Origin of the sequence: Verrucosispora sioxanthis, assembly GCF_010560025.1 — a bacterium.
GTDB classification, from domain to species: domain Bacteria; phylum Actinomycetota; class Actinomycetes; order Mycobacteriales; family Micromonosporaceae; genus Micromonospora; species Micromonospora palythoicola.
Genome location: NZ_SAIY01000003.1, coordinates 574,047 through 630,025, shown reverse-complemented (window position 1 = coordinate 630,025; position 55,979 = coordinate 574,047). Strand labels below are relative to the sequence as shown.

At 72.1% G+C, this 55,979-nt stretch carries 52 protein-coding genes, 5 pseudogenes and 1 riboswitch (2 of these 58 cut by a window edge); of the genes and pseudogenes, 29 read left to right on the top strand and 28 right to left on the bottom strand.

The window, feature by feature from the left end; all coding sequences use genetic code 11:
* The 3 genes from ctaD to ENC19_RS12120 form a co-directional block, all read right to left on the bottom strand.
* Window positions 1-27 carry the start of an aa3-type cytochrome oxidase subunit I gene (ctaD, locus tag ENC19_RS12130; RefSeq protein WP_164447256.1) on the bottom strand. Its footprint begins 1,977 nt before the window's first position, so only the first 27 of its 2,004 coding nucleotides appear in the window; the start codon lies at window positions 25-27; its stop codon lies beyond the left edge, outside the window.
* An 88-nt stretch (window positions 28-115) separates the two neighbouring features.
* On the bottom strand, window positions 116-910 hold the full coding sequence (locus ENC19_RS12125; RefSeq protein WP_235944668.1) for an STAS domain-containing protein: 795 nt from the start codon (window positions 908-910) through the stop codon (window positions 116-118).
* Between the two features lie 16 nt (window positions 911-926).
* The gene (locus tag ENC19_RS12120; RefSeq protein ID WP_309246089.1) at window positions 927-1,910 is read right to left on the bottom strand and encodes a glucosyl-3-phosphoglycerate synthase; all 984 of its coding nucleotides are present in this window, start codon (window positions 1,908-1,910) and stop codon (window positions 927-929) included.
* A 319-nt stretch (window positions 1,911-2,229) separates the two neighbouring features.
* Here ENC19_RS12120 and secA2 point away from each other — a divergent pair, with 319 nt between their 5' ends.
* From secA2 to ENC19_RS12100, 4 genes and pseudogenes are all read left to right on the top strand, one after another.
* Window positions 2,230-4,524 (top strand): accessory Sec system translocase SecA2, encoded by a 2,295-nt coding sequence (gene secA2, locus ENC19_RS12115; RefSeq protein WP_164447254.1) that lies wholly within the window; start codon window positions 2,230-2,232, stop codon window positions 4,522-4,524.
* A gap of 190 nt (window positions 4,525-4,714) precedes the next feature.
* The gene (locus tag ENC19_RS12110; protein ID WP_164447403.1) at window positions 4,715-5,455 is read left to right on the top strand and encodes a GAF and ANTAR domain-containing protein; all 741 of its coding nucleotides are present in this window, start codon (window positions 4,715-4,717) and stop codon (window positions 5,453-5,455) included.
* A 79-nt stretch (window positions 5,456-5,534) separates the two neighbouring features.
* The gene (locus tag ENC19_RS12105) at window positions 5,535-6,035 is read left to right on the top strand and encodes a DUF2231 domain-containing protein (protein ID WP_164447253.1); all 501 of its coding nucleotides are present in this window, start codon (window positions 5,535-5,537) and stop codon (window positions 6,033-6,035) included.
* Window positions 6,036-6,136: 101 nt separating this feature from the next.
* Window positions 6,137-6,891 (top strand): annotated as a pseudogene (locus ENC19_RS12100) (class I SAM-dependent methyltransferase).
* 4 nt (window positions 6,892-6,895) lie between these two features.
* Here ENC19_RS12100 and ENC19_RS12095 read toward each other — a convergent pair.
* Window positions 6,896-7,288, bottom strand: a complete 393-nt coding sequence (locus tag ENC19_RS12095) for an ankyrin repeat domain-containing protein (protein WP_164447252.1) — start codon at window positions 7,286-7,288, stop codon at window positions 6,896-6,898.
* A gap of 383 nt (window positions 7,289-7,671) precedes the next feature.
* On the opposite strand from ENC19_RS12095, the gene ENC19_RS12090 reads away from it, so the two are divergent.
* The 5 genes from ENC19_RS12090 (at window position 7,672) to ENC19_RS12070 (ending at window position 11,236) form a co-directional block, all read left to right on the top strand.
* Complete coding sequence (locus tag ENC19_RS12090; RefSeq protein WP_164447251.1) at window positions 7,672-8,283, top strand: winged helix-turn-helix domain-containing protein; 612 nt, start codon at window positions 7,672-7,674, stop codon at window positions 8,281-8,283.
* A gap of 124 nt (window positions 8,284-8,407) precedes the next feature.
* Entirely contained in the window at window positions 8,408-9,049 is a 642-nt protein-coding gene (locus tag ENC19_RS12085) for a nucleoside/nucleotide kinase family protein (protein WP_164447250.1), read from the top strand.
* Between the two features lie 122 nt (window positions 9,050-9,171).
* Window positions 9,172-9,570 carry a TraR/DksA family transcriptional regulator gene (locus tag ENC19_RS12080; protein WP_093402778.1) on the top strand — a complete coding sequence of 133 codons (399 nt, stop codon included), beginning with the start codon at window positions 9,172-9,174 and terminating at the stop codon, window positions 9,568-9,570.
* 45 nt (window positions 9,571-9,615) lie between these two features.
* Window positions 9,616-10,491 carry a DUF72 domain-containing protein gene (locus tag ENC19_RS12075; protein ID WP_164447249.1) on the top strand — a complete coding sequence of 292 codons (876 nt, stop codon included), beginning with the start codon at window positions 9,616-9,618 and terminating at the stop codon, window positions 10,489-10,491.
* Window positions 10,492-10,807: 316 nt separating this feature from the next.
* Complete coding sequence (locus ENC19_RS12070; protein WP_164447248.1) at window positions 10,808-11,236, top strand: DUF2267 domain-containing protein; 429 nt, start codon at window positions 10,808-10,810, stop codon at window positions 11,234-11,236.
* 52 nt (window positions 11,237-11,288) lie between these two features.
* On the opposite strand, the gene ENC19_RS12065 is transcribed toward ENC19_RS12070, so the two are convergent.
* Window positions 11,289-12,053, bottom strand: a complete 765-nt coding sequence (locus ENC19_RS12065; protein ID WP_281604295.1) for a DUF72 domain-containing protein — start codon at window positions 12,051-12,053, stop codon at window positions 11,289-11,291.
* An 8-nt stretch (window positions 12,054-12,061) separates the two neighbouring features.
* Window positions 12,062-12,799 (bottom strand): PIG-L deacetylase family protein, encoded by a 738-nt coding sequence (locus ENC19_RS12060; protein WP_166458403.1) that lies wholly within the window; start codon window positions 12,797-12,799, stop codon window positions 12,062-12,064.
* Between the two features lie 200 nt (window positions 12,800-12,999).
* Between ENC19_RS12060 and ENC19_RS29285 the strand changes: the two are divergent.
* Together ENC19_RS29285 and ENC19_RS12055 are read left to right on the top strand one after the other, a co-directional pair.
* Window positions 13,000-13,283: pseudogene (locus tag ENC19_RS29285) on the top strand (hypothetical protein); the annotation flags it as partial.
* Window positions 13,257-14,551, top strand: a pseudogene (locus ENC19_RS12055) (cupin domain-containing protein); the annotation flags it as partial. The pseudogenes ENC19_RS29285 and ENC19_RS12055, both read left to right, overlap by 27 nt.
* A gap of 14 nt (window positions 14,552-14,565) precedes the next feature.
* On the opposite strand, the pseudogene ENC19_RS12050 reads toward ENC19_RS12055, so the two are convergent.
* The 5 genes and pseudogenes from ENC19_RS12050 to ENC19_RS12030 all read right to left on the bottom strand — a co-directional run bounded on the left by ENC19_RS12050 (window position 14,566) and on the right by ENC19_RS12030 (window position 19,750).
* Window positions 14,566-15,235, bottom strand: a pseudogene (locus ENC19_RS12050) (hypothetical protein).
* Window positions 15,232-17,892, bottom strand: a pseudogene (locus ENC19_RS12045) (FtsK/SpoIIIE domain-containing protein). The pseudogenes ENC19_RS12050 and ENC19_RS12045 overlap by 4 nt, the downstream one beginning before the upstream one ends.
* A gap of 653 nt (window positions 17,893-18,545) precedes the next feature.
* The gene (locus ENC19_RS31815; protein ID WP_408058073.1) at window positions 18,546-18,944 is read right to left on the bottom strand and encodes a hypothetical protein; all 399 of its coding nucleotides are present in this window, start codon (window positions 18,942-18,944) and stop codon (window positions 18,546-18,548) included.
* 8 nt (window positions 18,945-18,952) lie between these two features.
* Window positions 18,953-19,213 (bottom strand): hypothetical protein, encoded by a 261-nt coding sequence (locus ENC19_RS12035; RefSeq protein WP_092379879.1) that lies wholly within the window; start codon window positions 19,211-19,213, stop codon window positions 18,953-18,955.
* Window positions 19,214-19,360: 147 nt separating this feature from the next.
* Window positions 19,361-19,750 (bottom strand): NYN domain-containing protein, encoded by a 390-nt coding sequence (locus ENC19_RS12030; RefSeq protein ID WP_164447246.1) that lies wholly within the window; start codon window positions 19,748-19,750, stop codon window positions 19,361-19,363.
* 116 nt (window positions 19,751-19,866) lie between these two features.
* Between ENC19_RS12030 and ENC19_RS12025 the strand changes: the two genes are divergently transcribed.
* The 3 genes from ENC19_RS12025 to ENC19_RS12020 are packed head-to-tail and all read left to right on the top strand — an operon-like array spanning window position 19,867 to window position 22,948.
* Window positions 19,867-22,419 (top strand): ATP-dependent Clp protease ATP-binding subunit, encoded by a 2,553-nt coding sequence (locus tag ENC19_RS12025; RefSeq protein ID WP_164447245.1) that lies wholly within the window; start codon window positions 19,867-19,869, stop codon window positions 22,417-22,419.
* Window positions 22,420-22,433: 14 nt separating this feature from the next.
* Window positions 22,434-22,598, top strand: a complete 165-nt coding sequence (locus ENC19_RS29280; RefSeq protein WP_166458402.1) for a hypothetical protein — start codon at window positions 22,434-22,436, stop codon at window positions 22,596-22,598.
* Complete coding sequence (locus tag ENC19_RS12020; RefSeq protein ID WP_164447244.1) at window positions 22,598-22,948, top strand: DUF3140 domain-containing protein; 351 nt, start codon at window positions 22,598-22,600, stop codon at window positions 22,946-22,948. The genes ENC19_RS29280 and ENC19_RS12020 overlap by 1 nt, the downstream gene beginning before the upstream one ends.
* 62 nt (window positions 22,949-23,010) lie before the next feature.
* Here the strand turns inward: ENC19_RS12020 and ENC19_RS12015 are convergent, their stop codons facing one another.
* The 3 genes from ENC19_RS12015 to ENC19_RS12005 form a co-directional block, all read right to left on the bottom strand.
* Window positions 23,011-23,247 (bottom strand): hypothetical protein, encoded by a 237-nt coding sequence (locus tag ENC19_RS12015; protein WP_164447243.1) that lies wholly within the window; start codon window positions 23,245-23,247, stop codon window positions 23,011-23,013.
* 19 nt (window positions 23,248-23,266) lie between these two features.
* A complete protein-coding gene (locus ENC19_RS12010; protein WP_164447242.1) occupies window positions 23,267-24,265 on the bottom strand; it encodes a LysR family transcriptional regulator in 999 nt (332 codons plus the stop codon).
* A gap of 77 nt (window positions 24,266-24,342) precedes the next feature.
* Window positions 24,343-24,942 carry a hemerythrin domain-containing protein gene (locus ENC19_RS12005; protein WP_164447241.1) on the bottom strand — a complete coding sequence of 200 codons (600 nt, stop codon included), beginning with the start codon at window positions 24,940-24,942 and terminating at the stop codon, window positions 24,343-24,345.
* Between the two features lie 104 nt (window positions 24,943-25,046).
* On the opposite strand from ENC19_RS12005, the gene ENC19_RS12000 reads away from it, so the two are divergent.
* Window positions 25,047-26,375, top strand: coding sequence for a M20/M25/M40 family metallo-hydrolase (locus tag ENC19_RS12000; protein WP_164447240.1), 1,329 nt, complete (start codon window positions 25,047-25,049; stop codon window positions 26,373-26,375).
* Between the two features lie 54 nt (window positions 26,376-26,429).
* Entirely contained in the window at window positions 26,430-27,083 is a 654-nt protein-coding gene (locus tag ENC19_RS11995; RefSeq protein ID WP_164447239.1) for a hypothetical protein, read from the top strand.
* 71 nt (window positions 27,084-27,154) lie between these two features.
* Here ENC19_RS11995 and ENC19_RS11990 read toward each other — a convergent pair whose 3' ends face one another.
* Entirely contained in the window at window positions 27,155-27,346 is a 192-nt protein-coding gene (locus ENC19_RS11990) for a DUF5703 family protein (RefSeq protein ID WP_053655860.1), read from the bottom strand.
* Between the two features lie 55 nt (window positions 27,347-27,401).
* Entirely contained in the window at window positions 27,402-28,373 is a 972-nt protein-coding gene (locus ENC19_RS11985; RefSeq protein WP_164447238.1) for an aldo/keto reductase, read from the bottom strand.
* A gap of 139 nt (window positions 28,374-28,512) precedes the next feature.
* On the opposite strand from ENC19_RS11985, the gene ENC19_RS11980 reads away from it, so the two are divergent.
* On the top strand, window positions 28,513-29,565 hold the full coding sequence (locus ENC19_RS11980; RefSeq protein ID WP_164447237.1) for an LLM class F420-dependent oxidoreductase: 1,053 nt from the start codon (window positions 28,513-28,515) through the stop codon (window positions 29,563-29,565).
* Entirely contained in the window at window positions 29,562-30,398 is an 837-nt protein-coding gene (locus tag ENC19_RS11975; RefSeq protein WP_164447236.1) for an undecaprenyl-diphosphate phosphatase, read from the top strand. Before ENC19_RS11980 ends, ENC19_RS11975 begins: the two co-directional genes overlap by 4 nt.
* A gap of 329 nt (window positions 30,399-30,727) precedes the next feature.
* Here ENC19_RS11975 and ENC19_RS11970 read toward each other — a convergent pair whose 3' ends face one another.
* Window positions 30,728-31,321: a hypothetical protein gene (locus ENC19_RS11970; RefSeq protein WP_164447235.1), complete on the bottom strand. Its 594-nt coding sequence runs from the start codon at window positions 31,319-31,321 to the stop codon at window positions 30,728-30,730.
* Window positions 31,322-31,795: 474 nt separating this feature from the next.
* On the opposite strand from ENC19_RS11970, the gene ENC19_RS11965 reads away from it, so the two are divergent.
* The 4 genes from ENC19_RS11965 to mshC all read left to right on the top strand — a co-directional run bounded on the left by ENC19_RS11965 (window position 31,796) and on the right by mshC (window position 35,300).
* Window positions 31,796-32,509 (top strand): histidine phosphatase family protein, encoded by a 714-nt coding sequence (locus tag ENC19_RS11965; protein WP_164447234.1) that lies wholly within the window; start codon window positions 31,796-31,798, stop codon window positions 32,507-32,509.
* 94 nt (window positions 32,510-32,603) lie between these two features.
* Window positions 32,604-33,182 carry a DUF3090 domain-containing protein gene (locus ENC19_RS11960; RefSeq protein ID WP_164447233.1) on the top strand — a complete coding sequence of 193 codons (579 nt, stop codon included), beginning with the start codon at window positions 32,604-32,606 and terminating at the stop codon, window positions 33,180-33,182.
* Complete coding sequence (locus ENC19_RS11955; RefSeq protein WP_164447232.1) at window positions 33,179-33,997, top strand: SCO1664 family protein; 819 nt, start codon at window positions 33,179-33,181, stop codon at window positions 33,995-33,997. Before ENC19_RS11960 ends, ENC19_RS11955 begins: the two co-directional genes overlap by 4 nt.
* Window positions 33,998-34,061: 64 nt before the next feature.
* Window positions 34,062-35,300 (top strand): cysteine--1-D-myo-inosityl 2-amino-2-deoxy-alpha-D-glucopyranoside ligase, encoded by a 1,239-nt coding sequence (mshC, locus tag ENC19_RS11950; protein WP_164447231.1) that lies wholly within the window; start codon window positions 34,062-34,064, stop codon window positions 35,298-35,300.
* Between the two features lie 205 nt (window positions 35,301-35,505).
* Here the strand turns inward: mshC and ENC19_RS11945 are convergent, their stop codons facing one another.
* Both ENC19_RS11945 and ENC19_RS11940 read right to left on the bottom strand, forming a co-directional pair.
* Window positions 35,506-36,297: a GntR family transcriptional regulator gene (locus ENC19_RS11945; protein WP_164447230.1), complete on the bottom strand. Its 792-nt coding sequence runs from the start codon at window positions 36,295-36,297 to the stop codon at window positions 35,506-35,508.
* A gap of 149 nt (window positions 36,298-36,446) precedes the next feature.
* Window positions 36,447-37,316 carry a PAC2 family protein gene (locus tag ENC19_RS11940; RefSeq protein WP_093402074.1) on the bottom strand — a complete coding sequence of 290 codons (870 nt, stop codon included), beginning with the start codon at window positions 37,314-37,316 and terminating at the stop codon, window positions 36,447-36,449.
* Between the two features lie 291 nt (window positions 37,317-37,607).
* Between ENC19_RS11940 and metH the strand changes: the two genes are divergently transcribed.
* On the top strand, window positions 37,608-41,123 hold the full coding sequence (gene metH, locus ENC19_RS11935) for a methionine synthase (RefSeq protein ID WP_216592447.1): 3,516 nt from the start codon (window positions 37,608-37,610) through the stop codon (window positions 41,121-41,123).
* Window positions 41,124-41,153: 30 nt separating this feature from the next.
* Window positions 41,154-41,327, top strand: a complete 174-nt coding sequence (locus ENC19_RS11930; RefSeq protein WP_164446804.1) for a hypothetical protein — start codon at window positions 41,154-41,156, stop codon at window positions 41,325-41,327.
* Here ENC19_RS11930 and ENC19_RS11925 read toward each other — a convergent pair.
* Entirely contained in the window at window positions 41,324-41,920 is a 597-nt protein-coding gene (locus tag ENC19_RS11925) for a hypothetical protein (protein WP_164447229.1), read from the bottom strand. The two genes, ENC19_RS11930 and ENC19_RS11925, sit on opposite strands and share 4 nt — an antisense overlap.
* Window positions 41,921-42,324: 404 nt before the next feature.
* On the opposite strand from ENC19_RS11925, the gene ENC19_RS11920 reads away from it, so the two are divergent.
* Genes ENC19_RS11920 through ENC19_RS11910 form a run of 3 tightly spaced genes read left to right on the top strand, consistent with a single transcriptional unit; the run spans window position 42,325 to window position 44,067 of the window.
* Window positions 42,325-43,467 carry a helix-turn-helix domain-containing protein gene (locus tag ENC19_RS11920; RefSeq protein WP_164447228.1) on the top strand — a complete coding sequence of 381 codons (1,143 nt, stop codon included), beginning with the start codon at window positions 42,325-42,327 and terminating at the stop codon, window positions 43,465-43,467.
* Window positions 43,468-43,510: 43 nt separating this feature from the next.
* On the top strand, window positions 43,511-43,738 hold the full coding sequence (locus ENC19_RS11915) for a hypothetical protein (RefSeq protein ID WP_164446803.1): 228 nt from the start codon (window positions 43,511-43,513) through the stop codon (window positions 43,736-43,738).
* Entirely contained in the window at window positions 43,735-44,067 is a 333-nt protein-coding gene (locus ENC19_RS11910; protein ID WP_235944666.1) for a hypothetical protein, read from the top strand. Before ENC19_RS11915 ends, ENC19_RS11910 begins: the two co-directional genes overlap by 4 nt.
* Window positions 44,068-44,142: 75 nt before the next feature.
* Here ENC19_RS11910 and ENC19_RS11905 read toward each other — a convergent pair whose 3' ends face one another.
* Complete coding sequence (locus ENC19_RS11905; RefSeq protein ID WP_164447227.1) at window positions 44,143-44,604, bottom strand: hypothetical protein; 462 nt, start codon at window positions 44,602-44,604, stop codon at window positions 44,143-44,145.
* A gap of 123 nt (window positions 44,605-44,727) precedes the next feature.
* Window positions 44,728-44,933: riboswitch (cobalamin riboswitch) on the top strand.
* Window positions 44,934-45,076: 143 nt separating this feature from the next.
* Here ENC19_RS11905 and ENC19_RS11900 point away from each other — a divergent pair.
* Both ENC19_RS11900 and ENC19_RS11895 read left to right on the top strand, forming a co-directional pair.
* Window positions 45,077-47,449 carry a ribonucleoside-diphosphate reductase subunit alpha gene (locus ENC19_RS11900; protein ID WP_166458523.1) on the top strand — a complete coding sequence of 791 codons (2,373 nt, stop codon included), beginning with the start codon at window positions 45,077-45,079 and terminating at the stop codon, window positions 47,447-47,449.
* Between the two features lie 35 nt (window positions 47,450-47,484).
* On the top strand, window positions 47,485-48,480 hold the full coding sequence (locus ENC19_RS11895) for a ribonucleotide-diphosphate reductase subunit beta (RefSeq protein WP_164447400.1): 996 nt from the start codon (window positions 47,485-47,487) through the stop codon (window positions 48,478-48,480).
* Window positions 48,481-48,558: 78 nt separating this feature from the next.
* Here ENC19_RS11895 and ENC19_RS11890 read toward each other — a convergent pair whose 3' ends face one another.
* The 7 genes from ENC19_RS11890 to ENC19_RS11865 form a co-directional block, all read right to left on the bottom strand.
* On the bottom strand, window positions 48,559-49,350 hold the full coding sequence (locus tag ENC19_RS11890) for an ABC transporter ATP-binding protein (RefSeq protein WP_164447225.1): 792 nt from the start codon (window positions 49,348-49,350) through the stop codon (window positions 48,559-48,561).
* Window positions 49,347-50,333, bottom strand: coding sequence for an ABC transporter substrate-binding protein (locus ENC19_RS11885; RefSeq protein WP_208020868.1), 987 nt, complete (start codon window positions 50,331-50,333; stop codon window positions 49,347-49,349). The genes ENC19_RS11890 and ENC19_RS11885 overlap by 4 nt, the downstream gene beginning before the upstream one ends.
* A 25-nt stretch (window positions 50,334-50,358) precedes the next feature.
* The gene (locus ENC19_RS11880) at window positions 50,359-51,456 is read right to left on the bottom strand and encodes a FecCD family ABC transporter permease (RefSeq protein ID WP_164447223.1); all 1,098 of its coding nucleotides are present in this window, start codon (window positions 51,454-51,456) and stop codon (window positions 50,359-50,361) included.
* Window positions 51,457-51,642: 186 nt separating this feature from the next.
* A complete protein-coding gene (locus ENC19_RS30195; RefSeq protein ID WP_328824226.1) occupies window positions 51,643-52,299 on the bottom strand; it encodes a type III PLP-dependent enzyme domain-containing protein in 657 nt (218 codons plus the stop codon).
* On the bottom strand, window positions 52,236-52,799 hold the full coding sequence (locus tag ENC19_RS30190; protein WP_268968011.1) for an alanine racemase: 564 nt from the start codon (window positions 52,797-52,799) through the stop codon (window positions 52,236-52,238). Before ENC19_RS30190 ends, ENC19_RS30195 begins: the two co-directional genes overlap by 64 nt.
* Window positions 52,796-54,217, bottom strand: a complete 1,422-nt coding sequence (locus tag ENC19_RS11870; protein WP_328824225.1) for an IucA/IucC family protein — start codon at window positions 54,215-54,217, stop codon at window positions 52,796-52,798. The genes ENC19_RS30190 and ENC19_RS11870 overlap by 4 nt, the downstream gene beginning before the upstream one ends.
* Window positions 54,218-54,488: 271 nt before the next feature.
* Window positions 54,489-55,979, bottom strand: the 3' portion of a protein-coding gene (locus ENC19_RS11865) for an IucA/IucC family protein (RefSeq protein ID WP_164447222.1). The gene runs 132 nt beyond the window's last position; the window shows 1,491 of its 1,623 coding nt (coding positions 133-1,623); its start codon lies beyond the right edge, outside the window; the stop codon is at window positions 54,489-54,491.

The following is a 55,979-nucleotide window of genomic DNA, read 5'->3' as shown; positions in this document are numbered from 1 at the left end:
GGGTTCGGTGGTTACCCGCTTGGGCATGAGCGCTCACCTGCGTTGACGACGGATAAGGACGGGCGTGGCTACCCAGCCCGCCGACCATGTAACCAGGCGAGAGCGGTAATTTCGGTCAATTCGCCGGTAGTGTGGCCCAGACGGCCTTTCCGTCGCCGGCCGGGGCACTTCCCCAACGGTCGGCCAGTTCGCGTACCAGCAGCAGCCCGCGACCGCCCTCGTCGCGCTGGCCGGCCGGGCCGGGCCGGGCCGCCGCGCTGCTGCCGTCGACCACTGCCAGGTGCAGCCAGGGCGCCGCAGGGTCACCGTGACCTGCATCGGGGTACCCGCGTGGCGGACCACGTTGCCGACCAGCTCGCTGAGCACCACCGAGGCCGGACCGACCGCATCGGGCAGGTTCCACCGGGCGCACGCGTCGGCCACCAGTTCCGGCCCGCCGGCAGGCCGCCGCCACCGGGTCCAGGCGCAGCCGCAGCCGGTCCACGGCGGCCGCGCCCGCGAACCGGCTCGCCTCGTCGCAGTCGTCCCGCATCGGCACCACCCGGCAGGCCGTCGACCCGGCCAGCAGGGCGGCCGCCTCGGGGTGTGGCGCGCAGAGCACCAGCGGGACCGCCGGCCAGTCCGCGGCGTGACGCGCCGCGGCGGCGAAGACGGACACCGCCAACTGGTCGTGCACGGCCAACTCGGCCAGGTCGACCACCAGCGCGTCGGGCTGCCGGGCCAGACACCTCTCCAGGTGCGCGTACACCTCGCGCATCGAGATCATGTCGAGGGTGCCGGCAAGCCGTACGACGGTGACATGTGCTCCGTCGTGCACCTGGCAGGTGATCCGGCTCACCATCTCCACCCTCGTCTCGGCGATGTCGCAGAGACTGGCAGGTACCCGGCCCTCCACCGGGTGAAACGCCACGGTGAGGCCGGACACCTCAGGCCGCGGCGACCTGCCGTCGCGGCAGTTGGTGCCGCACCTGCGCGAGTGGTGGTCGTTCCGCCACGGCGACGTCGTTGACCACGATCTCCCGGTCCAGGTTCGGCAGCGCGTCCGAGCCACCCCGGCGGAACTGGGTCAGCAGGGCGGTGGGCAGCATCTCCGGGTTCGCCCAGCCCCGCTGCTGCAACCGGGACCAGGCGGTGAGCATGATCTGGGCGGACATCCGGCCCAGCGCGGCGGTGTCCTGGTGCCGGTGCTTGCGCTCACCGAGGTCCACCTGGGCCAGCGCGTCCAACCCGACGAGTTCGAGCAGGTCGATGAGCATGGCGGTCTCGACGCCGTAGCCGGAGACGAACGGCACCCGGGCCAGCACCTCCCGCCGGCCCGCGTACTCGCCGGCGAGGGGCTGCACGAATCCGGACAGTTCCGGCCAGAACAGATTCAGCATCGGCCGGGCCATCAGCTCCGTCACCCGGCCACCGCCGTCGGCCTCCACTCCGCCGGTGCTCACCAGGGGCCGGTGGTAGAAGCCCTTGACGAAGGCGACCGACGGATCGGTCAGCAGCGGGCCGAGCAGCCCGGTGACGAAGTGCGGCCGGAACTCGCGCAGATCGGCGTCGACGAAGGCCACCACGTCGCCCTCCGCCGCGGCCAGGCCGGCCCAGAGCGCGTCGCCCTTGCCGGTCAGCCGGGGCAGCCCGCGGGTCATCGCGTCCTGGCTGACCACCTCGGCCCCGGCGGCGCGGGCCACCGCCGCGGTGCGGTCGGTGGACCGCGAGTCGACCACGATCAGTTCGTCGACCAGCGACACCCGGTCCATCAGGTGCTCGCGGATGGTCGCCACGATCGCCCCGACGGTGGCTTCCTCGTTGCGGGCCGGCAGCACCACGCTGACCCGGCTGTCTCCCTTCGCCTGAAGGAGTCGCCGGGTCGGCCAGTCGGCCGCCGAGGTGGTCCGATAGGTGGCCCAGGCCTCCACCACCGGCGAGACCAGAGATTCGTTGTTGCGCACAGGCACCCCCTCGTCGGCGGGAAGACCGGGAGACGGATTTCCCAGCACCCCGCACGCTAACCGGATCGGTCTCCCAGCTTGATCACAAGCGTGCTCCGTCCACGTTCCCGGCCGATGAACCTTTGATTGCGCCTCGTCGGCCATCCCGGTTTCCGCGATCTCGCACTTCCGGCCGGCTTTATGTCCGGGATCTCACCTATGTCGAGACAGAAAGTGCAAGATCGCGCGAATTCGGGAGGGCGGGCGGGACGTTCAAGATCGGTCCGGTCGCGTACCGTTGCGGCTCATGGGTGTGTCGCAACGGTTGAAGACCAGGTTTCGTCGGTTCCTCCAGCGCCCGGGGACCACGGTCGATCTGGCCCCGCTGGAGAAGCTGCTGCCGGTCATCGAGGCCCGCGAGGAGGAGATCTCGGCGTTCGACGATGCCGAGCTCACCGAGGCGGCCGGCGCGGCGTCGAGCTACGAGGAGATCTGCGCCCTCGGTCGCGAGGCGGCTCGCCGGGGCATCGACCAGCGCCCGTACGATGTGCAGCTGCTCGGTGCGATGTCGCTGCTCTCCGGCAAGGTTGCCGAGATGGCCACCGGTGAGGGCAAGACGCTCACCGCGGCGATCGCCGCGTACGGGCACGTCCGGCTCGGCAACGGGCCGGTGCACGTGCTCACCGTCAACGACTACCTGGCCCGCCGCGACGCCCGGTGGATGGAGCCGATCTACACCCTGCTCGGCCTCACCGTCGGCTGGGTCAACGAGGCGTCCACCCCGGTCGAGCGCCGCGCCGCGTACGCCTGCGACGTCACCTACGTCTCGGTCAGCGAGGCCGGTTTCGACTTCCTCCGCGACCAGCTCGTCACCGACATCGAGGACCGGGTGCAGCGCCCGCTGCGCACCGCGATCGTCGACGAGGCCGACTCGATCCTGATCGACGAGGCCCGGGTGCCGATGGTCCTGGCCGGCTCGGTGCCCGGCGAGCAGGACCCGGTGCACGCCGCCGCCGCGCTCGTGCGCGGCCTGCGCAAGGGCCGGCACTTCACGGTGGCCGAGGACGGCCGCAGTGTCGCCTTCACCTCCGCCGGCCTGGCCGCCGTCGAGGCCAAGCTCGGCATCGACCTGTACGACGAGGAGAACGTCGAGCAGCTGTCCGCGGTAAACGTGGCGCTGCACGCGCACGCCCTGCTGCACCGGGACGTGGACTACATCGTCCGCGACGGCACGGTCGAGCTGATCGACGAGATGCGGGGTCGGGTCGCCCAGCGCCGCCGGTGGCCCGACGGGCTCCAGGCGGCGGTCGAGGCCAAGGAAGGGCTGGACGCCTCGGCCGAGGGCGAGGTGTTGGGCACCATCGCCGTGCAGGCGTACGTCGGGCTCTACCCGGTGGTCTGCGGCATGACCGCCACCGCGGTGCTCGTCGGTGACCAGTTGCGGGAGTTCTTCGGCCTGGAGGTGGCGGTGATCCCGCCGAACACCCCGTGCGTGCGGGTCGACGAGCCGGACCGCATCTACGCCACCCGGGCGGAGAAGGAGGAGGCGCTGATCGACGAGATCCGGCGCTGCCACGCCGACGGGCGCCCGGTGCTGGTCGGCACGCTGGACGTCAAGGAGTCCGAGCAGTTGGCGGCCGGGCTCAACGCCGCCGGGGTGCCCTGCGTGGTGCTCAACGCGAAGAACGACGACGAGGAGGCGGCGATCATCGCCGAGGCCGGCGCGTACGGCGCGGTCACCGTCTCCACCCAGATGGCCGGCCGGGGCGTCGACATCCGCCTCGGCGGCAGCGACCAGGCCGACCGGGAGCGGGTGGCCGAGCTGGGCGGCCTCTACGTGATCGGCAGTGGCCGGCACGACAGCCGCCGCGTCGACGACCAACTGCGTGGTCGGGCCGGTCGCCAGGGCGACCCGGGCGGGTCGGTCTTCTTCGTCAGCCTGGAGGACGACCTGGTCGTCCGGCACGCCGGCGACACCGTGCCGCCGTCGCCCCGGATGAACGCCGACGGTCTGGTCACCGACGCGCAGGTGGACTACGCCGTCGAGCACGCCCAGCGGGTGGCGGAGGGGGTCAACCACGAGATCCACCGCAACACCTGGCGGTACAGCGTGGTCATCGAGCAGCAGCGCAAGGCCCTCGCCGAGCGGCGGGAGCGGCTGCTCACCAGCGACGTCGCGGCCCTGATGCTGTTGGACAAGATGCCGGAGAAGGCCGGCGAGATGGACGAGGACCTGCTGGCCCAGGTGGCCCGGTCGATCGCCCTCTACCACCTCGACCGGCTGTGGGCGTCGCACCTGGCCGAGCTGTCGGAGGTCCGCGAGGGCGTGCACCTGCGCGCCCTGGGCCGGCTCGACCCGCTCGACGAGTTCCACCGGGCCGCAGTGCCGGCGTTCACCGAACTGGTACCGGCGATCGAGGCGCGGACCCTCGCGACCTTCGCCGAGACCGAGTTCGACGAGGACTGGGAGCCCGACGCGGCGGAGCTGGTCCGCCCCAGCGCCACCTGGACCTACCTGGTGCACGACAACCCGTTCGGCTCCGAGCTGGACCGGTTGATCGCCTCGGTCGGGCGGCGGCTCAGCGGGGCCGGTTCCCGCTGACCTGTCCGGTCCGGCACGCCCCTCCCGGACGCACCCGTACCCTGGGAGGGGCCCCGTTTTGCGCCGTTTCGACCGTTGTCGGCGGGGGTAGTAGGGCGGATCGTGATGTCGAAGGCGGCTCCAGCGTGGGAGCCCCGCCGAGGAGGAGACGGGTGACGAGGCTGACCGGGTGTACGGGAGCCGCGGGCCGGTGAACCTGGAGACGCGTACCCCGCTGACGGAGACGCTCGGCGTGCTGGAGACGGCCGCCCTGCTGCGGGAGCTGACCGCCGGTCTGATCGCCGTGGACGACTTCGACGCGGCGCTGACCGCACTGGTCCGGATCACCCGGGACGCCCTCGCCGGCGTCGCCTGGTGCGGATTCACCGCCCTGCGGGCCGGCGAGCCGGCCGGCGTGGCCGCCTCCGACGCCCGCCTGTGCGGGCTGGACGACCTGCGGTACGGCCCGGACACCCCGGCGATGGACGCGATCCGCCGCCGGGAGATGGTCGGCGCGGCGGAACTGGACGGCGAACCGCGTTGGCCGGACTGGACCCCCCCGGCCCGCGAACTGGGCGTACGCGGGGTCATCTCGGCCCCTGTCGACATCGACGACCAGGTGATCGGTGCGGTGAACCTGTACGCCGCCGAACCCGACGCGCTGACCCCCGGCCACCAGCTGACCGCGATGCTGCTCGCCGAACACGCCGGCCTGCTGCTGGCGGCCGTACGCGACCGGGAGCGGCGCGCCGCGCTGACGGTGCAGCAGGACCTCGCCCTGCTCAACGACGGCGTCATCGGCCAGGCTGTCGGCGTCATCATGACCCAGCGCGGCTGCCCGGCGCCGGACGCCCTGGACGTCCTGCGTGGCGCGGCGACGTCGCTGTCGATACCGCTGCGGGAGGTGGCGGAGCGGCTCGTCAGCACCGTCTCCCGGCCCCGGGACAACTGATCGGGGCGTGTCGTTTCACCCGGGTGGCGTCCGGGTAGCACCCTGGGCTGACGAGGTGAGCCTATCCAGGGGGACCAGGATGCAGAGCCGGCTGCGGGTGCAGGGACACTCCATCCAACCGATGCTTGTGACATTTCCGTACGGGCTCTTCGTCTGTGCCGTCATCTTCGACCTCGCCGACGTGGTCGGTGGCCCGGTCTTCCTCGGCGAGGTCGGCTACTGGACGGCGGTGGCCGCCCTGGTGACGGCGGCGTTGACCGCGATGGCCGGGATGGTCGACCTGTGGGACGTGCCGCCGGACCGCACTCGCCACACGGCGATCAGCTTCAACGTGGTCAACGCCGGCATGGCCGGGCTGTTCCTGCTCTCCTGCCTGATGCGGGCCGAGGCGACGAACCGTGGCGCCACCCCGGCGCTGCTGGTCGTCGAGGTGCTCGGCCTCGCCGTCGGTGGGGTGGGCGTACACCTCGGCGCACGGCTGATGCGCCACTTCGACACCACCCGACCCGAGGCGGCAAGCGTCGAGGTCGTACGTGGCCTGGACGCCCCCACCGTCGAGGTCGTACGCCCGCGCCCGTAGAGCCCGGCCCGGTACCCGGGTGCTGCGCCGGTGGCCGGCGCTCGGCGGCGGCGTCGGATAACGCGTTGCCGGAGCGGTCCTGGCCGGACACGCTGACACCCGTGTCGCAGGAGACGAGTTTCGAGGATCTGATCGCCGAGGGAGCCGCCGCCCCGGTCGAGGGGTGGGCGTTCGACTGGCTCGCCGGGCGGGCCACCGAGGAGCGTCCACCATGGGGTTACGCGCGGCTGGTCGCGGCGCGGATGGCGAAGGTCCGCGCGGCGCTGGACATCGACACCGGCGGGGGAGAGGTGCTGGCCGAGGTGCCGCACCCGCCCCCGCTGCTGGTCGCGACCGAGGCATGGCCGCCGAACGTGCCGGTGGCGCGGGCCAACCTGGCGCCACTCGGGGCGAGCGTGGTGGCGGTGGCCGGCGACGCGCCCTGCCGTTCCGGGCCGCCGCCTTCGACCTGGTGGTCAGCCGGCATCCGGTGCGCACCGACTGGCCCGAGGTGGCGCGGGTGCTGCGCCCGGGCGGCACGTTCCTGTCCCAGCAGATCGGCCCCGGGACCGTACGCGAACTCAGCGAGGCGATCCTCGGTCCGTTGCCACCGCCGGAGCACCGCCATCCCGAGCACGCGGTCGCCGCCGCTCGGGCGGCCGGCCTGACCGTGGTCGACCTGCGCGAGGCGACGCTGCGGACGGTCTTCCACGACATCGGTGCGGTGGTCTGGTTCCTGCGTAAGGTGGTCTGGACGGTGCCCGGCTTCACGGTGGCGGCGCACCTACCGGCGCTGCGGCGCCTGCACGACCGGATCCGGGTCGAGGGTCCGTTCGTGGCCCACGCCCGTCGCTTCCTCATCGAGGCAAGAGCGTAGGCGGCTAGCCGGAGCGGAGCATCGCGAGCATCTCCGGCAGGTCGAAGAACTCCGCGGTGGCCACCGCCGACGGATTGCCGCCGTCGGGGTCGGCGCCCGCGTCGAGTAGTGCGCGTACCGCCTCGGCGTTGCTGCGGAACACCGCCGCGGCCAGCGCCGTCTGTCCCCGGTCGTTGGCGCGGGAGTGGTCGGCGCCCCGGTCGAGCAGCGCGCGTACCGTCTCCGGGCGGGCGTGGTAGGCCGCCAGGATCAGCAGGCTGTCACCCTTCTGGTTGGTCAGGTTGACCGGCAGCCCCGCGTCGACGTACCCGACCAGTTCGGTGGTCGCGCCGTCGCGTGCCAGGTCGAACATCCGGTGCGCGAATTCCAGGGTCTCGGCGTCGAGTTCGTCGCTCACCGGTCCAGGTTAGTCGGCGCCGGCGCACCGCTCGCGCCCACCGGCGACCAGTGATCGTGACCGACCTCGTCTCCCCGACCGCTGTCTCGTCCGCGTGACGGTCAGCGGCATGGGAGCGCGAACAGTCGACGTCGGAGCGGGTACGGACATCCCGCCCCGAAGGCCGCGAACGGCATGGACCACCCCCCGTATCAGGTCAACTTGGCGACTCTGCTGTAATCATCTGGCCTCGTACGCAGAGCGAGCGGACGGCTCCGATGTGTCGGTCAATTGTCACATTCATGCAACGCAGCCGCCCCTTGACCCTCGCATGGGCGCCGGGAAGCATCGATAGAGCGGCGTCCCGGGGCCGTGGGGAACACCCGGACCAGCCAAGGAGGACCATGTCGGTCAGCCCCGCTTCGTCGCGCGCCGGATGGCATACGTCCCAACCCGCGGTGCCCGGTCGACCTCCCGGCGGCCAGCGCCGTCCCGTCAACACCGCCGCTCCGGTGCTGACGGTCACCCTGTCCATCCCCCTGGCGTGTGAGGAGTCGCTGACGCCGGCCGCGCGTGCGTTGCTCGACGCGGCACGGGAGATGCTGGAGCGGGGCGAGGGAACCATCACCACCGTCGGTCCGGTGGTGCCGGAACGTCGCGCCGAGACCGTGCCGGCGGGCCGTACGCCGTCCCGGCAGCTCGCTCCGGCCATTCCCGCCCTGCACATCCTGGCCTCCTCCCGGTCGGTGCTGCGCGACGGCGAGCCGTTGCCGTTGACCAGGCTGGAGTTCGACCTGCTGCTGCACCTGGTCGCGAATCCCCGTCGGGTCTTCACCCGACTCCAGCTGCTCAACGCCGTCTGGGGTTACGAGCACGCCGGCGTACGCACGGTCGACGTACACGTGCGCCGGCTCCGCGGCAAGGTCGGCGTGGACGTTCCGCTGGTCACCACCGTCTACGGCGTCGGCTACCGGCTGGCCGACGACGCTCGGGTCACCCTCGACCGCACCGGCTGACGCCCGTCGCCGGCGCGCCGCCGGCCGCTCGGACGAGTCCGGTCGGACGCGAGGTGTGGTCACCGCCCGGGCCGGACCGCGGGGGAGTGCGGCGGCGGCGTCGACCAGCGGGCACCATGGTCGGATGCGGGTGCGTCCCATCTCACCACCGCTGCTGGTCGGCGAACTGGCCGAGCGGCTGGCCGGCGCGGTGTCGACCGGCCGGCTGCGGGTCGCGGTGGACGGCGCACCCGCAGCCCGCCCCGACCACCTGGCCGACGCCCTGGTCGATCCACTGCGCGCTCTCGGTCACCCGGTGCTGCACGTGCGGACCGACGATTTCCTGCGTCCCGCGTCGCTGCGTCTGGAACGGGGTCGGACCAACCCGGATTCGTATTACGAGGGCTGGGTGGATGAGGCCGGCCTGCGGCGCGAGGTGCTGGACCCGGCGGGACCGGACGGGCCCGGAAGGGTGCTGCCCTCGCTGTGGGACGCCCGAACGGACCGGGCCAGCCGGGCCGCCTACGTCGACCTGCCAGCCGGCGGGGTGGTGCTGGTCAGCGGGGCGTTCCTGCTCGGCGGTGGGCTGGCGTTCGACATGGTCGTACACCTGGAGATGTCGCCCGCCGCGCTACGCCGGCGCACCGACTCCACGCTGGCCTGGACCCTGCCCGCGTTCGACCGGTACACCGCCGAGGTTGCCCCGGCCAGCTTCGCCGACGTGGTGGTCCGGGTCGACGACCCACGTCGTCCGGCGTTCGTGGAATCCGGCGACGGGCCGGTTTGAGCCGTCGACGACGAGGGTAAACGCGGGGCTCACAGCGCCCGGGTGCGAAGACCTGGGTGGGATGACCGGGTGTGGACCGACCCGCCCGCGGTGACCGTACGGCCCAGGAAAGGCAGGCAGCGATGCTCGTCCACGACACGGTCGGCACCGGCCGATCGCAGGCGGAGACCGACCAGATCCGGCTCTCCCTGCAGGCCCGCCACGACGAGCTGACCGAGGAGTACCAGCAGGCGGTGCAGCAGAGCCAGGTGCTGCGACTGGTCGAGGTCGGCGACACCGCCGGCGACGACCAGGCCGACAGCGGCACCAAGACGGCCGAGCGGGACACCGCGCAGTCGCTGCTGCGGACCATCCTGGACCGTCGCGCCCAGTACGAACACGCCCTCGCCCGGCTGGCTGAGGGCACTTACGGCTTCTGCGAGGGCTGCACCGCGCCGATCCCGGTGGAGCGGCTGGAGATCTTCCCGTCGGCCACCACCTGCGTCACCTGCAAGCAGACGCGCGAGCGTCGGGCGGCCTGACCCGAGACGGTTGCCGGCCGGTCCGGGACACGGTGGACTCCACCCATGGGTGAGATCAAGGTGGGCACCGCGTCCTGGACCGACCGGACCCTGCTGGACTCCGGCTGGTACCCCCGGACGGCCGACACGCCGGAGAAACGGCTGGCCTACTACGCGCGCCAGTTCCCGGTGGTCGAGGTGGACGCCACCTACTACTCACCGCCGGCCGAGCGCACCGCCCGGCTGTGGGCCGAACGCACCCCGGCCGGCTTCACCTTCAACGTGAAGGCGTTCAGCCTGCTCACCGGCCACCCCACCAAGGTCAGCGCGATCTACAAGGAGCTGCGGCCGGAGACCGACAAGCGCAACCTCTACCCGGACGACCTGCCGCCGCAGGCCTACGAGGAGGTGTGGACCCGGTTCCTCAGCGCCCTCGACCCGCTGGTCGAGGCGGGCAAGCTCGGCGCGCTGCTGTTCCAGTTCCCGCCCTGGTTCACCATCCGACGCGACAACAAGCAGTACCTGCTGGAGGTGGCCCGGCGGTGTGCGCCGCTGCGCCCGGTCTTCGAGTTCCGGCACGCCTCCTGGTTCGACGGCGACAACGCCACCGAGACCCTCGACTTCCTGCGCGAGCACCGGCTCGCGTACGTCAGCGTGGACATGCCGCAGGGGCACCGCTCGTCGATCCCGCCGGTGCTGGCCGCCACCTCGGACCTCGCGGTGGTGCGCTTCCACGGGCACAGCGACAAGTGGACCAGCAAGGACATCCACGAGAAGTTCGGCTACCGCTACTCGGCGCGGGAACTCAAGGACTGGGCACCCAGGCTCCGTGAGTTGGCCGGCGAGACCGAACAGACCCACGTGCTGATGAACAACTGCTATCGCGACTACGCCCAGACCAACGCCCAGCAACTGCAGGCACTGCTCACCGAGTCCGGCTGACCGCCCCCGGGCCGGTTCTCACCCGGGTGGGGTGACGGCGACTCACCTGGTCCGTGCGCAGCATGGTGGCAGCGGCGCGGCGCTCGGGCGATGGTCCGTGCGGAAGCGACACCACGGAGGTGGTTGGCGATGACGGTTCGGGTGGCAGCGCACCGACGACGAGACGCGGTGCTGCACGTCGTCGGAGCGGCCGGGCACACCCGTCGGACGTCGCGGGTCGGATGGAGCAGTCCCATCCGGTACCGCCGCGGCCCGGTGGGTCCGCCGCGACGTCAGGACGACCGACGGTGGGAGACCGACCTACGGGGGTGGACAGATGGCTGAGCAGTTCCAGTCCGCGATCGAATCCTCGATGGACAAGACCAATCTGATCCTCAAGGACATCGAGCAGGCGTACGGGTGGCCGAAGGAGCAGCGCAACCAGTCGTACGCCGCGTTGCGTACCGTGCTGCACCTGCTGCGCGACCGGATGCCGGTGCAGGAGAGCGTGGAGTTCTCCGCCCAACTGCCGGTCGTGGTGCGGGGGATCTACTTCGACGGCTGGCAGCCGCAGAACGTGCCGATCAAGCTCAACCGGGACGACTTCCTCTACGAGGTCCGCCAGGGCTTCCCGTACGACGTGGCGGGCGGCCCGCAGCGGGTGGTCCAGGTGGTGCTGGACACGCTGCGCCGGCACATCACGCAGGGTGAGTGGGAGGACGTCAAGGCGACCATGCCCACCGACCTCGCCCGGATCATGCCCTGACCCGCGCCCGTGGCGACCCGCCCCGTCGTGGGGCGGGTTCGGCGCGTCCGGATCACCGGGCCGGCGGCTCGGGCACCCGGCTGACCCGGCGACCGGCACGTGCGGCCAGCCCGGCGAAGGTGGTCGCGTTCGCGACGGCCGCGCCGCCGGGGTCGTTGTTGAAGTAGACGTACGCCGTCTCGTCGTCGCCGAACGTCTCGGTCAGCCGGCGCACCCACGAGGCCAGTGCGGTGCGTCCATAGTGTGGCCAGGGGCGAGCCCGGCCCTCGTGCAGGCGCAGATACCCGAATCCCGCGGTCCGCCAGCGGGGGGCGATCGGCCGGCCGTGCCGGTCGGCCCACACCAGCGCGGCGTCGTGCCGTTCCAGCACCGTCCGGGTGGCGTCGGTCCACCAGGAGACGTGCCGTGGTTCCACCGCCACCCGCACCGACGACGGAAACAGCCGCAGTGTGGCGTCGAGCGCCGGTGGGTCGGCGCGCAGGGTCGGTGGCAGTTGCAGCAGCACCGGGCCGAGCCGGTCGCCCAGCGCCGTGGCCCGGCCCAGGAACCGGGCCACCGGCTCGGCGGGATCCCGCAACCGCTTGATGTGGGTCAGGTAACGACTCATCTTGACCGCCACGCAGAAGTCGCCGGGGGTACGCGCGCGCCAGGCGGCGAAGGTCTCCCGCTCCGGCAGCCGGTAGAACGCGTTGTTCACCTCGACCGTGGCGAACCGGTCGGCATAGTGCTCCAGCCAGGCCCGCTGGGGTAGCCCGCCGGGATAGAAGCGGTCCCGCCAGTCGCGGTACTGCCAGCCGGAGGTGCCGACCAGGATCACGATCGGCCCTACCAGAGGTCGAAGTGGAACACCTCGAACGAGGTGCCGTAGCGCACGCCCAGCCGGGCACCGACCGGCCGCGCGCCGCCCTCCAGGAACTCCTCGGCGTCGAAACTGCCGTCGCCCAGCCCGGTCAGGTACGCCTCGTGGGCCAGCAGCGACGCGACCCCCCGGTCGAACGTGTCGGTGGTGTCCACACCGTGCCCGGAACGCGGCGACGAGGCCGCCCACACCTGCCGTACCCGACCCCACGGTTCCAGGCCGTCGGCCAGCTGCTCGGGGAAGATCCAACGGTTGCCGGCGTCGCGGACCGCGTCCAGAGTGGCCCGGCCCACCGCGATGTGGTCGGCCTGGTTGAGTACGTCCGCCCCGTCCCAGGTGGCCCGGAAGTTGTTGGTGATGACGATCTCCGGGCGGTGCCGACGGACCACGGCGGCCAGTTCCCGGCGCAGCGGCACGCCGTACTCCAGCACCCCGTCGGGCAGGCCCAGGAACTCGACCGTGTCCACGCCCACCAGGGCCGCCGACTCCCGCTGCTCCTGCTCGCGTACCTCCCGGGCACGCGGCGGCGGCATCCCGTCGATGCCCGCCTCGCCGCTGGTGACCAGGCAGTAGACGACGTGTTTGCCCTGCCCGGTCCAGCGGGCGATGGCGGCGGCGGCACCGAACTCCAGGTCGTCCGGATGGGCCACGATCGCCAGGGCCCGCTGCCAGTCCTCGGTCACCGGCTCCAGTGGTTCGGTCATCGGCACCTCCGTCGCAGTGTTCGACCAATCCTGCCACCCGAGCCGCCGGCCCGCCCGCGACGGCGAACCGGTCATGCCGGATGGTTCGGACGATTACGGTGGGAGGAGGTGGGGTTAGAGAAGATCGGGAGCGGGGTACCACCCGCGGCAGGACGCACCCGACCAATGGCGGCGGGGGCGGGTCAATCCGAGGGAGCACTATGCCACTCAACGACGACGACATGCAGACGACCAGCGGCGGCGGGGCGGAAGGCCCGGCCGACGGCGGTGCCACCCCGGGCCAGCACGACGGTGGCGCGGACGGTAGTGCCGAGGGTCCGGCCGACGGCGGCGCCACTCCGGGCCAGCACGACGGCGGCGCGGACGGTAGTGCCGAGGCCCGGCCGACGGCGGTGCGACCTCGTCAGCAGGAGGACGGCGTGGCGCGACGGCGCGGCCCGGTAACGGATCGCTGGCGACGCATCTCGATCCGCCGGGCGGCCACGGCCGCCCGGCGGTCTCCGGCCGCCGTCCCCGTCCGACCCGGCGAGCCGGCCGAGCGGACCTCGGCCGCGGCCGCGTTGGCCCGCTGCGTCAGCGTGGAGGCGGCCAAGTTCGCCGCCGCACACTGGGGGCGTACCCCGCTGCTGTCCCGCGCCGTCGAACTGCCCAACCCGGACGGCTTCACCGACCTGCTCAGCCCGGCCGACGCCGACGAACTACTCAGCCGGCGGGGTCTGCGTACCCCGTTCCTGCGGGTGGCCAAGGACGGCCAGGTGCTGCCGGCGGCGCGGTACACCGGCGGCGGCGGCGCCGGCGCCGAGATCGACGACCAGGTCCTCGACGAGAAGATCCTCCAGCTGTACGCCGACGGCGCCACGCTGGTCCTGCAGGGTCTGCACCGCACCTGGCCCGCGTTGATCGACTTCACCCGGGACCTGAGCCTGGCGGTGCGGCAGCCGTTGCAGGTCAACGCGTACCTGACCCCACCGGACAGTCAGGGTTTCGCCACCCACTACGACACCCACGACGTCTTCGTGCTCCAGGTCGACGGCCGCAAGCACTGGCGGATCCACCCGCCGGTGCTGCCCGACCCGCTGGAGCGGCAGCCGTGGGGCGGCCGCGCCGACGAGGTCGCCGCGACCGCACAGGGAGCGGCCGCGCTGGACGTGGTCCTGGAGCCGGGTGACGCGCTCTACCTGCCCCGGGGGTGGCTGCACAGCGCCCAGGCGCAGGAGTCCAGCTCGCTGCACCTGACCGTCGGCGTCCGGGCGTTGACCCGGTACGCGCTCGTCGAGGAGTTGCTCGCGGTCGCCGAGGATCAGCGACTGCGGGCGACCGCCGTTCGGCACCGACGTGGCCGACCGACGCCATCGAACCGGAGCTGACCGAGACGGTCGAGGCGCTGCGGGAGTGGCTGTTGCACGACCCGGCCGACGTGGCCGCCCGGCTGCGGCAGCGAGTCTTACTGGCGTCGCGCCCGGCACCGATCCGCCGCTGGCCCAGGCCGCCGCGATCACCGCGCTGACCGCCGACAGTCGGGTCACCGCCCGGGCGGGCCTGCGCTGGCAGCTGGTCACCGAGGGCGACCGGGTGGCGCTGCGCCTGTTCGACCGTACGGTCACCCTGCCCGCGCAGTGCGGGCCCGCCGTCCGTGCCCTGCTCGCCGGCCCGCCGATCCGCGTCGGCGACCTCCCTGGCCTGGACACCGACGCCGACCGCCTCACCCTCACCCGCCGTCTTCTCCGCGAAGCCGCCCTCACCCCCGCCTGACGGCGCCGGGGCGGTCAGGGGAGGGGGAGGGTCAGCAGGAGCAGGGTGGTGGCGAGGCCGGCGACGACGACGATGAGGACGGGGCGGGGGCTGAGCACGGCGTGGCGGCGGTCGGCGATCAGACGCGCCGGTATCAGGCCCAGCACCGGACCGAGCAGCGTCACCACCAGGGCCAGCACCGGCAGACCGACGGCCAGGTCACCGTCGTCCCGGATACCCAGGGCGCGGACGACGGCGCCCAGCGCGTACGCCAGCAGCGCGCCGCCGACGCCGCACAGCGCCAGCATCGGGTTGACGTTGCCCGGCAGCTCACCGGGTTGACGGGTACGGCGCAACAGGTCGCGTACCCCGTCGAGCAGGGCGACCGTCGTCGGTGGCCTCCGGCGCGGGCGTTCGGAACGGTGCCCCGGCCCGTCGCCCACCGCCGGAGCCGGGGTGTTCAGCCCTGCCACAGCACCGCCACCCTCGGCGCCCACCCGCTCCTGCACCTCGCGCGCGGCCGCCAGCTTCCCGCTCGGCGCGGCTCACCTCGTGGGCGGACTCGGCCACTGCCCGGTCCGCTGCCGCGCACTGCTGCTCGTACCAGGTCCGCGCCTCCTCGCGCTGCTCCCGCACCCGGGCGGTCAGCTCGGCGAGCCGGCGCAACTGGGCCGCGTACGTCTGGCTGGTGACCGGTTCGTTCATCGGGCCGGTCCGTAGGGGATGATGGTCTGCCCGGTCCGGTGCACCGCCCGGTCGAAGAAGAGCCCACGCCACGGGCGGGGATACCAGTCCGGGCCACCACTGCCCGGGTACAACGACGGGCCCAGCTCACCGCCGTGGGTGTCGAGGGCCACCCAGGCGCCGATCTGATCGGTCCGCGCGCCGGTGCCGCCCAGGTCGGCGCGCATCCGGGCCACCCCGCGCCACCAGGCCAGCACGTGGGTACGCCGCTCGGGGCCGTCGTGCAGGATCCGGCGCAGGTTCTCCAGCCCGGTGGCCCGCCCGGTGCGTGCGGCCAGCGTCCCGGCCGCCGCGTCGACGGCGAACAGCAGCAGATAGTGCGGCGCACCGGTGGCACCGGGCGCACCCAGCGTCTCGGCGGTCTCGGCCATCAGTTCGGCCACGGTCTCCTCGTCGTACCAGGCGGCGTCGTCGGCGAGATCCTCGTAGAGGGCCCGGGCCGCCGGGTCGGCGTCCGGATCCAGGCAGGCGATCGAGAAGCGGGCGCTGCTGGGGCGGTGCTGCCGGGCCAGCGAGCGGGCCGCGGCGTCCAGCCGCGCACGCCTCGTCGACCCGGGCACCCAGGACGGCCAGGTTGCGGCGCCCGGTGCCCGGGGCAGGCGCAGCACCGCCGAGCGGGCCTGCACGTCACGATGATCTCGCCACAGCGACTGACCTCGGGGGGTACCGACCTCCGGCGCCCGCAGCGCCCGGAAGTCCGGCGCGTCGGCCAGCCGGGGCACGGCGTCGCCGTCGAAGAGGCGGGCGGGCGAAGCGTCGGCCGGACGCATCCGCCACAGCCGGTGTTGCAGGTCGCTCCACGTCTCCCAGTCGCTGGCCGAGGGGATCCGGGCCACCTGGTTGCCCTCGGTCAGACCCGACTCGGCGTTCACCACCGCGTGGAACTTCGGCAGCGACTGGGCGGCGTCGTTGCGTTCGGCGAGGATGCGCAGCGCCTTCGGCAGCGCGATGCGCAGGGTGAACTGGGCCACCAGCGCGGGTCGACCCCACAACGCCTCGATGCCGCGTACGTCCTGCGAGGCCAGCACCAGGTGGATGCCCTGGGAGCGACCCCGACGGGCCAGGTCCTCCAGCAGGTCGGCCGCATCCCGGGCGACCGCGTCCCGGCCGGCCAGCAGCATCTGGAACTCGTCGACCACCGCGACGATGCGCGGCCAGTGCCCGGTCGGGTCCACCGCGCGCAGCTCCGCCAGCTTGGTGACCTCGTGCTTCTTGGCGGCGTCCGCCCGGCGGCGCAACTCCTCGGCGAGGAACCGCAGCAGCGCCAGGCCGAACTCCCGGTCGGTGTTGACGTTGATGCCGACCAGCCGCATGTGCGGCAGCCAGCTCGGGTCCCGCCGGCCCTTGGCGAACCGGGCGAAGGACACCCCCTCCTTGAAGTCGAGCAGGTAGAACTCCAGCTCGGTGGGGGAGTAGCGGGCCGCGAGGGCCCCGATCCAGGCGAAGATCAGGTTGGTCTTGCCGGTGCCCGAGGGCCCGCCGATCAACGCGTGCGGCGGGTAGTCGCCGAGGGTGAGCTGCACCGGGCGGCCCTGCGGTCCCTCACCGATCGGCGCGGTCAGCCCGCTCGCCGAATCCTCCCGCCACATCTGGTCTGCCGGCGGCAGCAGGTCGGTGAACGGGGTGGGCGCCGGGCCGGCACTGACCACGGAGGCGATGTCCCGGCAGGTCTCGGTGACCAGGGCGGCCGGTGGGGGCGGGTCGAGCCGCACCGCCAGGCTGTCGATCCGGGCGCCGTCGGCGGTCACCGTCACCCGGGTGACCGCCGGGCCGTCGGGCACCGGCACACCCCGCACGATCAGGTGTACGCCGCAGGCCACACCGGCGCGTACCACCCGGTCGAGTTGGCCGCGCTCGTGCCGGGACAGTTCGTCGCCGCCGAGCAGCACCGCGACCCGCCACGGTTCCGGGCGTCGTCCCGTCGCGGCGGCCAGGTCGCGCAGCGACGCGTGCTCGCCGGCCAGGACGGTCTCGTTGATCCGGCGGATCTGTTCCACCAGGTCGTCCAGGAGCCGGCCCAGACCACCCGGGCCGACGAAGGTGAGAAACCCGGCCGGACCCAGCGGGGCGAATCCGGCCAGCCCGCCGCCGAGCCGGTCCGGGTCGTAGCCGACCAGCCGGACACTGCCGGGTGCCGCCTGGCCCAGGCTGCGCAGCAGCAGCGCGGCGACCACGGCCGCACAGCCGTCGGCGTCCCCGTCCAGCCGCACGTGCCCGGCGTCGAGCAGCGGCACCAGCGCCGGCACCGGTTCGGTGCCGGCCAGCCGGACGGTGCCGATCCGGGTCGCTCCCGGCGGTTCGGCCCGACCGGCCGGGGTGGACGCCAGTCCGGCCAGTCCGCCGAGCCCGCGCCGGGCGCCTCCGGGCGGCGGGCCTCGGCCTCCCGGGCCAGCACCGCTAACCGTGCCCCGTGCCGGGAGTCGATCTCGGCCAGGCGGCGGTCGCGTTCGGCGCCGACGCGCTCCGGCACGCCGGCGGCGGCTCGCCGCACCTGCACCGCCCGCTCGCGGGCGGCGGCGAGCGTGACCTGTGCCGTGGCCGACCGTTCCGGACGCGCCGAGTGCCTCGGCGAGCAGTTCCCGGACGCGGGTGACCAGCTGGTTGCGCCGGTCAGCCATCGATCCTGCGCCTCGGCCGGCCGCCGGATCCGTCGCTGGAGGTGGGCCGTGACGGTGCCCCTGACCACGGTCCGTCCCGGCGGTCCCCGGAACCGGTCGGCCGGGATGGCCGACCAGGCTGCGGCAGCCTGTCGGAACCGGCTCGCCGACCCGTCCGACCGGACGGCCGCCGGACGCCCTGCCGTTGTCGGTCCGTACCCCACCCGCGCCCTCGGCCGGCAGGTCGCGGCCGAGGCGGTCGAGCAGGACGCCGGTGAGCACGCCGGCGGTGACCGCCGGGTCGGCGGCGTGCGGCTGCTCGCCCTCGCCCCGGCGCGGCGGAGGCATCCGGCACACCCGGCTGAGCAGGGTGTCCAGCACCGGGGCCGGCAGGCCGGGAAGCAGGTCGCGGACCCGACCGTCCAGTTCGCGGTGCAACCGGGCGAGGTCGCCGCCGCGCGGCGGATGCCCGAGCAGTTCGCTGGCGAGGTCGCGCAGCAGCGGCGGGGCCACGGCGGCCAGGCCCAGGCCGACGTCGGCATGCGCGCCGCGTAGATCGCGGTGCAGTCGGTCGCGATCACCGGCCCGGACCTCGCGTACCACCCGGTGCAGCAGCTCCCGGGAGTCGGCGATGCGTTCGTCAGGTTGCTCCGCCGAGCCCTCCTGCCCGCCGGTCAGCTCGGCCACCCGCACCGACCACCAGCGACGCAGCCGCACCTCGCCCGCCGGCTCCGGTGCGGCGAGCACCGGTTCGGCCGCCCCGGGCGCGTCGTGCACCGGTCGCCGTTCGGGCTGCCCTGGGCCGGTGGCGCGCCGTCGGGGGCCAGCCCGATCGCGGCCAGGTACGCGGTCAGCTGCTCCTGGGCCAGCCGCAACGCGTAGCCGGCGGTCTCCGCGTGCTCGGTGGCGGCGGACAGCTCCGGTACCCCCATCGGGTTGGCCGACTCCTGACGCACCCAGCGCAGCCGCTCACTGGCCAGGCCGAACTTCTCCAGCGCCTGCCCGAGCAGGCCCAGCGGCAACTCCTCGGCGGCGGCGCGGACCTGCGCGCCGACCTCCTCGACGATGGACACGCCCGCCCCTACAGCGTCGAGACGTACTGCTGGGCCTGCTCGACCGCGACGAGTGTCGCGGCGAGGCACTCCTCCAGCTCCTGGCTGGCCTGGGTCAGCGACGCCTGCGCCGCCTCGACCGTGGTGTGGCCGCTGCCCTCCAGCGCCCCGGCGAGGGTCTGCTGCGCCTCGGCCAGTTTCTCGCCGGCGGCCTGCACGGCACTCTGGCCGTCACCGATCTGCTGAAGTGCGACATCGATGGCTGCCTTGAGCTCGGCGACGCTCGCCACGCGGAACCTCCTGGGGGCGGGGAGGACTCCATTAGAGCCTATGCCGGTAGGGGACGAAGCACGTGCCCTGTCAGTGTTCCTGCCCCGCTGACCGGTTGTCGACCACAGACGCTCCGGGTCCGATTCGTGGGACCGGTGGGCGGACGCTCACCGACCGCCACCGTCGGTCAGCCACCGTGGCCCGCGTACCTCCGCGCCGTACCCGGTGACCCGCTCCCGCAGCTCGCGGTCGGCCGTCACCACCACCCGTCGTCGCTGCCCGGCCCGGGCCACCAGATCGACCACGGCGTCGTCGCCGGAGCCGGCGGCGGACACCACGCGCACCCCCTCGACGCCGGGCACGTCCCGGGCCGCGCCCTCCACCACCAGCACCACCTCGACCGGTGGCGGCAGGTCCGGCGGCAGACCCCGGCCACCCAACGGGACCAGGGTGTCCCGTAGTCGGGCGGTGGCGCCGGCCCGGTCGCGCCACCAGCCGTTCGGGCGCGAGCCCACCACGTTTGCCGCGTCCACGATCAGCAGCGGTGTCGGTTCCATCCGCCCAGCCTGCCATCCGGTGGCCGCACCGGCTGGTTGGCCCTTCGTGGCGTTTGTCCGGCCGGTGCCGGGGTAGCCCGTGCCGACCGTCTCGCGCCCGACCGCGGAGGACAGACATGATTGGACCCGGTGACTTCGGCTCCGACCCGTGGGACGAGTTCCTGGCGCGCTACTTCGGTCGGGGCGAGGGCGGGCGACGCCCGGCGCACCGGGTCGACATCACCCGACTGATGACCGCGGACGCGCGGGAGATGCTCGCCGACGCGGCACGCCGGGCCGCGCAGAAGCAGAGCAACGACCTCGACACCGACCACCTGCTCTGGGCGGCCTTGCAGCGGGAGCCGCTGCGTGACCTGGTCCGGCGGGCCGGCGCGGACCCGGACACCCTGGTCAACGCGCTGGGTGGACGCGGTGACGGCGCCCCGCACGGCGAGGTGCCGCCGAACCTGTCGTTGACCCCGGCGGCCAAGCGGGCGCTGCTCGACGCGCACCAGTTGTCCCGCGCGATGGGCGCGAACTACATCGGGCCCGAGCACATCCTGATGGCCCTGCCGTTGAACCCCGAGTCGCCGGCCGGCCGGATGCTCGCCGCCGGCCGGATCCAGCCGGAGTCGTTGCAGGCCGCGAACGCCGAGCGGGGACCGGCGAACGGGCCGCGGCCGGACCGGGGCACGCCGACGCTCGACCAGTACGGCCAGGACCTCACCGACCTGGCCCGCAACGACCAGATCGACCCGGTGATCGGGCGCGCCGACGAGATCGAGCAGGCGGTGGAGATCCTGTCCCGGCGTACCAAGAACAACCCGGTGCTGATCGGCGAGGCCGGCGTCGGCAAGACCGCGATCGTGGAGGGTCTGGCGGAGAAGATCTGCGACGGCGACGTGCCGCAGACGCTGCTCGGCAAGCGGGTCATCCAGCTCGACCTGGCCGGCCTGGTCGCCGGCACCCGGTACCGGGGCGACTTCGAGGAACGGCTCAAGAAGGTGATCGACGAGATCCGGGCCCACCGGGAGGAGCTGATCATCTTCCTGGACGAGATCCACACCCTGGTCGGGGCGGGCGGCGCGGGCAGCGAGGGCGGCATGGACGCCTCCAACATGCTCAAGCCGGCGCTGGCGCGCGGCGAACTACGGGTGATCGGCGCGACCACCCTCGACGAGTACCGGCGCAGCATCGAGAAGGACGCCGCGCTGGCCCGGCGTTTCCAGCCGGTCTTCGTGCCCGAACCCACCGTCGAGGACACCGTGGCCATCCTGCGTGGGCTGCGGGACCGCTACGAGGCACACCACCAGGTGCGGTTCACCGACGAGGCGTTGGTCACCGCCGCCGAACTGTCCGACCGCTACCTCACCGACCGCTTCCTGCCGGACAAGGCGATCGACCTGATCGACCAGGCCGGCGCCCGGGTCCGGCTGCGTACCCGGACCCCCGACGCCGACGTGCGCGACCTGGAACAGCAGCTTGAGGAAATTCGGCGGGACAAGGAGCAGGCGGTCGCCGACGAACAGTACGAGCGCGCCTCCGCGCTGCGCGACCGGGTCGCCGAGCTGGAGAGCCAGGTGAACCGGGCCCGCGGCGACGACGGCAGCGGCAGCCAGGTGCCGGAGGTGGGGCCGGAGGAGATCGCCGAGGTGGTGTCCCGGGCCACCGGCATCCCGGCCAGCCAGCTCACCGAGGAGGAACGCGACCGGCTGCTGCGGCTGGAGGGCCAACTGCACGAGAAGGTCGTCGGGCAGGACGACGCGGTCACCGCGGTCGCCGAGGCGGTCCGTCGCTCCCGTACCGGCCTGGCCGACCCGAACCGGCCGATGGGCAGCTTCCTGTTCCTCGGCCCCACCGGCGTCGGCAAGACCGAACTGGCGCGGGCGTTGGCCGAGGCGTTGTTCGGTGAGGCGGACCGGATGGTCCGGGTGGACATGAGCGAGTTCCAGGAACGGCACACGGTCAGCCGGCTGGTCGGTGCGCCGCCCGGCTACGTCGGGTACGAGGAGGCCGGCCAGCTCACCGAGGCGGTCCGTCGGCGTCCGTACGCGGTGGTGCTGCTCGACGAGATCGAGAAGGCCCACCCGGACGTGTTCAACGTGCTGTTGCAGGTGCTCGACGACGGGCGGCTGACCGACAGCCAGGGCCGCACCGTCAACTTCAAGAACACCGTACTCATCATGACGAGCAACATCGGCTCCGAGTTGATCACGGGCGCGCAGCGGGCGGTCGGCTTCGGTGCCGGCGAGCCGGGCAGCGCCCAGGAGAGCGACGAGCTGCGGGAGCGGCTGATGCGCCGGTTGCAGGAGAACTTCCGCCCCGAGTTCCTCAACCGGATCGACGAGGTGATCATCTTCCGTCGGCTGGAGGCCGAGCAGCTGCGCCAGATCACCGAGCTGCTGCTGGAGGAGACCCGTCGCCGGCTGCACGCGCAGGACATCGAGGTGGACTTCACCACCGCCGGCATCGACTGGCTCGCCGAGCACGGCTACCAGCCGGAGTTCGGTGCCCGGCCGCTGCGCCGGGTGATCCAGCGGGAGGTCGACAACCACCTGTCCCGGATGCTGCTGGAACAACAGATCTCACCCGGACAGCGGGTCACCGTCGACGCCCGGGACGACCGGCTGGCCTTCGACGTGGCGGCCGGTCGGGGACAGGCCAGGGCGACGACCTCGCATCCCCGCTGACCGGAAGGGCACCGATGACCGAACCGGACGAGGCCCGCGAGGACGAGCGGACCGAGGCGATCCTGGCACCGCCGACGGCCAACCCCGCCCGGGTGCAGGTGCCGCCGGAGGGGCTGGGCGGGCAGACCGACGAGGGGCACCCGGAGGAGTCCGGGTCGCCGCCGGCAGAGGAGGGCTGATGGTACGCGAACAGCAACTCGACCCGGAGGTGGAAGTGCTCTGGGAGGACTTCCACGCCGAGGTCAACGTGCCGTCCGAGCAACTGCGACAGTGGCTGTTGACCCGCGGCTCCGGTGAGGCCGCGTTCGGCCCCGACCCGGACCTGAACCTGCCGGAGCCGGGCCGGCAGATCCTTGCCGTGCTGCGTAAGCGCAAGGTCGACCTGACCCCGGAGGACATCGAGGTGATGCGCGACGCGGTCGAGCGGATCCGCTCGCTGACCGCCGCCAAGCCCGGCCGGGGCAACGCCGACGACGAATGGCGACACAGCCTGCTCGACCTGGGTCACGACGTGCTCGTCGAACGCTGACCGCCCCGGGTCGTCCCCGGCGCTGCCGCACCGCGCCGGGGATACCGGCACGTCCGGCCGGGCTACTCGGCTTCGAGGCTGGCGATGGCCAGCCCGGCGGCGTCGGCGGCGGCCTGCCGGTCGGCGCGGGTCTGCTCCTCGCGGGTGAGCAGGTTGGCGTACTCGGCCAGGTCGGCCGGGTCCGGCACCTCCGGCAACCGGCGGAGGAAGGCTTCGCACTCCCGGACGGCGGCGGTGTGCGCGGCGGCGGCTCGACGGAGCAGTTCGCGCTCGTCGGCGGCGGGATAGAGGTCGGTCATACCCGCCCCTTACCCGCGCTCAGCCGGTTCGCACCCGGTGTGCCGTCACCACCGGCGCGGGTCGCCGGACACCGAACGCCGGGTTGCGCAGCAGCCAGGCCAGGTACGCCGGATGCGGCGCGAGGGCATCGGTGTACGCGACCAGGGCGGTCTCCAGCACCAGGTCGGCGGTGCGGGCGGCGGCGGACTCCGGATGCCAGCCCAGCATCAGCCGCCAGCGCAGCGGCGTGTCGACCAGCCGACGGGTCACCAGACCGGCCACCGGCCGGAAGGTGGCCTGGCACAGCGCCACCGCCTCACCGGCGTCCACCAGGTCGATGCAGCTGCGCACGTCGGCCTCGTACACCTTGCGTGGGGTGAACCCGGCGCGGGCGCAGGCGGCGGCGAAGCAGTCGCCGAAGCAGCCGTCCCCCGGCGCGGCCACCCACTGCTCGTGCCGCAGGTCGGCCAGGTCCACCTCGTCGCGCTCGGCCAGCGGATGCGTCTCCGGCAGCAGCACCATGACCGGGTCGACGGCGACCTCCCGCCAGCTCAACCCGTAGTCCGCCGACGGTGTCGAGTCGCCGCACACCCCGGTCAGCGCGTAGTCCAACCGGCCACCGGCGACCAACTGGGCCAGCTCGTCGACCGACCAGGAGGCGTGCGTGCTGATCTGCGCCTGCGGCTGCTCGGCGGCCAGCCGGTGCACCAGCCGACCCAGGATCGGGCTGTTCACCCCGCCGAACCGGTACCGGCGGGGTGCGTCGCCGGCGCCGGCCAACCGGGCCGCCTCGTCCTGCAGACCCTTCATCGCCGGCAGCAGCACCCGGGCCCGGGCCAGAACCAGCTCGCCGAGGGCGGTGGGCCGCGCGCCGCGCCGGTCCCGTTCGAACAGCGGCCCGCCGAGGGTACGTTCGATCCGCTGGAGCTGGGCGGTCAGCGCCGGCTGGGCCAGGCCGAGCGTCGAGGCCGCCTTGGTCACGCTCCCGGTCTCCGCTATGGCGCAGACCACCCGCAGGTGGCGCAACTCCAGGTTCATAGCGTGACGGTAGGGCCACGGCGCAGCTGGCGGTAGTGCCTGGACGGATCAACGACCGTGAACGTGTCGTGGGTCTCTCACCGAGGTGGCGGCTCGGTGAGCTCACCCAACTGGGTGTGCCGGCCGGCGAGGACGTCCCGAACCTTGTCGACCACCCCGACCGCCGGCTCGACGATCCGGTTCCACGGCGGGCTGTGCGGCACCGCCGGATGCGGGCGGGTCGGTGCCGCCTCCTCGGCGATCTCCAACCGGTTGCCGAGTCGGATCAGCTCCTCCTCGGTGGCGGCGGCGCAGAGCCGCTGCATCAACGGGTCGACCGCCCGGGCGTGCGCCTCGACCCGCGCGGCCACCTCGGGCAGGGCGTCGTCGGTCAGCCCCTGCAGGGTCCGCAGCAGCTCGACGTCGCCGGCCAACACCTCATCGACGAGAGGGTCCGCCCCCTCGACCGCGTGCCGGACGGCGGGCAGCAGATACTGCTCCTCCCCGGACAGATGCCGCGACACGGTGGCGACCAGGACGTCGCGGCCGTGTTCCGGGTCCGGCCCGGGCTCGATCAGCCGCCGGGCCAACTCCAGCAGCTGCCGGTGCTCCTCGGCGACGAGGTCGGCGATGCTGCGTCCCGGGGGCTGGTACTCCTCCCCGGGGGTGGGCGGCAGCGGCGGCAGGTGGACGGACATGGTCGCCTCCTGGGCGGGCGGGCGGAGCGACGAGGGGGCATCGGGCAGGCGCGGCAGTACCCGCGGTCGCCCGAACCGAAACCCTGGGCTGATATGAAGGCACGATGACGAGCGACGCCCACGCCGCCCTCCCCGCGCCGACCGACGAGGTCGTCGAGCTGTGCCGGGACCTGCTGCGCATCGACACCACGAACACCGGCGACAACGACACGAGCGTCGGCGAACGCGGCGCGGCCGAGTACGTCGCCGAGAAGCTCGCGGAGGTCGGTATCACCCCGATCGTCCACGAGTCCGCGCCCGGCCGGGCCAACGTGCTCGCCCGGATACCCGGCACCGATCCCGGTCGCGGTGCGTTGCTCGTGCACGGGCACCTGGACGTCGTACCGGCGGACGCCGACGAGTGGTCGGTGCACCCGTTCTCGGGCGAGCTGCGCGACGGCTACCTGTGGGGTCGCGGCGCCATCGACATGAAGGACTTCGACGCGATGGTCCTCGCGGTGGTGCGGCACTGGCAGCGTACGGGGGTGCGTCCGCCCCGGGACATCGTGCTCGCGTACACCGCGGACGAGGAGGCGGGCAGCGAGTACGGCGCGCACTTCCTGACCACCCGGCACCGCGACCTCTTCGACGGCTGCACCGAGGGCATCGGTGAGGTCGGTGGCTTCTCCTACACGGTGGACCCGTCGCGGCGGCTCTACCTGATCGAGACCGCCCAGAAGGGCATCGACTGGCTGCGGCTGCACGCCAAGGGCCGGCCCGGGCACGGCTCGATGCTGCACGACGACAACGCGGTCACCGCGCTGGCCGAGGCGGTCGCCCGGATCGGCCGGCACCGCTTCCCGGTGGTGGTCACCGACACCGTGCGCGCCTTCCTGGCGGAGATCTCCGAGGTCCTCGGCGTGGAGCTGGACCCGGACGACCCGGAGGCCGCCATCGCCAAGCTCGGCCCGATCGCCAACATCATCGGCGCCACCATCCGCAACACGGCGAACCCGACCCGGCTCGCCGCCGGCTACAAGGACAACGTCATCCCCGGCCGGGCCAGCGCCACCATCGACTGCCGCAGCCTGCCCGGCCAGTCGGAGCTGCTGGAGCGGCAGTTGCGCGAGCTGGTCGGCCCGGACATCGCCATCGAGTACGTCCAACGGCAGCCGGCGCTGGAGACCACCTTCGACGGCGACCTGGTCGCGGCCATGGCCGCCGCACTGCGCGCCGAGGATCCGGGCGCCCGGCCGGTGCCGTACATGCTCTCCGGCGGCACCGACGCCAAGGCCTTCGCGCAGCTGGGCATCAGGTGTTTCGGCTTCGCGCCGCTGCGGTTGCCGGCCGACCTGAACTTCTCGGCGCTGTTCCACGGCATCGACGAGCGGGTGCCGGTGGACGGACTACAGTTCGGCGTGCGGGTTCTCGACCGGTTCCTGCGCACCTGTTAGCCCGCGTCCGGATGGACGCGACATCCTGGATTCTTCGTGAAGGGGACGCCTCACATGACCGACCAGCACGGTGAGCTGGACGCCGCCCTCGAGCGCGTGATCGAAGCGGCCCGCCACCACCTGGCCGCCGTCCGGGCCGCGCAGGGCCGGATCGACGACGACGACGTCTGGCAGGCGTACGTCGCGCTGAACAACGCGTCGTTCGCCTACGACGAGCAACTCATGGACGCCTTCGGCGAGGTCACCCCGTGGGACGTCGAGTCCATCGACCCGGACGAGGCCGATCAGCGTTTCGCCGGTGGTGAGGGCGTCGAGTCGACCGACCCGCACCCGCAGGTGATCTCGGTACGCCAGCGCCGCGACTACCGGGTGCCGAGCGTCTCCGCGTTGATCCGGGTCGCCGAGGCGGCCCGCCGGGAGGGCGTACCCGGTGACGAGGAGGTCCCGCCGGTGGAGGGCGTCGGTGAGGCGGTGCTGGAGCTGCTGCAGAGCGGCGACGGTTCGCTGGGCGCGCTCGACGTGCCGGAGCTGGAGCCGCTCGACGGTGTGGTGATGGTCAGCGAGGTCGGCACCCCGGTCGACCTGGAGTCGTTCGCCGACGACGACCCGGTGGGCCCGTTCCAGCCGGGCGCCGACGATCGCCTGGTCGGCCGCCTCGACGAGCACCCCTTCCTGGAACTCGACGACGAGCACGACCACGTGCACTGACAGCCGTAGGCGCCCATCGGTCACCGGGCCGGCCGCAACGGTCGGCCCGGTGACCACCGCGCCGCCGACGGTCAGTACGACAGGCCCGGCTGCGGCTGGTTGACCCGCCGGCGACGCAGCACCACCTGCCGCGTACCGTCACGGAACAGCCGCACCCGGGCCAGTTCCCAACCGGAGAACTCCGCCTGGATCGCCAGCTGCGCCGCGGCGGTCAACCGGTCGACGTTCGGCGGCAACCGCAGCGGCGCGTATTCGTAGTCCATGTGGCCTATGCTGCCCAGCCGGACCCCCGCAGCGCCACCCTTCGGCGAGTGATGCTCAACCGTCGCGCTCCGGATAGCCGACCTCCAGCGCCGAGACGTCGTCCAGCGCCGTGGTGATCTCGTCGGGCAGGGTCATCCGTTCCACCTGAAGCGCACCGAGCAACTGCCCCGAGGTACGCGCGCCGAGGATCGGCGCGGTCACCCCCGGCCGATCCCGGATCCAGGCCAGCGCCACCTCCAGCGGGGAGACGCCGAGGCCGCTCGCGGCGGTGGCCACCGCCTCCACGATGCTGGAGCAGCGCGGCTCCAGATAGGTGGCGACGAAACGCTCGAAATGCGGCGACACCGCCCGGGAGTCCGCCGGTCGGCCGTGTCGGTACTTGCCGGTCAGCACCCCCCGACCAAGCGGGGACCAGGGCAGCACCCCCAACCCGAGCGCCTCGCAGGCGGGCAGCACCTCCCGCTCCACCCCCCGCTCCAACAGGGAGTACTCCACCTGGGCGGCGACCACCGGCGCCCGGCCCGGCCAGGCCGCCTGCCAGGCCGCCGCCCGGGCCGTCTGCCAGCCGGAGAAGTTCGACACGCCGACATAGCGCACCCGGCCACTGGCCACCGCGTGATCAAGGGCCGCGAGGGTCTCCTCCAGCGGGGTCTGCGGATCGTAGCCGTGCACCTGGAACAGGTCGACGTGATCGGTGCCGAGCCGGCGCAGCGAGGCGTCAAGCGTACGCAGCAGGTGCCCACGGGAGCCGTCCCGGCGCCGGGCTCCGCCCGGCCGAAGCCCCGCCTTCGTCGCGATCAGCAACTCCTCGCGAGGCACCAGGCTGCCCAGCAGCGAGCCGATCACCGACTCGGCATCGCCGTCGCCGTACACGTCGGCGGTGTCGATCAGGTTGCCGCCGGCGTCGAGGTAACTCTTCAACTGCGCGGCCGCGTCGTCGGCGTCGGTGTCCCGGCCCCAGGTCATGGTGCCGAGCGCGAGCCGGGAAACCGCCAGCCCGCTGCGGCCGAGCGGTCGCTGCTGCATGGGTGAACCTTATTTCGAACCAGGGCCGGACGGATATCCTCGCTCCCGTCGAGTCTGCCCGCGGATCGGGGTGAGCCGGTGATCGTCCCGGCCACCCGCACCGCGTAACCTGATGCGACTGCGGATGGGGGAGGACTCTGTGCGACTCGGGCTAAGCCTCGGATACCAGACAGCGTGGAGCACGCCGGCCGACCACCTGGCCCTGGCTCAGGAGGCGGACCGGCTCGGCTACTCGGTGGTGTGGGCCGCCGAGGCCTACGGCTCCGATTCGCCGAGCATGCTGGCCTGGATGGCCGGACAGACCGAGCGGATCGACATCGGCAGCGCGGTGATGCAGATCCCCGCCCGGACGCCCGCGATGACCGCGATGACCGCCGCCACGATCGACTCGCTCTCCGGGGGGCGGTTCCGGCTCGGCCTGGGGGTGTCCGGTCCGCAGGTCTCCGAGGGCTGGCACGGCGTCCGGTTCGGCAAGCCGCTGGCCCGCACCCGCGAGTACGTGGACATCGTGAAGCTGGCGGTGGGCCGCAAGGAGGTCGCCTACGACGGCGAGTTCTACACGCTGCCGCTGCCCGACGGCCCCGGCAAGGCCCTGCGGCTGGGTTTCCACCCGCCGCGCGAGCACATTCCGATCTACCTGGCCGCGGTGGGCCCGAAGAACCTGGAACTGGCCGGCGAGATCGCCGACGGCTGGCTGGCGGTCTTCTACGCCCCCGAGTTCGCCCAGGAGCAGCTGGCGGCGGTGCGGGCCGGTCGGGCCAAGGCCGGCAAGGAGCTGGCCGGCTTCGACGTGGTGCCCTCCGTGCCGGTGGTGGTCGGCGACGACCTGGACTCCTGCGCCGAGCTGGTCCGCTGGTACGCGGCGCTGTACGTCGGAGGCATGGGCAGCCGCCAGCAGAACTTCTACAACCAGTTGGCCACCCGGATGGGCTACGGTGACGCCGCCCGCGAGGTGCAGGAGCTCTACCTGGCCAAGCGGCAGCGCGACGCCGCGGCCGCCGTACCGATGGAGTTCATCGACCGGACCTCACTGCTCGGACCGAAGGAGCGCATCGCCGAGCGGATGCGGGAGTACGCCGAGGCGGGGGTCACCACCCTGTCGGTGACGCTCTTCGCCGCCGACCGTGACACCGGTGTGCAGACCCTGCGGACCGTCGCCGAGGCGCTGGACCTCTCGGGAGTCGGGGAGTGACCTGGATCGAAGCCATCGTCCTGGGCATCGTCCAGGGCCTGACCGAGTTCCTTCCGGTCAGCTCGTCCGGTCACCTGCGGATCACCTCGGCGATCTTCTTCGAGCAGGACGCCGGAGCGTCCTTCACCGCGGTCACCCAGCTGGGCACCGAGGCGGCGGTCCTGCTGTACTTCGCCAAGGACATCTGGCGCATCGGTCGGACCTGGGTGGTCGGCATCTGGGACAAGTCCGTCCGTGCCAGCCTGGACTACCGCATGGGCTGGTACGTGATCGTCGGCTCGATCCCGATCGGTCTCTTCGGCTTCCTGTTCAAGGACCAGATCCGCGAGACCGCCCGCAACCTGTGGGTGGTGGCCACCACCCTCATCGTGTTCGCCTTCGTGCTCGCGTTCGCCGAGTACTGGGGCCGGCAGACCCGGACCCTGCGCGACTTCCGGCTGCGCGACGGCGTGGTGATGGGGTTCGCCCAGGCGCTGGCGCTCATCCCCGGCGTCTCCCGGTCCGGTGCGACGCTCACCTTCGGTCTCTTCCTCAGCCTGACCCGGGAGACCGCGGCGCGCTACTCGTTCCTGCTGGCCATCCCGGCGGTGGTGATGTCCGGGATCTTCAGCCTCGGGGACGTGTTCGAACCGGCGGCCCCCGGCACGTCGGTGCCCACCGTCGCGCAGATGATCGTCGCCACGCTCATCGCCTTCGGTATCGGCTACGCGGCCATCGCCTGGCTGCTGCGCTACGTCGCGCACCACACGCTGTACATCTTCGTGCTCTACCGGGTCGCGGTCGGCACGCTCGTCCTGGCCCTGCTGCTGACCGGAACCATCAGCGCCACCTGAGCCTGAGTTCTGTGGTGTCCGGGTGGTTGCGGTGGGGCTGACCGTGTCCGGCTTTCGGTGGTTGCGGTGGGGCTGGGGGCGACCGTGCCCGGCTTCGGGCGGTCAGGCTTGATCCCTGCGCCGGGCACGGTCGCCCCCAGCCTGACCTGGTCGGCCCTCGCCCGAGCGGAGGCCAGCCCGGGGTGGGTCTGCTGCGATGGGGCTGCTGTCTGTGGTCGGTTGCTTCGGTGTGCGGATACGCCGCTGGCCGGCACCCGGGTTCGGGTGCCGGCCAGCGGTTTTCTGCTCCCCCTGTGGAGGAATGTCTTCGGTTGTCGCCTGGTCGGTTGTCAGCTGGTCCAGTGCTGGGCGACGAGGTCGGCGGCCTGCTGTTCCCACTGGGCGTAGTGGTCGGGGTACGCCGAGACCTGCACGGTCTGGGCGGCCTGGGTCAGGGGCATGTCCTGCCAGCCGTCGACCTGCTTGAGGCCCTTGAGGAAGGCCAGGGTCGAGTACTCGGGGTCGGTGATCTGCTCCACCGTGCCCCAACCGGAGGAGGGGCGCTGCTGGAACAGGCCCTGCGAGTCGTGGTCGTTGCGGTCACCCAGGTGGCCCAGGTTCTCCAGCTTCGACTCCTGCAGCGCGGTCGCGATCGACACGACCGCGGCACGCTCGTCCATGCCGGCCTTCTTCGTCGCCGCGATGATCGCCTTCACATTCGCGATCTGCTCGTCGTTCAGGTCGACGTGGGACTGGTTGCTGGGGGTGCCGTGCGGCAGCAGCTTGCCCATGTCCGGCTTGTCGGCCTGGACGGCTGCGATGGGGGTGGTCGGGGTGAGCTCGTTGCCGGTGGTGGTGCTGTGGTTCAGCGGGCCGGCGGCGAGTCCGGCGGCGGCGGTGAGGCCGGCGATGCCGAGGATGCTCTTGCGCAGCGTGGTGTTCATCGGGGGCTCCTTCGCGTCGGGGGTGGGCCTCGCCCGTCGGACAGGGGGATGACGGGTGGGGCCGGGGCGCGGTCGAGCGCCAGAAGACAGCGGGGACGTCGACCCGGTCGTGGTGCCGGGCGTTTCAGGGGAAAGCCGGGGCGTGCGTCCCGGAGGTGCGCCGGGCGGGGGTGGATCGCGTGCCGGACCATGTGCAACGACCGGCGGGGGCGGGTCATTCCCGCATCCTGCCGCCCACGTACGGGGGTGGGGTGGGTGCTGCTTGGTCAGCCACCGGTTACAACGCCAGCCATCGGCCGATGATTCCGCCCGGTCGCCCGCCACCGACCCCGGAAACGGACACCGCACCCATCCGGTCAGCTCAGCCCCAGTTTCCCAACCTGGCTGGGGGCGGGGCCGGTGGCGGAACTGGCTGCCAGGTGTCCTGTCTGGGAGTTCCGTACCGACCTGAGCGGTGTGGGGTGAGGGCCTAGGGTGGTGCGGGTGGCGACTCTTCTGCTCCTGCGGCACGGACGCACCACCGCGAACGCCGACGGCGGCCTCGCCGGTCGGCAGCCCGTCGAGCTGGACGAGACCGGCCGCGCCCAGGCCACCGCGGTGGGCGGACGGTTGCGGCAGGTGCCGCTGACGGCCGTGGTGACCAGCCCGCTGATCCGCTGCCGGCAGACCCTGGAGCTGGCGCTGCCCGAGGCGTCGCCGGTGGTGGACGACGGTCTGATCGAGTGCGGGTACGGCAGCTGGGAGGGCCAGCCGCTGAAGAAGCTGGCCAAGGAGCCGCTCTGGCCGATGGTGCAGCAGCATCCCAGCGCTGTGGTCTTCCCCGAGGGCGAGGCGATGGCGCAGATGGCCACCCGCGCGGTCGCGGCGGTACGCGCCTGGGACGCCCGACTGACCGCCGAGCACGGCCCCGAGGCGGTCTGGCTGGCGTGCAGCCACGGTGATGTGATCAAGGCCATCGTGGCCGACGCGCTCGGCGTACACCTGGATCTTTTTCAGCGGATCGTGGTGGACCCGGCGTCGGTGACCGCGATCCGCTACACCCCCCTGCGACCTTTCCTGGTACGCCTCAACGACGTCGGCGGTGACCTGGCCGGTCTGGTGCCGCCGCCCGGCAAGCGACGCCGGCGGGCCCGCCGGCCGACGGACTCGGACGCCGCGGTCGGCGGTGGCGCGGGGGCGTCCCGATGAGTCGCCCGGCGCCGCACGCCGGCACGCTCGGGTGCGTCGCGATTCGGGTCGGTGGGGTGCGCGCTGCGTGGGGCCGCCGGATAGGGTCGTGGGTATGACCCACCAGGTGCACGCCTTCGAGCCGCCGGAGCGGTTCGTCGCCGGGACCGTCGGGCCGCCGGGGGAGCGTACGTTCTTCCTCCAGGCGCGCGGCGGTGGCCGGCTGGTCAGCGTCGCGCTGGAGAAGGTCCAGGTCTCCCTGCTCGCCGAGAAGCTGGAGGAGCTGCTCACCGAGGCCCAGCGTCGGTTCGGTGTGGAACTGCCCGAGGCTACCGTCCCGGTCGGTGACAACGACCCGCTGGAGACACCGGTCGACGAGGAGTTCCGGGTCGGCACGTTGGGCCTGGCCTTCGACGCGGACACCGCGACCGTGGTGATCGAGGCGATCGCGGTCGGCGAGGCGGAGACCGAGATCGAGCTTGGCGAGGCGGAGGCGGAGGACGAGCCCGACGATGTCGAGCCCGACGAGGATCTCGACCGGCTCCGGGTCCGGCTGACTCCCGAGGCGACCCGCGCGTTCATCGAGCGGGCCCGGCGCGTGGTCAACGCCGGCCGGCCGCCCTGCCCGCTGTGCGGCCAGCCCCTGGACCCGGCCGGCCATCTCTGCCCCCGGAACAACGGCTACCACCGGTGACCTCCTCCGGCGTGGCTCACCGACAGGACGGGGGTGCCGCGCTGCGCCTGCTGCGTGACGGTGAGCTGACCGTGGAGGGGCGACTGGTCGACGCGTCCAACACCACGCTGCGCGGCGTGCTGACCCTGGACGGGATGTCGGCCCGGTGCGTGTACAAGCCGGTGCGTGGTGAGCGACCGCTGTGGGACTTCCCGGACGGCACCCTGGCCGGCCGGGAGGTGGCCGCCTACCTGGTCTCCGCGGCCACGGGTTGGGATCTGGTGCCGCCGACGGTGCTGCGGGACGGGCCGTTCGGGACCGGATCCTGCCAGCTGTGGATCGACGAACCGGCCGACGCCGAACCGCTCGTGGGATTCGTGCCGGCCGACTCGGTACCACCCCGCTGGTTCCCGATCGCGGCCGCCCGCGACGACGACGGCACCGCGTACGCCCTCGCGCACGCCGACGATCCACGACTGGCCCGGCTCGCGGTGCTCGACGCGGTGATCAACAACGCGGACCGTAAGGGCGGCCACGTCCTGGTCGGCCCGGACGACCGGATCCACGGGGTCGACCACGGGGTGAGCTTCCACGTGGAGGAGAAGCTGCGGACGGTGCTCTGGGGTTGGGCCGGCCGCTCGCTGCCGGATGACGCGGTCGACATGCTCGGTCGGCTGTCCCGTCAGGTCGCCGGCCCGCTCGGCGAGGAACTGGCCGAGCACCTCACCCTCGGTGAGATCGCCGAGCTGGCTGCCCGGATCGACCGGCTGTGCCGCAGCGGCCGCTTTCCGCAGCCCTCCCAGGACTGGCCGGCGGTGCCCTGGCCGCCGATCTGAGCTGTCGCGTTGATCACTCTCGGGGCGGCATGACGTCGCCCGACGGCTGGTTAGGCTGACGGGCATGGAGTCTTGGGTGGGGCACGAGGTGCCGCGGCTGCCGGGCCGGAGCGAGCCGTTGCGGTTGTTCGACTCGGCGCGCGCGAGCGTGCAGCCGAGCGACCCGGACGGCACCGCCACCATGTACGTCTGCGGTATCACCCCGTACGACGCCACCCATCTCGGTCACGCTGCCACCATGATCACCTTCGACCTTGTGCAGCGGATGTGGCGCGACGCCGGCCACGAGGTCCGCTACGTGCAGAACGTCACCGACATCGACGACCCGTTGCTGGAGCGGGCCGAACGCGACCGGGAGGACTGGAAGGTCCTGGCGATGCGGGAGACGGCGCTGTTCCGGGAGGACATGGAGGCGTTGCGGATCATCCCACCCGCCCACTACGTCGGCGCGGTGGAGTCGATCCCGGACATCGCCGAGAAGGTGCTGGTGCTGGTGAAGGACGGTGCCGCGTACCGTCTCGACGACGGCACCGGCGACGTCTACTTCGACATCTCGGCCGCGCCGAGCTTCGGCTACGAGTCGAACCTCTCCCGCGCGGAGATGCTGGAGATCTTCCCCGAGCGCGGCGGCGACCCCGACCGCGCCGGCAAGCGTGACCCGCTGGACCCGCTGCTGTGGCGCGGTGCCCGCGACGACGAGCCGTCCTGGCCGGGTGGCGACCTCGGCCCGGGCCGACCAGGCTGGCACATCGAGTGCGCGGTGATCGCCCTCGGCCTGCTCGGCTCCACCATCGACGTGCAGGGTGGCGGCAACGACCTGCTCTTCCCGCACCACGAGTGCTCCGCCGCGCACGCCGAGCGGCTGACCGGCGCGGCACCCTTCGCCGGTCACTACGTGCATGCCGGCATGATCGGGCTGGACGGCGAGAAGATGTCCAAGTCCCGGGGCAACCTGGTCTTCGTCTCCCGGCTGCGCGCCGACAAGGTCGACCCGATGGCGGTCCGGCTGGCCCTGCTCTCCGGGCACTACCGCGCCGACCGGTCGTGGACCGACGATCTGCTCACCGCCGCCCAGGAGCGGCTTGGCCGCTGGCGGCGGGCCGCCGCGGCGACCGCCGGGCCGTCCGGGGCCGCGTTCCTGGCCGGCGTACGCGAACGACTCACCGACGACCTCGACACGCGCGGTGCCCTGCGGCTGGCCGACGAGTGGGCCGAGCGGACCCTCGCCGGCACCGACGACGACCCGGCCGCGCCGCGCCTGTTCGCCGACACCGTCGATGCCCTGCTCGGCATCCGCCTCTGACCCGAGCCGGCAACGTCCCCGACATCGCGGCCTCCCGCGTCGTGCCCCCTCCCGCGCCATGCCCCTCACGCCCGAGGGGACAACATCGCCGATACTGCTGTCTCGGGTGCCCGTGAGGGGACAACATCGCTGATGTTGCTGCTTCCTGTTCCCCCGTTCAGGGCGAGGTTCCCATAGGTGGCGGACGTGGGGTGGTGGGAGTCAGTCAGCCGAGGACGAGGCCGGGGTCGGGGTCCGGCTCGGCGGTGGGGGCGGGGATCTGGTACTCCTCGGTGAGGGTGGTGACCGGGCCGGGCCAGGTGGCCTGGGCGACCTCGATGGGGCGGCGGTGCGGGTCGTACGCCACGTGCAGCAGGTGCAGCACCGGGGTGTCCGGCCGGATCTGGAGGGTCTCCGACTCCTCGCGGCTGGGCTGGCGGGCGGTGATGGTGTCGGTGGCGGTCGCGTACCGCCGACCGGTGGCCTCCTCGGCCTCCTGGTAGAGCGGACGGCCGAACGCCTCGGCCCGCTCCAGCGAGGTGCCGGCGGTGTCGGCGGGCAGGAACCAGGAGGCGCCCACCTCGACCGGTGAGTCCTCGGTGCGGACGAGGTGGCGGCGGCAGAGCAGTTCGGTGCCGTCGGGTACGCCGAACGCGTCGGCCACCTCAGGCGGCGCGGGGGAGCGGCCGACGGAGACGAGCTGCTGGCGATAGCGGGCGGCCAGGTCGGTGTGGTAGCCGCGGAAGCCGCCGTAGCGGCCCCGGGAGAGCCGGTTGAGTCGCCGCCGGGTGCCCCGGACGTACGTACCGGAACCGGGTTTGGTGATCAGGACGCCCTCGACCCGCAGCTGGTCAACGGCGCGTTGCACGGTCTGCTTGGCGACGCCGAACATCTCGGCGATGGCCGGGATGGATGGCAGCCGCTCGCCCGGTGCCCAGTCGCCACGTCGGATCTGGCTCTTGAGCTGCGCCGCGATCTGCCGGTGCGGGAACTCGGCCGCCCCCGGGTTGATCTGCATCCCCGCCTCCTCATTTCAGCTAGGTTCCTAGGATGCCGTATGCGAAGTGACCGCCGCCACCCCGACACGGCGTGAACCAGCTGCGGACAAAGGCCCGCCCCGGACACGTCGAGGTGTCCGGGGCGGTCCAGCGGCAGCAGTGGGGAGGGTTACCAGGAACCGGCGGTGGGGCCGGCGGATCCGCCCCGGCGGCGCAGGTACTTCTCGAACTCCTGGGCGATCTCGTCCCCGGTCAACGGGGTGATGCCCGCGTCGCCGACGCGTTCCTCCAACTCGCGGACGTACTCGCCCAACTCGGCGTCCTGCTCGGCGGCGCTGCGGACCCGCTGCTCCCACTCGGCGGCCTCCTCGGCCAGGTCGGCCATGGGCACCGGCAGGTCGAGCACCTCCTCGACCCGGTGCAGCAGGGCGAGGGTGGCCTTCGGGCAGGGCGGGTTGTTGGCGTAGTGCGGCACGTGGACCCAGAACGAGACGGCGTCGACCTCGGCGCGGGTGCAGGCATCGTGCAGCACGCCGACGATCCCGGTCGGCCCGTCGTAGCGGGTCGGGGTGAGCTGGTAGCGGCGCGCGGCGTCGGCGTCGGAGGCGCTGCCGCTGATCGGCAGCGGCCTGGTGTACGGCACGTCGGCCAGCAGGGCACCGAGCAGCACCACCCGCTCGACCTCCAGGCTGTGGCAGATCTCCAGCACCTGCTCGCAGAAGGTCCGCCACCGCATGCTCGGCTCGATCCCGCGGATCAGCACCACGTCCCGCTCGGTGCCGGCCGGGCTGGCGACCGTGAACCGGGTGGTCGGCCACTCGACCCGGCGGGTGGCACCGTCGGACATGGCGATGGTGGGCCGGCTGACCTGGAAGTCGTAGAAGTCCTCCGGGTCCAGTTCGGTGACGGGCCGGGCCTCCCACACCTGCTCCAGGTGCTCGACCGCCGCGGTGGACGCGTCCGCCGCGTCGTTCCACCCCTCGAAGGCGCAGATGGCGACCGGGGACCGCAGCACCGGCAGCCCGTCGAACTCGGTCACGCCGTCACCTCCTGCTCGTCACCGGCGGTCCGGGACGCGGTCCCGGTCGTCCGCCCACGGTGCGTGGCGGTGTCGCTGTAGTCCTTCACGTCAGTCAGCCTACGTGCCAGGCCCGGACCCGGCCCGTCGGCCGCGCCGGATGGGCCGGGCGTCGGCGCCGCCGCCGGGCTGCGCGCAGGCCATGATGTTGGGCATTGCCGGCGAAAACGGGCAACGTGATCCCGATGACACAATGTGGGATCGGATGGTACGCGGGGGTGCGGGCCCGCCCGACCGCACTAACCTGGGTTGGTGCGTACTTCGTTGCTCGACGCGTTGACCGACCGGATCCTCGTCACCGACGGGGCGATGGGCACGATGCTGCAGGCTGCGGACCTCACCCTGGACGACTTCGACGGTCTGGAGGGGTGCAACGAGATCCTCAACGTCACCCGGCCGGACGTCGTCCGTGGCGTGCACGAGGCGTACCTTGCGGCGGGCGCGGACTGCGTGGAGACGAACACCTTCGGCGCGAACCTGGCCAACCTCGGCGAGTACGACATCCAGCACCGGATCCGGGAGCTGTCCGAGGCCGGTGCCCGGATCGCCCGCGAGGCAGCCGACGCCTACAGCTCGTCCGAGCGGCCCCGGTTCGTCCTCGGCTCGATCGGCCCTGGCACCAAGCTGCCCACCCTCGGCCACGCCGGCTACGCCACGCTGCGCGACGCCTACCAGGAGAACGCCGCCGGGTTGATCGAGGGCGGCGCGGACGCGCTGATCATCGAGACCTGCCAGGACCTGCTTCAGGTGAAGGCCGCCGTGGTCGGCTCGCACCGGGCGATGGCGGAGTTGGGCCGCAAGGTCCCGCTGATCTGTCACGTCACCGTGGAGACCACCGGCACCATGCTGCTCGGCAGCGAGATCGGTGCCGCGCTGACCGCGATCGAGCCGCTCGGCGTCGATCTCATCGGGCTCAACTGCGCCACCGGTCCGGCGGAGATGAGCGAGCACCTGCGTTATCTCTCGCAGCACGCCCGGGTGCCGCTGTCGGTGATGCCGAACGCGGGCCTGCCGCAGCTCACCGCCGACGGCGCGGCCTACCCGCTGACTCCGGTGGAGTTGGCCGACGCCATGGAACGTTTCGTCACCGAGTACGGCGTCTCCCTGATCGGCGGTTGTTGCGGCACCACCCCGGAGCACATCAGGCTGCTCGCCGAACGGCTGGGCGGGACCCGGCCGGTGGCCCGTGAGCCGCGTACCGATCCGGGTGTCTCCTCGATCTACCACCACGTGCCGTTCGCGCAGGACGCCAGCGTGCTGATGGTGGGGGAGCGGACCAACGCCAACGGCTCCAAGGCGTTCCGGGAGGCGATGCTCGCCGCCGACTGGCAGTCCTGTGTGGAGATCGCCCGAGGTCAGGCCCGCGACGGTTCGCACCTGCTGGACCTCTGCGTCGACTACGTCGGCCGGGACGGCACCACCGACATGCGTGAGCTGGCCGGCCGGTTCGCCACCGCCTCCACGCTGCCGATCATGCTGGACTCGACCGAGCCGGCGGTGATCGAGGCCGGCCTGGAGATGCTCGGCGGCCGGTGCGTGGTCAACTCGGTCAACTTCGAGGACGGCGACGGCCCTGACTCCCGGTACGCGCGGGTGATGCCGGTGGTCGCCGAGCACGGTGCCGCCGTGGTCGCGCTGCTCATCGACGAGGAGGGCCAGGCCCGCACGGCGGAGTGGAAGGTACGGGTGGCCGAGCGGCTGATCGAGGACCTCACCGGCCGGTGGGGGTTGCACCGCTCGGACATCCTCATCGACGCGCTGACCTTCCCGATCGCCACCGGTCAGGAGGAGACCCGCCGCGACGGCATCGAGACGATCGAGGCGATCCGGGAGATCGCCCGCCGCTGGCCCGGGGTGAACTTCACGCTGGGCATCTCGAACGTCTCGTTCGGACTGAACCCGGCGGCCCGGCAGGTGCTCAACTCGGTCTTCCTGCACGAGTGCGTGCAGGCCGGGCTCACCTCGGCGATCGTGCACGCCAGCAAGATCCTGCCGATGTCGAAGATCCCCGACGAGCAGCGTGAGATCGCCCTCGACCTGATCTACGACCGGCGTCGCGAGGGCTACGACCCGGTGCAGCGGTTCATCGAGGTCTTCGAGGGCGTGGACGCCGCCTCGGCACGTGCCACCCGGGCCGAGGAGTTGGCGGCCCTGCCGCTCAACGAGCGGCTCAAGCGCCGGATCATCGACGGCGAACGCAACGGCCTGGAAGCCGATCTCGACGCGGCGATGGCGGCCGGCACCGCCCCGCTGCTCATCATCAACGACATCCTGCTGGACGGCATGAAGGTCGTCGGTGAGCTGTTCGGCTCCGGTCAGATGCAGCTGCCGTTCGTGTTGCAGTCCGCCGAGGTGATGAAGACCGCGGTGGCGTACCTCGAACCGCACATGGAGAAGGCCGACGACGGCGGCAAGGGTCGCATCGTGCTCGCCACCGTCAAGGGCGACGTGCACGACATCGGCAAGAACCTGGTCGACATCATCCTGTCCAACAACGGCTACGAGGTGGTGAACATCGGCATCAAGCAGCCGATCTCCGCCATCCTCGACGCCGCCGAGCAGCACCGCGCCGACGCCATCGGCATGTCGGGGCTGCTGGTCAAGAGCACCGTCATCATGAAGGAGAACCTGGTCGAGATGGCGTCACGCGGGGTCGCGGAGCGCTGGCCGGTCCTGCTCGGTGGTGCGGCGCTGACCCGGGCGTACGTCGAGGACGACCTGCGGTCGATGTTCCCCGGCCAGGTGCACTACGCCCGCGACGCCTTCGAGGGGCTCTCCCTGATGGACCGGGTGATGGCCGCCAAGCGCGGCGGCGCCCCCGTGGTCGACGCCGAGCGGGAGGCGGCCCTGGCGGCCCGGCGGGCCCGCCGGGAACGGCAGCGCGCAGTGGTCGCCGAGTCGCTGCCGGAACTGCACGACACCTCGGTACGCTCCGACGTCGCGGTCGACGTGCCGGTGCCGGTCGCACCGTTCCACGGCACCCGGGTGGTCAAGGGGGTGCCGCTTGCCGACTACGCGGCGCTGCTGGACGAACGGGCCACCTTCATGGGCCAGTGGGGGCTGCGCGGTGCGCGCGGCGGCAAGGGCCCGTCGTACGAGGAGCTGGTGGAAACCGAGGGCCGGCCGAGGCTGCGCTACTGGCTGGACCGGCTGATCGCCGACCAGGTGCTGGAGGCGGCCGTGGTGTACGGCTACTTCCCGGCCTACTCCGAGGGCAACGACCTGGTCGTCCTGGACGAGAACGGGCACGCCGAGCGGGCCCGGTTCACCTTTCCCCGGCAGCGGCAGGAGCGGCGGCTGTGCCTGGCCGACTTCTTCCGCCCGCGCGGCGAGGACCTGGACGTGGTCGCGTTGCAGCTGGTCACGGTCGGCCAGCCGGTCAGCGAGTACGCGGCGAAGCTGTTCGCCCGCAACGAGTACCGCGACTACCTGGAGGTGCACGGCCTGTCGGTGCAGCTCACCGAGGCCCTCGCCGAGTACTGGCACAAGCGGGTCCGGGCCGAGCTGCGGCTGCCCGACGGCCGTACCGTCGCCGACGACGACCCGGCCGACCTGGCCGGCCTGCTGCGCACCGACTACCGGGGCTGCCGGTACGCGTTCGGCTACCCGGCCTGCCCCGACCTGGAGGACCGGGCGAAGATCGTGGAGCTGCTCGGCGCCGAGCGGATCGGTGTGCAGCTGTCGGAGGAGTTCCAGCTGATGCCGGAGCAGGCCACCGACGCCATCGTCGTCCACCACCCCGAGGCCAGCTACTTCAACGCCAAGTGACGGCCGCAGGTGCCGCTTTGCGCTTTGCCGGTGACACGGAATGACGGCGGTCACGGTGCCGCAGCGGCCAGCACCACCACGCCAGTCGGCCTGGTCCCGATCACCGTCAACGATCTCCGACGCCTGTTCCACGCCCTGATCATCGAACCACCCGGCGCGTCGGCGACGTCATCGCCTGTCCTGGTCCGACCACTGGAGTACTAGGGCCACTGGACGGCCTCGACGACGAGTTCTGCGGAGCACGAATTATCATCGATACGCTCGGCTCGGATGGTGAGCGATGACTTGCCCTTAGGCACGCGTAGTTCCTGGCCCCCAGAACCAGCCATGCCATTGCCGAGAGCTTCGCCATCAGCGAGAAGCTCCCACCGAACCTGCGCGCGGTCCGAGCAGCCGTCAACGGCGATGCTCAGATCCCTCTGGCGTGCCGGACCCGAGAGGGTGGCCTGTGCCTGAATTGTCTGTCTCGACGAGTCGAGGAACCAGCGATTAATGCATGTAGTGTGCATTGCGAAGTTGAGACCCGTGGTCGTGCATTCCTGCTGTGCCGCGTCGCCGATGGAGAACCGCATTTCGGTGCGATTAGGAATCTCAGGAAGAAGTAGGGCAGCGATGACCGACAATGCTGGGAAGCCAAGTAGCACGCCTGCCACACCGAGCCTGCGGCGCGTCTTCCTGTGCAGGATGTCTTTGGCGGTCGTACACTCGGATTCGTATGCGGCCAGTATTTCTGGCTTGTCCAGGGAGAGCGCCAACGCGCGGACAAAGGGCCTCGCCATTTCCAGCGTCGCCTTCATCCGAGAGGAGGTGTTCGATGCTTGCACGGCCACGATGACAGCGACTAGCGTACCTGTTATCGCCGCAAACCAGGACCCCCGTTCCAGCCAGTCCGTCCAGTCCGACATGGCTCTCCCTCTCCACCGCTCGGCAGTTGCAGGAAATACGAGCGAGCATAGACGAACGTCTGACCGGCAGTGGACGAAAGATGCTCGTGTGGATCGTCAAGCGCCAGAGAAGCGTAGGAAAGCATCGGGCCGTACTACTCAGGACTAGGACGAAGGGCGAGCGGACTTGGACAAGCTTGTCCGCGGCAAGACGGGCTCGCGTGTCGACCGCTGTCTCGGCATGCCGTTGCTGAGTACCGTCGACTGTGGCGGCCCGCCGGTGGCCGGCCTTGGTCCCGCTGCCTAGGAGCAACGCCATGCCACCACGCGCACACACCATCGTTGACCCGCGATTCCCGGCTGAGCTGGCCCGGTTGCGCCGAGAACGTGGCCTGTCGCTGCGTCAGTTGGCCGCAGCGGTGAGCCATGGCAAGAGCGTCATTCATCAGCTGGAGACAGGGCAGACCCGGCCAGCCGTCGACGTCGCCGTCCGCCTCGATGACGCGCTGGCCGCCGGTGGTGCGCTCGCCGCGATGGTCGTTGACGTTCCCGATGGCGGCCGGCGGGCTGCCTACGTCGCCGCGCATCCGGGCCGTGTAGATCTGGCCGGGGTTCGCATCCTGGGCGACGTGCTCGCCGGATACCGGCGGCTGGAGGACTCCATCGGCGCCGCAGCCGTCCTACCGCCCGTGCGCGTCCAACTCGACACGATCGGGTCGCTGCTGCGCGAGGCTGGCCACCAAGTGCGGCCGGCGGTGGTCGACATGGCTGCGCAGTGGGCGCAGTTCGCCGGTTGGCTCGGTATCGCCAACGGTGACGACCGGACCGCCCGTGTATGGCTGGACCGCAGTCTGCAATGGTCCACAGAGGCCAGCAACGCCGACCTGACGGCGACCGTACTGTCCTTCCAGGGCCACCGGGCGGAGGGTCGCGGCGACCTGCCAGAAATGATCGGGCTGTCCCGGGCCGCCCGAGACGATTCGCGTGCCAACACGGCGTTGCGCGCGTATTCCGCCGGCCAGGAGGCGCGTGGGCTGGCGATGGCCGGGGCGTGCCCGACCGAGGTTCGGCAGATGCTCACGCAGGCCGCCGACCTGGCCACCGAGGCGGCAGAGACGCCGCTGCCCGCGTGGGGGTACTGGTACACCCCGGCCTTCTACGCGGTACAGCAGGGCATCGTGTGGCGGTACTTGGGCGACCGGGACGCGCGGGCCAACGACCGGGCCGTCGAGCTGTTGACCGCAGGCACAACGGGGGTGGACGAGACGGCCGAGAACGCCGACTGGCACGGCGGGCACCTCGTGCACCTGGCCATCGCCCACGGCCGGGCCGGGGACAGTGGCTCGGCGCAGCGGGTGCTGGGGGAGGCACGGTCCATCGCGGTGTCAACGGCCTCACGACGCCTGGCCGGGCAGGTTGACGCAGCTGTCCGCGACTTGGGTCTGTCCGTCAATTCGTAGCGGACACCGAGCCTCTGACCTGGGCACACGCCGTCATCGCACGATGCTTTTGGGTGGCGGTGGTGTTCCCCCGTGCAGCGCCGCCACCCCCATTTACGACCTGGCGGAGGTGGCGGCGGTGGGCGTGTGGCGCAGGTTTCGGCGGTGGCTGCGGCGGCGGTGGTCCGTGCCGCCGGCCGGCACCGGGCAACGGTGGCAGGAAATCGAGCAGGACGCGGCCCGGCGACGCCTGCTCGATCAGGCGCGGCGTAACGCGCGGTGGCCGGCATGACCGGGCGACCCATGCGCTACCGCGACGCCATGGCCGCTGAGGCGATCCGGATCGGTCGCGCTGTCGACGCCCTGCCCGGCCGCCTCGGCGACCAGCACCTACCGCGCCGGCCGCAGTGGACGTGCGGCACCTGCGACGGCGAACCGGTGTGGCCGTGCGCTCCGGCGCGGGTACGGCTCGGTGAGGCGTACGGCCGGGATCGCGTCGGGCTGTCGATGTACGTGGGCGCGCTGCTCACGGCCGCGCTGGACGACTTGCCGGCCGCAGATGCGGGTGAGCTGACCACCCGGTTCACCGCCTGGACGCGGTGCTCCTGCGGGACGTCGTAGCGTCGAGGGCCCAGCCGGAGGCAGTTTCGTACGCGGGGTGCCGTCAACTCATGTCCGGCACTGCGGCGAGCGTGATCAGGAACCCGGACGGAAGTCCGGGCCGTCGGCGGTCGTCACCAGCTCCCAGCCGAAGGCTTCCAAGGTGATGTTGGTACAGGCACCGAAGGCTTGGACCAGGCGGGCTGCCGGCCCCTCCGGAAGAGTGGCGCTGACCGTGGCGAACACCTCGGCCGGGGATGCTCCGAGCTGCTGTGCCACGATCCACGGCACCGCCAGCGCCACCATGATGTCCCGGTCGTCATCGGACGCCAAGCATCCGGCGAGTCCGGTCGCCAGCACCGAGCGACGTAGCAGGTCGACCGAGTTCTGCCGCAACGCCAGGGTGGCGAGGCGGGCACCGTAGCGGCCGAGGGCGAGCGCGGTGGTGGGTTCGAGGGAGCGTACGAAATTCTGCTCGATGCGTCGCGGCGCGCGGGCGAGGATCTGCTCCGCGAGTCGGTCCTGCTGTCCTGGGATCCGCTCCAGGTTGGGTTTCACGCGGCCAGCATGGCAGATCACGTCAAACCTTCCGGGACGCCCGAGCGCGGATCCGGAGGGACATCCGTTGCACGGACACGCCGACACACCATCTGGTGTCTTGCGTTGGTGGGTCGCCCATATATGGTGTCACCCGTAGCTGGTTCGGGCGCCCATCCGGGGCGGCCGAGGCAAGAGGGAACCCGGTGGAAATCCGGGGCTGCCCCGCAGCGGTGAGTGGGAACGACAGCCGTCACGAAGCACTGGGCCCTGGCCTGGGAAGCGACGGCCAGTAGGAGCGCGCGAGCACGCCCACGAGTCCGAAGACCTGCCAGCACGCCGCCCGCACTCGTGGGCGGCGGCCGCAGGCCGCGTGGGACGGCCGACGCCATGAACGGACCGTGCCGCCTGCGCGGATTCCGTGGCGTCCTCCCGCGTGTCCGAGGCCCTCGGTAGACGGCGCGAGGAGAGAGACGTGACGGTCGTGCGGGAGATGGCGGCCTCCGGCCCAGCTGTGTCGGAGCAGCGCCGGCAGGTGATGCAGGTCCGTAAACGCGATGGCGCCACGGAACCGGTGGACGTGAACAAGATCGTCCGGGCGGTGGAGCGGTGGGTGGCCGACCTCGACGAGGTGGATCCGCTGCGGGTGGCCACGAAGACCATCAGCGGTCTGTACGACGGTGCCACCACCGCCGAGCTGGACAAGCTGTCCATCCAGACGGCCGCCGAGCTGATCGGTGAGGAACCGCAGTACTCGAAGCTGGCGGCGCGGCTGCTGGCCGCGTACGTGGACAAGGAGGTCCGTGGGCAGCAGGTGGCCAGCTTCAGCCAGTCCATCCGGTACGCCCACGGCCTGGGGCTGATCGGGGACGCCACCGCCGCATTCGTGGCCCGTAACGCGCGCAAGCTGGACGACGCGGTGGATCCGGACGGTGACCTGCGGTTCGAGTACTTCGGGCTGCGCACCGTCGCGGACCGCTACCTGCTGCGGCATCCGCAGACCCGCCTGGTGGTGGAGACGCCGCAGTACTGGCTGCTGCGGGTGGCCTGCGGGCTGTCGCAGACGCCGGGCGAGGCGATCGGGTTCTACCGGCTGATGTCGAGCCTGGCCTACCTGCCGAGTTCACCGACGCTGTTCAACTCGGGCACCCGGCACACCCAGATGTCGTCGTGTTTCCTGGTCGACTCGCCGCGCGACGAACTCGACTCGATCTACGAGCGCTATCACCAGGTGGCGAAGCTGTCGAAGTTCTCCGGCGGGATCGGCATCTCCTGGTCGCGGGTGCGCGGTCGGGGCGCGTTGATCCGGGGCACCAACGGCCGCTCCAACGGCATCGTGCCGTTCCTGAAGACGCTCGACGCCGGGGTGGCGGCGGTCAACCAGGGTGGCCGGCGCAAGGGCGCGGCCTGCGTGTACCTGGAGCCGTGGCACCCGGACATCGAGGAGTTCCTGGAGTTGCGGGACAACACCGGGGAGGAGTCCCGGCGTACCCACAACCTGAACCTGGCCAACTGGATTCCGGACGAGTTCATGCGGCGGGTCGAGGCGGACGGTGACTGGTCGCTCGTCGACCCGTCGGACGCGCCGGAGCTGCCGGACCTGTTCGGCGAGGCGTTCGACGAGGCGTACCGGGCGGCGGAGAAGAAGGCCGTCCGGACCGTCAAGGCCCGCGACCTGTACGGGCGGATGATGCGTACGCTCGCGCAGACCGGCAACGGGTGGATGACGTTCAAGGACGCCGCGAACCGGCTGTCCAATCAGACCGGTGCGCCGGGCAACACGATCCACCTGTCGAACCTGTGCACCGAGATCCTGGAGGTCAACAACGACACCGAGACGGCGGTGTGCAACCTCGGGTCGGTGAACCTGGGCGCGCATGTCACCGCCGACGGCGTCGACTGGGAGAGGCTGCGCGCCACGGTACGCACGGCGGTGGTGTTCCTCGACCGGGTGATCGACATCAACTACTACCCGGCCGAGCAGACGGCGGTGTCGAACCCGCGTTGGCGTCCGGTCGGGCTCGGGCTGATGGGTCTGCAGGACGCGTTGTTCACCCTGCGGCTGCCGTTCGACTCGGCGTCGGCGCGGGAACTGTCGACCCGGGTGCAGGAGGAGATCTTCCTGACCGCGCTGGAGACGTCGGCGGGTCTGGCCGAGCGGTTCGGCCCGCATCCGGCGTACGCCGAAACCCGTGCCGCGAAGGGTGAGTTGCATCCGGACCTGTGGGGCGCGGAGGTGACGCAGGCGCAGCGGTGGACCGCGCTGCGGGAGCGGATCGGCCGCCACGGGCTGCGGAACTCGCTGCTGGTGGCGATCGCGCCGACCGCCACGATCGCCTCGATCGCCGGGTGTTACGAGTGCATCGAGCCGCAGGTGTCCAACCTGTTCAAGCGGGAGACGATGTCCGGCGAGTTCCTCCAGATCAACACCTACCTGGTCCGGGAGCTGAAGGCGCGCGGGCTGTGGACGGCGCCGATCCGGGAGCAGATCAAGCGGGCCGAAGGGTCGGTGCAGGGCATTGCCGAGCTGCCGGCGGAGGTGCGGGAGCTGTTCCGGACCGCGTGGGAGCTGCCGCAGCGGGCGCTGATCGACCTGGCCGCCGCCCGGGCTCCGTTCATCGACCAGTCGCAGTCGCTGAACCTGTTCCTGAGCGCGCCGACCATCGGCAAGCTCTCCTCGATGTACCTGTACGCCTGGAAGGCCGGGCTGAAGACCACCTACTACCTGCGGTCGCGTCCCGCGACCCGGATCCAGCAGGCCACCGTCACCGTCACCCCGGCGATCAAGCCGGTCGTCGCGGTCAGCGACGACGAGGCGTTGGCCTGCTCCCTGGAGAACCCCGAGAGCTGCGAGGCGTGCCAGTGACCACCGTTTCCGAACCCGACACCGGCCAGCGGCAGATGCTGCTCGACCCCGGCATGGACCTGACTCTGCGGCCGATGCGGTACCCGCAGTTCTTCGACCGCTTCAAGGACGCCATCAAGAACACCTGGACCGTCGAGGAGGTGGACCTGCACTCCGACCTCGCCGACCTGGCCAAGCTCTCCCCGGCGGAGCAGCACCTCGTGTCCCGGCTGGTCGCCTTCTTCGCCACCGGCGACACCATCGTCGCCAACAACCTCGTGCTCAACCTGTACCAGCACGTCAACTCGCCGGAGGGTCGGCTCTACCTGTCGCGGCAACTGTTCGAGGAGGCGGTGCACGTCCAGTTCTACCTGAACCTGCTGGACACCTACGTGCCGGACGAGCGGGAGCGGTTCGCGGCGTTCGCGGCGGTGGAGAACATCCCGTCGATCGCCCGCAAGGCCGAGTTCTGCTTCAAGTGGATCGACTCGATCTTCGAGCTGCGGGAGTTGAGGACCCGCGCGGACCGGCGGGCGTTTCTGCTGAACCTGATCTGCTTCGCCGCCTGCATCGAGGGACTGTTCTTCTACGGTGCCTTCGCCTACGTGTACTTCCTGCGGTCCCGGGGTCTGCTGCACGGTCTGGCCTCCGGCACCAACTGGGTGTTCCGGGACGAGTCGATGCACATGGCCTTCGCCTTCGACGTGGTCGACACCGTACGCGCCGAGGAGCCGGACCTGTTCGACGACGAGATGCGCCAGCAGGTCCGCGACATGCTCGCCGAGGCCGTCGAGTGCGAGGTGCAGTTCGCCGCCGACCTGCTCGAACAGGGCGTGTCCGGGCTGTCCCTGGCCGACATGCGCGAATATCTCCAGCACGTCGCCGACCGCCGGCTGGCACAGTTGGAGATCGAACCGCTGTACGGGTCGAAGAACCCGTTCGCCTTCATGGAGTTGCAGGACGTGCAGGAGTTGTCCAACTTCTTCGAACGGCGGGTGTCGGCCTACCAGGTCGGGGTCTCCGGCACGGTCGCCTTCGACGACGACTTCTGACGGCGGTCCCATCCACTGACCGGGTCCGGCTCGGCGCTGATCCTGTCGATCACCGCCGAGCCGGGCCGCCGGCCGGTCTCAGACCCGGCTGGCGGTCCTTTCGACGGCGGGCTGGTCGGTCGGGTGGAACAGCAGGTGGATGGTGCCGTCGAGGTCGAGGCGCTGGATGCCGATGCCGTAGACGGGTTCGAGAACGGCAGGGTCGAGGACCTGCTCGGTGGTGCCGGCGGCGGCGACCCCACCGTGGCCGAGCAGCACCAGGTCGTCGCAGTAGCGGGCGGCGAGGTTCAGGTCGTGCAGCACGACGACGGCGCAGGTGCCGAGGTCGCGTACCAGTCGCAGGATCTCGTGCTGGTAGCGGATGTCGAGGTGGTTCGTGGGCTCGTCGAGCAGCAGGTGGGTGGCCTGCTGGGCCAGCGCCCGGGCGATGAGCACCCGCTGGCGTTCGCCGCCGGAGAGGCTGGCGAACGCCCGGGATCCCAGGTGGGTGGCACCGACCCGGGTCAGGCACTGCGCCGCGATCTCGTGGTCCGTCCGGCCGGTGCGCTGGAAGGTGGTCAGGTGCGGGTTACGGCCCAGCAGCACCAGCTCGGCCACGGTGAGGGCGGTCTCGCCGCCGGCCTCCTGCACCACCACGGCCAGCCGGCGCGCGGCCTCCCGCGGCGGCAGCGCGCCCAGGTCGTCACCGTCCACGGCGACCCGTCCGGTGCCGCCGCGCAGCGCGCCGTAGAGCAGCCGCAGCAGCGTGGTCTTGCCGCTGCCGTTCGGGCCGATCAGCCCGAGGACACGTCCGGGTCGCGCGGTCACGCTCACCCCGTCGATCACCGGGTTCGCGCCGTAGTGCCAGGACACCCGGGTCGCCTGGATCACGAGTCGGCCCCGAACCGCTGCACGATGCGCTCCAGACCGTCGATCGACAGCGGGGTCGGCGGCTCGGTGAAGTTGAACAGCTGGGTCAGCACGTTGCCGTCGCGTACCGCGTTGAGCTTCTCGGCACCGGGCAGGCCGGTCAGGCCCTGCTCGACCGCGGCGGGGTCGCCGTCGCTGTGGAGCAGGATCAGCACGTCGGGGTTGCGGCCGAGCAGTTCCTCGACGGTGACCTCGAAGACCCGCTCCGGCGTGTCACCGAAGACGTTGCGGAAGCCGGCCGCCTCAAGTTGCGGGTGGGCCATGCTGGCGGTGCCGTACGCGTACGTGGTGCCGCCGCCGACCGTCGGATACAGCACGGCGGCGGTACGGCCGGACGCCGTCGAAGCTTCGGCCTGGATCTTCGCCATCCGTTGCTGGAGCGCGTCGACCGCCGTGGCCGCCTCCGTTTCGCGGCCGAACACCCGGCCGTAGGTCTCCAGCTGGCGGTAGATGTCGTCGAAGCTGGGGGTGGCGGTGTTGTCCGGGCACATGGCCGGCTCCTCCAGCAGCGGGATGTCCACCGCCGAGAGGGTGTCGCGGGACAGGTTGTCGACCTCACCGAGCACCAGGTCGGGCTCCTGGCTGATCACCACCTCCTTGGAGATCTGCAGGTGCCCGCTGGTGTCGGTCTTGTCGGTCAGCAGCGGGATGCGGTCCAGTTCGGCGAGGGTCCCGGCGTCGTAGTACTCGCTGGGGTACTGCCCGGCCCGGGCGGTGACCCGGTCCATCACGCCCAGGGCGTGCAGGTACGGCACGGCTGCGCTCTTGAGCAGCACGACCCGCTCCGGCGCGGCGTCGAAGGTCACCTCCACGCCGCAGTTGGTGACGGTGACCGGGTATCCCGGGGCGGCTGTTGCCGGCTCGTCGGCGGAACCGCCGCAGGCGGCGACCAGCAGCGCGAGAACGGTCGTGGCCGTGGTGACGGCGAGACGGGTTGCCTTCATCGGTGCTCCTCGGCTCATCGGGCGCTCAGGCGCCGGTGGCGTGCAGACGACGGATCAGGACCAGCAGGAAGGGGGCGCCGAGCAGGGCGGTGATGATGCCGATCGGGATCTCCTGGGGGGCCAGCAGCACCCGGGCGAGCACGTCGGCCCAGACCAGCAGGATGGCGCCGAGCAGCGCGGCGACGGGCACTACGCGCACGTGCGGGGCGCCGACGATGCGGCGGGCGAGGTGCGGCACGACGAGGCCGACGAAGCCGATGCTGCCGGCGGCCGAGACCAGTACGCCGACACTGAGCGACACGAGCACGAGCAGCCGCAGCCGGAACCGGTCGGGTGACACGCCGAGCGTCTGGGCGGTCTCGTCGCCGATGGCCAGCACGTCGAGGCGTCGCCCGACGACGGTCAGGTATCCGATCATGCCGCCCAGCACGACGGCGGCGACCAGGAGCAGGGCGTTCCACCGGGCCAGTCCGAGGGAGCCGAGCAGCCAGAACATCACCGATCGGGCCCCCTCGGCGGACCCCGAGGCGAAGATCAGGAAGCTGGTGGTGGCGTAGAGGGCGTAGCCGACGGCGACGCCGGCCAGCAGCAGCCGGATCGAGGTCACCCGTCCGCCGCTGCGGGCGATCAGGAAGACCAGCAGCGACGCGCCGAGCGCGCCGAGGAAGGCGCTGCTGGACAGGGCGTACTGCCCGAAGCCGGCGCCGGCGCCGAACAGGATCGCGGCGGCGGCGCCGCTGGAGGCGCCGGAGTTGATGCCCAGCAGGTACGGGTCGGCCAGCACGTTGCGCACCATGGCCTGCAACGCCACCCCGCAGGCGGCCAGCCCGGCACCGACAAGCATGCCGAGCAGCACCCGGGGCAGCCGGACCTGCCAGACGATGGCTTCCTGCGGCGCGGTCCAGGTGACCTCGCCGGGCAGGCCGACGAGGTGATGCCCGATGATCCGCGCCACCGTGGCCGGGGGGATGCCGATCGCGCCGGAGCCGACCGCGGCCACGCCGGTGAGGACCAGCGCGACCGTCAGCGCGACCAGCCAGATTCCGGTCCGGCGGCGTTGCGCCGCCACGCCGAGCAGGTCCGGCCGGCTCCCGGACTGGGCGGTGGCGGTCACCGCACCCATCTGCACTCCCTTAGCTCTTGCAAACTTATGGCAAGAAGCTATCAGCAAGATCAGGGCAGCGGGAAGCGGACGAGTCGTCGGTCACCACCCGGTCCCCCCGAGAGCTGCGACTCCGTCGCGAGCTGGTCCGGGTCGTCATGTCCGGCATCGGCCTGTCGAGCTGAGCGCGTCACCGGATCACGGTGATCAACAGCGGTCACTGACCGGATCGGGCGGTCGGCGGTCCCAGTTCCGGGCCACGTCGAGCGGGTCGCCGGTGGTGAAGTGGGGCGGGTCGTGCAGGAGGAAGTCGCGGTGGCTGATGTTCCACGCGTAGGCGCCGGCCATCGCGAACACCAGCACGTCGCCGACCGCGACCGGGCCGCTGACGGCGTCGCGGGCCAGTACGTCCTTGGGCGTGCAGAGCTGGCCGACGACGGTGACCGGGCCACCGTCGGTCCGTGGCCCGGCACCGCCCCGGGACACCACGACAAAGGGCTGCGAGTGTCCCTTGGCCGCCGGGGTCCGCAGGTGATGGGTGCCGCCGGCCACGATCACGAACCACTGACCCTGGGACCGCTTCACGTCGATCACCTCGGTCACGTACGACCCGCAGTAGACCGCGACGGCGCGGCCTGGCTCGATCCGCAGCCGCACGCCCGGGTAGGTGTCCGCCACCTCGCCGAGCAGCCGGCCGTAGCCGGACCAGTCGAAGCGGTGCTGCGGGTGGCGGTAGTCGACGGCCATGCCGCCGCCGACGTTCACCTCCTGCGCGCCCACCTGCCGCACCGCCCAGTCGGTCACCTCGCGCGCCACCACGGCGGCGGTCGCCGCGTCGAGTCCGCTGGCCAGGTGGGCGTGCACCCCCGGACCCGGACGCCCTCCGGCGGGTCGGCGGCGAGCCGGACCGCCTCCGGTGGGTCCATCCCGAACGGGCTCGCCTGTCCGCCCATCACCAGGACCGCGCCCGGTGTCGCCACCGGCAGGTTCACCCGCAGCAGCACGTCGACGGTACGCCCGGCGGCCCGGGCCAGGGTCGCCAGCCGGTGCAGTTCGGCGGCGGACTCCACGTGTACCCGGTGCACGTCGGCGGCCAGCGCCGCCGAGAGATCCGCGTCGGTCTTACCCGGACCGGCGAAGGCGGCCACCCGCCGGTCGGGCAGCACCGCCGCGAGGTGACGCAGCTCGCCGCGACTGGCCGCCTCGAAACCGTCGACAGTGGCCGCGAGGGTGCGCAGCATCCCCGGATCGGGATTGGCCTTGACCGCGTAGAGCAGCTCGACCCGTTCGGGCAGCGCCGCCCGGACGGCGGCGGCGTGCGTGGCCAGGGCGGCGAGGTCGTAGACGTAGGTGGGGTGGCTCATCCGGCACCGCCGAGCGGGTTGGGCACCGCGACGTAGGGTGCCTGCTGGTCGGCGGCCCGGTGCCAACGGACCAGCAGGTTCGCCTTGGCGGCCAGCGGAGCGCCGTCGAGCAGCGCAAGCAGCTCGGCCGGCTCACCCAGCTGCGCGTACGTCGCCTCGACGGCTTCCCTGACCGTCCGCCACAGCCGGGGCTCGATGCCGGGGTGACCGTCGGCGAGCGCACCGGCCAGGCCGGCGAGATGGTTGACGAACAGGCAATAGACGATGCGCTGGACCGCCTGCGCGGGAGTGTAGGCGGACTGCCGGGGAACCTGGTCGGGCCAGGCCGGCAACCGGCCCAGATCCAGCTTCAATCCCTCCAGGTCACGCAGGATCAGGCGGACCGGGCGGCCGTCGCGGTCCAGGACCACCAGCACGTTCTGCAGGTGCGCCTCGTGGACCACCCCGTGACGGAGCCACAGTCGCAGCACGCCGGGTACCAGCAGGTCGACGTAGGCCCGCCACCAGTCGAACGGGTCCGGCACGGCAAGCGGCGTGGCGGCCAGCGCGGCCGCCAACACCACCCGTTCGTCCGGCCGCAGATGCTCGCGCACCCCGGTCCGCAGGATCGTGCCGTACGCCTCGTCGGCCCCCGGCAGGTCGACGGTCCGGTAGCCGGGTTCCCGCAGCAACCCGACCCGCGCGGGTAGCGGCACGCTGTCCAGGAACCGGGTCAACGCCACCGCTCCGGTCAATTCGTACCGGGCGTTCTTGCGCAGGCAGTTGGTGATGCGTACGTGCAGGCTGGTCTTGAGGAACAGGTCCACCGAGGGTGCGTAGAGCGTACGGACGCTCGCGGTCGGCCGAACCGGTACGCCGGCCGGGCCCAGCTCGCGCACCCTCGGGTCGGTCGGCGGCATCAGGTCCAGCTGCCACGGATGCACCGGCAACAGGTGGTGTCCGGGTGGTGCGTCCGGTGGCTCCAGCGGTGCGATCAGCTCGTCGACCGGCCCGTCGCCGGCCACCAGGTGGGTGGGCACCGCGAGCCAGCTGAGCCGGAAGGTGCTGCGCAGTTCCGGGGCGTGGCGACGCCAACCCGCCGGATCACCGCTGCGCCACTTCGGACTGGGATGGTGGGGGTGCCCGTGCACGAGGGAGTGTTCGGAGTCGACGTAGCCGTCCACCACCGGGTCGCCGGTCGGGGTGGGGTCGCGGGACGGGCGCTCGCGCAACAGCGTGGCCAGCGCGTCGCGACTACCGAGCACCTGCTCGATGAACTCGTCGTTGGTCAGCCCGGTACGGGCGGCCAGCTCGGCGGCGAGCAGCCGGGCGAGTCGCCCGACGTCGACCGGTGCGTCGACGGCGGGTACGTCGTCGACGAGGGCGCCGGGTGCCGACGGGCCGTCGACCGGCGTGCCGGCGGTCGACAGGTCCGGCACGGCCGGGTGACGGCGGTCGACCGGTGCCGCCACCGGCCGGCAGCGGACCGGGCCGACGTAGCGGTGCGCCAGCACGGGGAGACCCGGGTCAGCCGGCAGGAGAGCAGCAGACCGAGGTGCGGCAGGCGGATCCGCAGAAGCCCAGCGACGGTCTCGGCCGTCCCGTCGGGCGCGGCCACCTCGCGCAGGTAGCAGGCGAGCAGGGTGTGCGCGGCGGCCAGGTCGGCGGCGCGCTCGGCCGGCCGGGCGGCGGCCTCGGCGGTCTGCGGGGTCACGAGCCGCTCCGCAGGTAGTTGGGTCCGGTCCGACGGTAGAACTTGTTCACGTCGGTGCAGCCGATCCGGTGCTTGGGCAGCAGCGTGCCGGCGGTGAGCATCGCCTTGACCGGCAGCCGGTCGGCGGTCAGGACCCGGTCGACCAGCTCGCGCCGGGCGGGTGTGTCGCCCCACCGGTCGCGGGCGGCGCGCAGCCGTGGTGCGAGCGCCTCGGCGGGGGAGGGCACCGTGACGCCCTGTTCCGCCAGGGCGAGCAGCGGTGCCGCCGCCGCCAGGTGCAGGGTGATCGTGACGAACACGTCGGCCAACTCCGCCGGCTGACGAATCCACATCCGCTTGTCGCGCAGCCGGACCGAGCCGGCGTGCCGGGGGTCCAGCCGGGCACCGTCGTTGTCCTTGTACAGCAGCCGAACCGGACCGGTGGCCGGCAGGACCAGATGGATGTTCTGCGGATGTGCTTCCAACGCCACTCCGTACCGTAACCACAGGCAGACATGCCAGTCGAGCAGGAGATCCAGATAGGACCCGAGGAGCCGACCCGGGTCGTCCCCGCCGATCCGCTGGGCGACCGTGCCGGCGGTGGGATCCGCCGCGGCGAGCGCGGCGACCGGCACCACGGTCGCCCGCTCCAACCCGGTGGGCAGCCGGCGCAGCAGAAACGACAGCAGCTCGTCGCCGTCACGGTGACCGAAGACGCTCTCGTCGGCGTGCGTGATCCGGTCGGCGAAGCGCGGCTGCTCCGCGGCGATGCGGTCGAGCAACGCGGCCACCGCCGCGCCGTCGGACAGCGAGTCGGGTGCGAGGGTACGGCGGTTGCGGGCACCCAGGCTCGCGGTCGGCAGCGGCAGCTTCAGGTGCGTCGTCGGGTCGCTGGCCAGGGCGACGGTCCGCATCGACAGGGTGGGCCGCACGGTGATGTCCGGTCCGTCGAACACGGGCAGCGCCGACCGGTCGGCGGTGAGCGGATGCACCGGCAGCAGCACCTGCCCGGCCCGGCCGGTCGTCGGCCACCAGCCGGGCAGCCGGCCGTGCAGCCGCAGAGCCCGGGTCGGTACGGGCAGCCAACGCAGCGCGAACGTGGGCGCGTGTTCCGGCGCGTACCGGAGCAGCTCGGTGGCGTCCAGACCGTGGCGGCACCGGTCGGTGGGGTAGACGGCATGGCCGGCGTGGGCGGCGAGCACGTCGTCGAGCAGGGCACCGCCGAACCCGGTGGGCGGGTCGACGCGGGCGGCGGCGATCCGGGCGTACGTGTCGTCTCGGGTCGCCTCGGCCAGCCGGCGGGCGAGCAGGTCCTGCCGGCACTCGTCGACGAAGGCGCGCCACCCCTGCTCGGCGTCGGCGTCGTCGCCCGGTGCGAGCAGCGCCAACAGGCCCGCCAGCGTGTCCACCCGACGTGGCGTCCGGCCGGGCGGGTGCACGTTCAGCTCGGCGCGGGCGACGCGGACGGTGTGCTGGAAGCCGTCGGGACGAACCGGAAGGCGTAACCG

Excerpts from the sequence above, each read along its gene's own strand:
- secA2 (WP_164447254.1), top strand. The coding sequence starts at position 2,230 with ATGGGTGTGTCGCAACGGTTGAAGACCAGGTTTCGTCGGTTCCTCCAG.
- ENC19_RS12105 (WP_164447253.1), top strand. The coding sequence starts at position 5,535 with ATGCAGAGCCGGCTGCGGGTGCAGGGACACTCCATCCAACCGATGCTT.
- ENC19_RS12090 (WP_164447251.1), top strand. The coding sequence starts at position 7,672 with ATGTCGGTCAGCCCCGCTTCGTCGCGCGCCGGATGGCATACGTCCCAA.
- ENC19_RS12085 (WP_164447250.1), top strand. The coding sequence starts at position 8,408 with ATGCGGGTGCGTCCCATCTCACCACCGCTGCTGGTCGGCGAACTGGCC.
- ENC19_RS12080 (WP_093402778.1), top strand. The coding sequence starts at position 9,172 with ATGCTCGTCCACGACACGGTCGGCACCGGCCGATCGCAGGCGGAGACC.
- ENC19_RS12075 (WP_164447249.1), top strand. The coding sequence starts at position 9,616 with ATGGGTGAGATCAAGGTGGGCACCGCGTCCTGGACCGACCGGACCCTG.
- ENC19_RS12070 (WP_164447248.1), top strand. The coding sequence starts at position 10,808 with ATGGCTGAGCAGTTCCAGTCCGCGATCGAATCCTCGATGGACAAGACC.
- ENC19_RS12060 (WP_166458403.1), bottom strand. The coding sequence starts at position 12,799 with ATGACCGAACCACTGGAGCCGGTGACCGAGGACTGGCAGCGGGCCCTG.
- ENC19_RS12030 (WP_164447246.1), bottom strand. The coding sequence starts at position 19,750 with ATGGAACCGACACCGCTGCTGATCGTGGACGCGGCAAACGTGGTGGGC.
- ENC19_RS12025 (WP_164447245.1), top strand. The coding sequence starts at position 19,867 with ATGATTGGACCCGGTGACTTCGGCTCCGACCCGTGGGACGAGTTCCTG.
- ENC19_RS29280 (WP_166458402.1), top strand. The coding sequence starts at position 22,434 with ATGACCGAACCGGACGAGGCCCGCGAGGACGAGCGGACCGAGGCGATC.
- ENC19_RS12020 (WP_164447244.1), top strand. The coding sequence starts at position 22,598 with ATGGTACGCGAACAGCAACTCGACCCGGAGGTGGAAGTGCTCTGGGAG.
- ENC19_RS12015 (WP_164447243.1), bottom strand. The coding sequence starts at position 23,247 with ATGACCGACCTCTATCCCGCCGCCGACGAGCGCGAACTGCTCCGTCGA.
- ENC19_RS12010 (WP_164447242.1), bottom strand. The coding sequence starts at position 24,265 with ATGAACCTGGAGTTGCGCCACCTGCGGGTGGTCTGCGCCATAGCGGAG.
- ENC19_RS12005 (WP_164447241.1), bottom strand. The coding sequence starts at position 24,942 with ATGTCCGTCCACCTGCCGCCGCTGCCGCCCACCCCCGGGGAGGAGTAC.
- ENC19_RS12000 (WP_164447240.1), top strand. The coding sequence starts at position 25,047 with ATGACGAGCGACGCCCACGCCGCCCTCCCCGCGCCGACCGACGAGGTC.
- ENC19_RS11995 (WP_164447239.1), top strand. The coding sequence starts at position 26,430 with ATGACCGACCAGCACGGTGAGCTGGACGCCGCCCTCGAGCGCGTGATC.
- ENC19_RS11990 (WP_053655860.1), bottom strand. The coding sequence starts at position 27,346 with ATGGACTACGAATACGCGCCGCTGCGGTTGCCGCCGAACGTCGACCGG.
- ENC19_RS11985 (WP_164447238.1), bottom strand. The coding sequence starts at position 28,373 with ATGCAGCAGCGACCGCTCGGCCGCAGCGGGCTGGCGGTTTCCCGGCTC.
- ENC19_RS11970 (WP_164447235.1), bottom strand. The coding sequence starts at position 31,321 with ATGAACACCACGCTGCGCAAGAGCATCCTCGGCATCGCCGGCCTCACC.
- ENC19_RS11960 (WP_164447233.1), top strand. The coding sequence starts at position 32,604 with ATGACCCACCAGGTGCACGCCTTCGAGCCGCCGGAGCGGTTCGTCGCC.
- mshC (WP_164447231.1), top strand. The coding sequence starts at position 34,062 with ATGGAGTCTTGGGTGGGGCACGAGGTGCCGCGGCTGCCGGGCCGGAGC.
- ENC19_RS11945 (WP_164447230.1), bottom strand. The coding sequence starts at position 36,297 with ATGCAGATCAACCCGGGGGCGGCCGAGTTCCCGCACCGGCAGATCGCG.
- ENC19_RS11925 (WP_164447229.1), bottom strand. The coding sequence starts at position 41,920 with ATGAAGGCGACGCTGGAAATGGCGAGGCCCTTTGTCCGCGCGTTGGCG.
- ENC19_RS11920 (WP_164447228.1), top strand. The coding sequence starts at position 42,325 with ATGCCACCACGCGCACACACCATCGTTGACCCGCGATTCCCGGCTGAG.
- ENC19_RS11915 (WP_164446803.1), top strand. The coding sequence starts at position 43,511 with ATGCTTTTGGGTGGCGGTGGTGTTCCCCCGTGCAGCGCCGCCACCCCC.
- ENC19_RS11910 (WP_235944666.1), top strand. The coding sequence starts at position 43,735 with ATGACCGGGCGACCCATGCGCTACCGCGACGCCATGGCCGCTGAGGCG.
- ENC19_RS11900 (WP_166458523.1), top strand. The coding sequence starts at position 45,077 with ATGGCGGCCTCCGGCCCAGCTGTGTCGGAGCAGCGCCGGCAGGTGATG.
- ENC19_RS11895 (WP_164447400.1), top strand. The coding sequence starts at position 47,485 with ATGCTGCTCGACCCCGGCATGGACCTGACTCTGCGGCCGATGCGGTAC.
- ENC19_RS11885 (WP_208020868.1), bottom strand. The coding sequence starts at position 50,333 with ATGAAGGCAACCCGTCTCGCCGTCACCACGGCCACGACCGTTCTCGCG.
- ENC19_RS11880 (WP_164447223.1), bottom strand. The coding sequence starts at position 51,456 with ATGGGTGCGGTGACCGCCACCGCCCAGTCCGGGAGCCGGCCGGACCTG.
- ENC19_RS30190 (WP_268968011.1), bottom strand. The coding sequence starts at position 52,799 with ATGAGCCACCCCACCTACGTCTACGACCTCGCCGCCCTGGCCACGCAC.